The sequence below is a fragment of the Microbacterium sp. LjRoot205 genome, from assembly GCF_056175745.1.
Genome location: NZ_JBGFFH010000010.1, coordinates 55,323 through 107,120, shown reverse-complemented (window position 1 = coordinate 107,120; position 51,798 = coordinate 55,323). Strand labels below are relative to the sequence as shown.

At 66.4% G+C, this 51,798-nt stretch carries 71 protein-coding genes, 1 tRNA gene and 1 pseudogene (2 of these 73 running past the window's edge); 26 read left to right on the top strand and 47 right to left on the bottom strand.

What is annotated here, in order from left to right; translation table 11 throughout:
• The 3 genes in view from AC04ME_RS17570 to AC04ME_RS17560 are tightly spaced (at most 40 nt apart) and all read left to right on the top strand, a layout consistent with a single transcriptional unit that may run on beyond the window.
• On the top strand, positions 1-469 hold the final stretch of the coding sequence (locus AC04ME_RS17570; protein ID WP_475436326.1) for an ABC transporter ATP-binding protein. The gene continues 731 nt to the left of window position 1, outside the view; the window shows 469 of its 1,200 coding nt (coding positions 732-1,200); the start codon falls outside the window, past its left edge; the stop codon is at positions 467-469.
• Positions 445-2,010, top strand: a complete 1,566-nt coding sequence (locus AC04ME_RS17565; RefSeq protein WP_475436324.1) for a hypothetical protein — start codon at positions 445-447, stop codon at positions 2,008-2,010. Before AC04ME_RS17570 ends, AC04ME_RS17565 begins: the two co-directional genes overlap by 25 nt.
• A gap of 40 nt (positions 2,011-2,050) precedes the next feature.
• On the top strand, positions 2,051-2,317 hold the full coding sequence (locus AC04ME_RS17560) for a DUF3039 domain-containing protein (RefSeq protein ID WP_042536500.1): 267 nt from the start codon (positions 2,051-2,053) through the stop codon (positions 2,315-2,317).
• 22 nt (positions 2,318-2,339) lie between these two features.
• Here the strand turns inward: AC04ME_RS17560 and AC04ME_RS17555 are convergent, their stop codons facing one another.
• On the bottom strand, positions 2,340-3,665 hold the full coding sequence (locus tag AC04ME_RS17555; RefSeq protein ID WP_042536501.1) for a nicotinate phosphoribosyltransferase: 1,326 nt from the start codon (positions 3,663-3,665) through the stop codon (positions 2,340-2,342).
• 74 nt (positions 3,666-3,739) lie between these two features.
• On the opposite strand from AC04ME_RS17555, the gene murI reads away from it, so the two are divergent.
• From murI to AC04ME_RS17530, 5 genes are all read left to right on the top strand, one after another.
• On the top strand, positions 3,740-4,573 hold the full coding sequence (murI, locus tag AC04ME_RS17550; RefSeq protein ID WP_042536502.1) for a glutamate racemase: 834 nt from the start codon (positions 3,740-3,742) through the stop codon (positions 4,571-4,573).
• A gap of 46 nt (positions 4,574-4,619) precedes the next feature.
• Positions 4,620-5,354 carry a ribonuclease PH gene (gene rph, locus AC04ME_RS17545; RefSeq protein ID WP_042536503.1) on the top strand — a complete coding sequence of 245 codons (735 nt, stop codon included), beginning with the start codon at positions 4,620-4,622 and terminating at the stop codon, positions 5,352-5,354.
• Positions 5,354-5,947 (top strand): RdgB/HAM1 family non-canonical purine NTP pyrophosphatase, encoded by a 594-nt coding sequence (gene rdgB, locus AC04ME_RS17540; RefSeq protein WP_475436321.1) that lies wholly within the window; start codon positions 5,354-5,356, stop codon positions 5,945-5,947. Before rph ends, rdgB begins: the two co-directional genes overlap by 1 nt.
• A gap of 57 nt (positions 5,948-6,004) precedes the next feature.
• Complete coding sequence (locus AC04ME_RS17535) at positions 6,005-6,580, top strand: dihydrofolate reductase family protein (protein WP_475436319.1); 576 nt, start codon at positions 6,005-6,007, stop codon at positions 6,578-6,580.
• An 83-nt stretch (positions 6,581-6,663) separates the two neighbouring features.
• A complete protein-coding gene (locus AC04ME_RS17530; RefSeq protein ID WP_475436317.1) occupies positions 6,664-7,584 on the top strand; it encodes a cation diffusion facilitator family transporter in 921 nt (306 codons plus the stop codon).
• Positions 7,585-7,588: 4 nt separating this feature from the next.
• Here the strand turns inward: AC04ME_RS17530 and ligD are convergent, their stop codons facing one another.
• Complete coding sequence (gene ligD / locus AC04ME_RS17525) at positions 7,589-9,577, bottom strand: non-homologous end-joining DNA ligase (protein WP_475436316.1); 1,989 nt, start codon at positions 9,575-9,577, stop codon at positions 7,589-7,591.
• Between the two features lie 58 nt (positions 9,578-9,635).
• Here ligD and ku point away from each other — a divergent pair, with 58 nt between their 5' ends.
• Positions 9,636-10,490: a non-homologous end joining protein Ku gene (gene ku / locus AC04ME_RS17520; protein WP_475436314.1), complete on the top strand. Its 855-nt coding sequence runs from the start codon at positions 9,636-9,638 to the stop codon at positions 10,488-10,490.
• Between the two features lie 32 nt (positions 10,491-10,522).
• Here ku and AC04ME_RS17515 read toward each other — a convergent pair whose 3' ends face one another.
• Both AC04ME_RS17515 and AC04ME_RS17510 read right to left on the bottom strand, forming a co-directional pair.
• A complete protein-coding gene (locus tag AC04ME_RS17515; protein ID WP_042536508.1) occupies positions 10,523-11,293 on the bottom strand; it encodes a DedA family protein in 771 nt (256 codons plus the stop codon).
• Between the two features lie 66 nt (positions 11,294-11,359).
• Positions 11,360-11,441 (bottom strand) — tRNA-Leu (locus AC04ME_RS17510).
• 120 nt (positions 11,442-11,561) lie between these two features.
• On the opposite strand from AC04ME_RS17510, the gene AC04ME_RS17505 reads away from it, so the two are divergent.
• On the top strand, positions 11,562-12,056 hold the full coding sequence (locus AC04ME_RS17505) for an ATPase, T2SS/T4P/T4SS family (RefSeq protein WP_475436312.1): 495 nt from the start codon (positions 11,562-11,564) through the stop codon (positions 12,054-12,056).
• A gap of 32 nt (positions 12,057-12,088) precedes the next feature.
• Positions 12,089-12,619: a hypothetical protein gene (locus AC04ME_RS17500; protein ID WP_475436354.1), complete on the top strand. Its 531-nt coding sequence runs from the start codon at positions 12,089-12,091 to the stop codon at positions 12,617-12,619.
• Between the two features lie 57 nt (positions 12,620-12,676).
• Here AC04ME_RS17500 and AC04ME_RS17495 read toward each other — a convergent pair.
• Positions 12,677-12,823: pseudogene (locus tag AC04ME_RS17495) on the bottom strand (DUF3263 domain-containing protein); the annotation flags it as partial.
• A 92-nt stretch (positions 12,824-12,915) separates the two neighbouring features.
• Between AC04ME_RS17495 and AC04ME_RS17490 the strand changes: the two are divergent.
• The 4 genes from AC04ME_RS17490 (at position 12,916) to AC04ME_RS17475 (ending at position 14,651) form a co-directional block, all read left to right on the top strand.
• Positions 12,916-13,260 carry a hypothetical protein gene (locus AC04ME_RS17490; RefSeq protein ID WP_475436311.1) on the top strand — a complete coding sequence of 115 codons (345 nt, stop codon included), beginning with the start codon at positions 12,916-12,918 and terminating at the stop codon, positions 13,258-13,260.
• A gap of 67 nt (positions 13,261-13,327) precedes the next feature.
• Positions 13,328-13,666, top strand: coding sequence for a DUF7882 family protein (locus AC04ME_RS17485; protein ID WP_475436310.1), 339 nt, complete (start codon positions 13,328-13,330; stop codon positions 13,664-13,666).
• A 70-nt stretch (positions 13,667-13,736) separates the two neighbouring features.
• Entirely contained in the window at positions 13,737-14,009 is a 273-nt protein-coding gene (locus AC04ME_RS17480) for a hypothetical protein (RefSeq protein WP_475436309.1), read from the top strand.
• A 465-nt stretch (positions 14,010-14,474) separates the two neighbouring features.
• Positions 14,475-14,651: a hypothetical protein gene (locus AC04ME_RS17475; protein ID WP_475436307.1), complete on the top strand. Its 177-nt coding sequence runs from the start codon at positions 14,475-14,477 to the stop codon at positions 14,649-14,651.
• A 76-nt stretch (positions 14,652-14,727) separates the two neighbouring features.
• On the opposite strand, the gene AC04ME_RS17470 is transcribed toward AC04ME_RS17475, so the two are convergent.
• The 7 genes from AC04ME_RS17470 to AC04ME_RS17440 all read right to left on the bottom strand — a co-directional run bounded on the left by AC04ME_RS17470 (position 14,728) and on the right by AC04ME_RS17440 (position 20,403).
• A complete protein-coding gene (locus tag AC04ME_RS17470; protein WP_475436305.1) occupies positions 14,728-15,234 on the bottom strand; it encodes a hypothetical protein in 507 nt (168 codons plus the stop codon).
• 12 nt (positions 15,235-15,246) lie between these two features.
• Positions 15,247-15,672 (bottom strand): hypothetical protein, encoded by a 426-nt coding sequence (locus AC04ME_RS17465; protein WP_475436304.1) that lies wholly within the window; start codon positions 15,670-15,672, stop codon positions 15,247-15,249.
• Positions 15,665-16,153 (bottom strand): hypothetical protein, encoded by a 489-nt coding sequence (locus AC04ME_RS17460; RefSeq protein ID WP_475436303.1) that lies wholly within the window; start codon positions 16,151-16,153, stop codon positions 15,665-15,667. The genes AC04ME_RS17465 and AC04ME_RS17460 overlap by 8 nt, the downstream gene beginning before the upstream one ends.
• The gene (locus tag AC04ME_RS17455; RefSeq protein ID WP_475436301.1) at positions 16,153-17,022 is read right to left on the bottom strand and encodes a hypothetical protein; all 870 of its coding nucleotides are present in this window, start codon (positions 17,020-17,022) and stop codon (positions 16,153-16,155) included. Before AC04ME_RS17455 ends, AC04ME_RS17460 begins: the two co-directional genes overlap by 1 nt.
• A 104-nt stretch (positions 17,023-17,126) precedes the next feature.
• Entirely contained in the window at positions 17,127-17,813 is a 687-nt protein-coding gene (locus tag AC04ME_RS17450; protein ID WP_475436299.1) for a hypothetical protein, read from the bottom strand.
• 11 nt (positions 17,814-17,824) lie between these two features.
• Complete coding sequence (locus AC04ME_RS17445; RefSeq protein WP_475436298.1) at positions 17,825-19,924, bottom strand: hypothetical protein; 2,100 nt, start codon at positions 19,922-19,924, stop codon at positions 17,825-17,827.
• The gene (locus AC04ME_RS17440; protein ID WP_475436297.1) at positions 19,924-20,403 is read right to left on the bottom strand and encodes a hypothetical protein; all 480 of its coding nucleotides are present in this window, start codon (positions 20,401-20,403) and stop codon (positions 19,924-19,926) included. The genes AC04ME_RS17445 and AC04ME_RS17440 overlap by 1 nt, the downstream gene beginning before the upstream one ends.
• Positions 20,404-20,455: 52 nt before the next feature.
• On the opposite strand from AC04ME_RS17440, the gene AC04ME_RS17435 reads away from it, so the two are divergent.
• Together AC04ME_RS17435 and AC04ME_RS17430 are read left to right on the top strand one after the other, a co-directional pair.
• Entirely contained in the window at positions 20,456-20,602 is a 147-nt protein-coding gene (locus tag AC04ME_RS17435) for a hypothetical protein (protein WP_475436295.1), read from the top strand.
• Positions 20,599-21,009, top strand: coding sequence for a DUF732 domain-containing protein (locus tag AC04ME_RS17430; protein ID WP_475436293.1), 411 nt, complete (start codon positions 20,599-20,601; stop codon positions 21,007-21,009). Before AC04ME_RS17435 ends, AC04ME_RS17430 begins: the two co-directional genes overlap by 4 nt.
• Here AC04ME_RS17430 and AC04ME_RS17425 read toward each other — a convergent pair.
• From AC04ME_RS17425 to AC04ME_RS17370, 12 genes are read right to left on the bottom strand one after another with little or no spacing between them, the layout of a single operon-like run.
• A complete protein-coding gene (locus AC04ME_RS17425) occupies positions 21,006-21,800 on the bottom strand; it encodes a DUF4097 family beta strand repeat-containing protein (RefSeq protein WP_475436291.1) in 795 nt (264 codons plus the stop codon). The two genes, AC04ME_RS17430 and AC04ME_RS17425, sit on opposite strands and share 4 nt — an antisense overlap.
• A complete protein-coding gene (locus tag AC04ME_RS17420) occupies positions 21,793-22,875 on the bottom strand; it encodes a hypothetical protein (RefSeq protein ID WP_475436290.1) in 1,083 nt (360 codons plus the stop codon). Before AC04ME_RS17420 ends, AC04ME_RS17425 begins: the two co-directional genes overlap by 8 nt.
• A gap of 9 nt (positions 22,876-22,884) precedes the next feature.
• Positions 22,885-23,643 (bottom strand): hypothetical protein, encoded by a 759-nt coding sequence (locus tag AC04ME_RS17415; protein ID WP_475436288.1) that lies wholly within the window; start codon positions 23,641-23,643, stop codon positions 22,885-22,887.
• A 2-nt stretch (positions 23,644-23,645) separates the two neighbouring features.
• Positions 23,646-26,552 (bottom strand): phage tail tape measure protein, encoded by a 2,907-nt coding sequence (locus tag AC04ME_RS17410; RefSeq protein ID WP_475436287.1) that lies wholly within the window; start codon positions 26,550-26,552, stop codon positions 23,646-23,648.
• Complete coding sequence (locus AC04ME_RS17405; RefSeq protein WP_475436285.1) at positions 26,479-26,811, bottom strand: hypothetical protein; 333 nt, start codon at positions 26,809-26,811, stop codon at positions 26,479-26,481. The genes AC04ME_RS17410 and AC04ME_RS17405 overlap by 74 nt, the downstream gene beginning before the upstream one ends.
• Positions 26,812-26,858: 47 nt before the next feature.
• The gene (locus AC04ME_RS17400; RefSeq protein ID WP_475436283.1) at positions 26,859-27,311 is read right to left on the bottom strand and encodes a hypothetical protein; all 453 of its coding nucleotides are present in this window, start codon (positions 27,309-27,311) and stop codon (positions 26,859-26,861) included.
• A gap of 22 nt (positions 27,312-27,333) precedes the next feature.
• Positions 27,334-28,089, bottom strand: coding sequence for an IPT/TIG domain-containing protein (locus AC04ME_RS17395; RefSeq protein WP_475436282.1), 756 nt, complete (start codon positions 28,087-28,089; stop codon positions 27,334-27,336).
• Between the two features lie 45 nt (positions 28,090-28,134).
• Positions 28,135-28,548 (bottom strand): hypothetical protein, encoded by a 414-nt coding sequence (locus AC04ME_RS17390; RefSeq protein WP_475436280.1) that lies wholly within the window; start codon positions 28,546-28,548, stop codon positions 28,135-28,137.
• On the bottom strand, positions 28,541-28,906 hold the full coding sequence (locus AC04ME_RS17385) for a hypothetical protein (protein ID WP_475436279.1): 366 nt from the start codon (positions 28,904-28,906) through the stop codon (positions 28,541-28,543). The genes AC04ME_RS17390 and AC04ME_RS17385 overlap by 8 nt, the downstream gene beginning before the upstream one ends.
• 7 nt (positions 28,907-28,913) lie before the next feature.
• The gene (locus tag AC04ME_RS17380; RefSeq protein WP_475436277.1) at positions 28,914-29,258 is read right to left on the bottom strand and encodes a hypothetical protein; all 345 of its coding nucleotides are present in this window, start codon (positions 29,256-29,258) and stop codon (positions 28,914-28,916) included.
• A gap of 9 nt (positions 29,259-29,267) precedes the next feature.
• Positions 29,268-29,687 carry a head-tail connector protein gene (locus AC04ME_RS17375; protein WP_475436274.1) on the bottom strand — a complete coding sequence of 140 codons (420 nt, stop codon included), beginning with the start codon at positions 29,685-29,687 and terminating at the stop codon, positions 29,268-29,270.
• 2 nt (positions 29,688-29,689) lie between these two features.
• The gene (locus AC04ME_RS17370) at positions 29,690-30,181 is read right to left on the bottom strand and encodes a hypothetical protein (RefSeq protein ID WP_475436271.1); all 492 of its coding nucleotides are present in this window, start codon (positions 30,179-30,181) and stop codon (positions 29,690-29,692) included.
• Positions 30,182-30,223: 42 nt separating this feature from the next.
• On the opposite strand from AC04ME_RS17370, the gene AC04ME_RS17365 reads away from it, so the two are divergent.
• A complete protein-coding gene (locus AC04ME_RS17365; RefSeq protein ID WP_475436269.1) occupies positions 30,224-30,427 on the top strand; it encodes a hypothetical protein in 204 nt (67 codons plus the stop codon).
• Positions 30,428-30,480: 53 nt separating this feature from the next.
• Here the strand turns inward: AC04ME_RS17365 and AC04ME_RS17360 are convergent, their stop codons facing one another.
• The 3 genes from AC04ME_RS17360 to AC04ME_RS17350 are packed head-to-tail and all read right to left on the bottom strand — an operon-like array spanning position 30,481 to position 32,603.
• Positions 30,481-30,903: a hypothetical protein gene (locus AC04ME_RS17360; RefSeq protein ID WP_475436268.1), complete on the bottom strand. Its 423-nt coding sequence runs from the start codon at positions 30,901-30,903 to the stop codon at positions 30,481-30,483.
• A gap of 13 nt (positions 30,904-30,916) precedes the next feature.
• Positions 30,917-31,927, bottom strand: coding sequence for a major capsid protein (locus tag AC04ME_RS17355; RefSeq protein ID WP_475436266.1), 1,011 nt, complete (start codon positions 31,925-31,927; stop codon positions 30,917-30,919).
• 22 nt (positions 31,928-31,949) lie between these two features.
• On the bottom strand, positions 31,950-32,603 hold the full coding sequence (locus AC04ME_RS17350; RefSeq protein ID WP_475436263.1) for a hypothetical protein: 654 nt from the start codon (positions 32,601-32,603) through the stop codon (positions 31,950-31,952).
• Between AC04ME_RS17350 and AC04ME_RS17345 the strand changes: the two genes are divergently transcribed.
• Positions 32,602-33,171: a hypothetical protein gene (locus tag AC04ME_RS17345; RefSeq protein WP_475436260.1), complete on the top strand. Its 570-nt coding sequence runs from the start codon at positions 32,602-32,604 to the stop codon at positions 33,169-33,171. The two genes, AC04ME_RS17350 and AC04ME_RS17345, sit on opposite strands and share 2 nt — an antisense overlap.
• A gap of 178 nt (positions 33,172-33,349) precedes the next feature.
• Here the strand turns inward: AC04ME_RS17345 and AC04ME_RS17340 are convergent, their stop codons facing one another.
• Positions 33,350-35,047 (bottom strand): phage minor capsid protein, encoded by a 1,698-nt coding sequence (locus tag AC04ME_RS17340; protein WP_475436258.1) that lies wholly within the window; start codon positions 35,045-35,047, stop codon positions 33,350-33,352.
• A 45-nt stretch (positions 35,048-35,092) separates the two neighbouring features.
• Between AC04ME_RS17340 and AC04ME_RS17335 the strand changes: the two genes are divergently transcribed.
• Positions 35,093-35,776 (top strand): hypothetical protein, encoded by a 684-nt coding sequence (locus AC04ME_RS17335; protein WP_475436256.1) that lies wholly within the window; start codon positions 35,093-35,095, stop codon positions 35,774-35,776.
• A gap of 19 nt (positions 35,777-35,795) precedes the next feature.
• Here the strand turns inward: AC04ME_RS17335 and AC04ME_RS17330 are convergent, their stop codons facing one another.
• The 3 genes from AC04ME_RS17330 to AC04ME_RS17320 are packed head-to-tail and all read right to left on the bottom strand — an operon-like array spanning position 35,796 to position 39,202.
• Positions 35,796-37,373: a hypothetical protein gene (locus AC04ME_RS17330; RefSeq protein ID WP_475436255.1), complete on the bottom strand. Its 1,578-nt coding sequence runs from the start codon at positions 37,371-37,373 to the stop codon at positions 35,796-35,798.
• A gap of 19 nt (positions 37,374-37,392) precedes the next feature.
• On the bottom strand, positions 37,393-38,709 hold the full coding sequence (locus tag AC04ME_RS17325; RefSeq protein WP_475436253.1) for a PBSX family phage terminase large subunit: 1,317 nt from the start codon (positions 38,707-38,709) through the stop codon (positions 37,393-37,395).
• Entirely contained in the window at positions 38,696-39,202 is a 507-nt protein-coding gene (locus tag AC04ME_RS17320; protein WP_475436252.1) for a hypothetical protein, read from the bottom strand. The genes AC04ME_RS17325 and AC04ME_RS17320 overlap by 14 nt, the downstream gene beginning before the upstream one ends.
• A gap of 311 nt (positions 39,203-39,513) precedes the next feature.
• Between AC04ME_RS17320 and AC04ME_RS17315 the strand changes: the two genes are divergently transcribed.
• On the top strand, positions 39,514-40,041 hold the full coding sequence (locus tag AC04ME_RS17315) for a hypothetical protein (protein WP_475436250.1): 528 nt from the start codon (positions 39,514-39,516) through the stop codon (positions 40,039-40,041).
• A 664-nt stretch (positions 40,042-40,705) separates the two neighbouring features.
• Positions 40,706-41,395, top strand: a complete 690-nt coding sequence (locus tag AC04ME_RS17310) for a hypothetical protein (protein ID WP_475436248.1) — start codon at positions 40,706-40,708, stop codon at positions 41,393-41,395.
• Between the two features lie 41 nt (positions 41,396-41,436).
• Here the strand turns inward: AC04ME_RS17310 and AC04ME_RS17305 are convergent, their stop codons facing one another.
• Entirely contained in the window at positions 41,437-42,147 is a 711-nt protein-coding gene (locus tag AC04ME_RS17305) for a hypothetical protein (protein WP_475436246.1), read from the bottom strand.
• A gap of 147 nt (positions 42,148-42,294) precedes the next feature.
• On the opposite strand from AC04ME_RS17305, the gene AC04ME_RS17300 reads away from it, so the two are divergent.
• Positions 42,295-42,840 (top strand): hypothetical protein, encoded by a 546-nt coding sequence (locus AC04ME_RS17300; RefSeq protein WP_475436245.1) that lies wholly within the window; start codon positions 42,295-42,297, stop codon positions 42,838-42,840.
• A 24-nt stretch (positions 42,841-42,864) separates the two neighbouring features.
• Here the strand turns inward: AC04ME_RS17300 and AC04ME_RS17295 are convergent, their stop codons facing one another.
• The 8 genes from AC04ME_RS17295 to AC04ME_RS17260 form a co-directional block, all read right to left on the bottom strand.
• Complete coding sequence (locus tag AC04ME_RS17295) at positions 42,865-43,359, bottom strand: single-stranded DNA-binding protein (RefSeq protein WP_475436242.1); 495 nt, start codon at positions 43,357-43,359, stop codon at positions 42,865-42,867.
• Positions 43,359-43,619, bottom strand: coding sequence for a hypothetical protein (locus AC04ME_RS17290; RefSeq protein ID WP_475436240.1), 261 nt, complete (start codon positions 43,617-43,619; stop codon positions 43,359-43,361). Before AC04ME_RS17290 ends, AC04ME_RS17295 begins: the two co-directional genes overlap by 1 nt.
• Entirely contained in the window at positions 43,616-43,978 is a 363-nt protein-coding gene (locus AC04ME_RS17285) for a hypothetical protein (RefSeq protein WP_475436238.1), read from the bottom strand. The genes AC04ME_RS17290 and AC04ME_RS17285 overlap by 4 nt, the downstream gene beginning before the upstream one ends.
• Entirely contained in the window at positions 43,978-44,691 is a 714-nt protein-coding gene (locus tag AC04ME_RS17280) for a hypothetical protein (protein ID WP_475436236.1), read from the bottom strand. Before AC04ME_RS17280 ends, AC04ME_RS17285 begins: the two co-directional genes overlap by 1 nt.
• The gene (locus tag AC04ME_RS17275; RefSeq protein ID WP_475436235.1) at positions 44,688-45,086 is read right to left on the bottom strand and encodes a hypothetical protein; all 399 of its coding nucleotides are present in this window, start codon (positions 45,084-45,086) and stop codon (positions 44,688-44,690) included. Before AC04ME_RS17275 ends, AC04ME_RS17280 begins: the two co-directional genes overlap by 4 nt.
• Before the next feature lie 160 nt (positions 45,087-45,246).
• A complete protein-coding gene (locus tag AC04ME_RS17270) occupies positions 45,247-45,504 on the bottom strand; it encodes a hypothetical protein (RefSeq protein ID WP_475436233.1) in 258 nt (85 codons plus the stop codon).
• Positions 45,501-45,803 carry a hypothetical protein gene (locus AC04ME_RS17265; protein WP_475436230.1) on the bottom strand — a complete coding sequence of 101 codons (303 nt, stop codon included), beginning with the start codon at positions 45,801-45,803 and terminating at the stop codon, positions 45,501-45,503. The genes AC04ME_RS17270 and AC04ME_RS17265 overlap by 4 nt, the downstream gene beginning before the upstream one ends.
• Complete coding sequence (locus tag AC04ME_RS17260; RefSeq protein ID WP_475436228.1) at positions 45,800-46,879, bottom strand: hypothetical protein; 1,080 nt, start codon at positions 46,877-46,879, stop codon at positions 45,800-45,802. The genes AC04ME_RS17265 and AC04ME_RS17260 overlap by 4 nt, the downstream gene beginning before the upstream one ends.
• 26 nt (positions 46,880-46,905) lie before the next feature.
• Here AC04ME_RS17260 and AC04ME_RS17255 point away from each other — a divergent pair, with 26 nt between their 5' ends.
• Positions 46,906-47,409, top strand: a complete 504-nt coding sequence (locus tag AC04ME_RS17255; RefSeq protein WP_475436226.1) for a hypothetical protein — start codon at positions 46,906-46,908, stop codon at positions 47,407-47,409.
• A 5-nt stretch (positions 47,410-47,414) separates the two neighbouring features.
• On the opposite strand, the gene AC04ME_RS17250 is transcribed toward AC04ME_RS17255, so the two are convergent.
• From AC04ME_RS17250 to AC04ME_RS17220, 7 genes are all read right to left on the bottom strand, one after another.
• A complete protein-coding gene (locus tag AC04ME_RS17250) occupies positions 47,415-48,164 on the bottom strand; it encodes a BRO family protein (RefSeq protein ID WP_475436224.1) in 750 nt (249 codons plus the stop codon).
• Positions 48,161-48,985, bottom strand: a complete 825-nt coding sequence (locus tag AC04ME_RS17245) for a recombinase RecT (protein ID WP_475436222.1) — start codon at positions 48,983-48,985, stop codon at positions 48,161-48,163. The genes AC04ME_RS17250 and AC04ME_RS17245 overlap by 4 nt, the downstream gene beginning before the upstream one ends.
• Positions 48,982-49,914, bottom strand: a complete 933-nt coding sequence (locus AC04ME_RS17240) for a YqaJ viral recombinase family nuclease (RefSeq protein WP_475436220.1) — start codon at positions 49,912-49,914, stop codon at positions 48,982-48,984. Before AC04ME_RS17240 ends, AC04ME_RS17245 begins: the two co-directional genes overlap by 4 nt.
• Positions 49,911-50,063, bottom strand: coding sequence for a hypothetical protein (locus AC04ME_RS17235; RefSeq protein ID WP_475436218.1), 153 nt, complete (start codon positions 50,061-50,063; stop codon positions 49,911-49,913). The genes AC04ME_RS17240 and AC04ME_RS17235 overlap by 4 nt, the downstream gene beginning before the upstream one ends.
• Positions 50,060-50,230, bottom strand: coding sequence for a hypothetical protein (locus AC04ME_RS17230; protein ID WP_475436216.1), 171 nt, complete (start codon positions 50,228-50,230; stop codon positions 50,060-50,062). Before AC04ME_RS17230 ends, AC04ME_RS17235 begins: the two co-directional genes overlap by 4 nt.
• A complete protein-coding gene (locus AC04ME_RS17225; protein WP_475436214.1) occupies positions 50,227-50,475 on the bottom strand; it encodes a hypothetical protein in 249 nt (82 codons plus the stop codon). Before AC04ME_RS17225 ends, AC04ME_RS17230 begins: the two co-directional genes overlap by 4 nt.
• A 347-nt stretch (positions 50,476-50,822) precedes the next feature.
• Positions 50,823-51,032, bottom strand: coding sequence for a hypothetical protein (locus tag AC04ME_RS17220; RefSeq protein ID WP_475436213.1), 210 nt, complete (start codon positions 51,030-51,032; stop codon positions 50,823-50,825).
• A 142-nt stretch (positions 51,033-51,174) separates the two neighbouring features.
• Here AC04ME_RS17220 and AC04ME_RS17215 point away from each other — a divergent pair, with 142 nt between their 5' ends.
• Together AC04ME_RS17215 and AC04ME_RS17210 are read left to right on the top strand one after the other, a co-directional pair.
• Positions 51,175-51,513: a hypothetical protein gene (locus AC04ME_RS17215; RefSeq protein ID WP_475436212.1), complete on the top strand. Its 339-nt coding sequence runs from the start codon at positions 51,175-51,177 to the stop codon at positions 51,511-51,513.
• Positions 51,510-51,798, top strand: the 5' portion of a protein-coding gene (locus AC04ME_RS17210; RefSeq protein ID WP_475436210.1) for an ImmA/IrrE family metallo-endopeptidase. The gene runs 167 nt beyond the window's last position; only the first 289 of its 456 coding nucleotides appear in the window; its start codon is at positions 51,510-51,512; its stop codon lies beyond the right edge, outside the window. Before AC04ME_RS17215 ends, AC04ME_RS17210 begins: the two co-directional genes overlap by 4 nt.

Here is a 51,798-nt window from a genome sequence, read left to right as displayed (position 1 = left end):
CTATTACTACGGGCTGCTGCGGGGGCTCGCATCGGCGGTGATCGAGAAGCGCGTCGCCGACCTCGCACGAGCCTTCGACCTCGGAGAGGCGCTGAACCGCGTCGTCTCCGACTACTCGGCCGGCATGACGAAGAAGATCATGCTCGCGGGTGCGATGATCCACTCGCCGCGCGTCCTGGTGCTCGACGAGCCCTTCGAGGCCGTCGACCCGGTGTCCTCCGCGGTGATCCTGGACATCCTGCGGGCCTATGTCTCGCACGGTGGAACGGTGGTCCTCTCGAGCCACGGCATGGACCTCGTCGAGCGCGTCTGCTCGCGCGTGGCGATCATCGTCGGGGGAGAGGTGCTCGCCGAAGGCACGATCGATGAGGTCCGCGCAGGGCAGACGCTCGAAGCGCGGTTCGTCGAACTCTCCGGTGGCATCGGAGAGGTGGAGGGGCTCGAGTGGCTGCACACGTTCTCCGACTGAGGGCGGCGCTCCTGATCGGATCGCTTCGCGGCGAACGTCGGGTCCGCACCCTGGTCATGCTCGCTGTCGTGGTGGTTCTGACGGCTGTGGTCTGCGCTGCGGTCCTCAGCCTCGACGACGCCCCTGTCGCTGTCGCGCGCACGGTCATCGTGCTCGGCAGCGCCGCTCTGCTCCTCGGGTTCCTGGTCGGGCCGATCCTCGTGGGTGCCGTCGACCAGCTCGATCCCCGGCGTTTCGCGGTGTTCGGGGTCGATGAGCGGCAGATGCCCTGGATCCTCACCCTCGCCTCGTTCGTCAGCGTCCCGAGCCTTGCCCTGATCGCAGTGAACATCAGCGTGTGCATCGTGGCGATCAGGCTCGGCGCACCCTGGTTCGTCGCGGTGCTGATGAGCGTCGTCAGCCTGTTGTCGACGATCCTCTCGGCGCGCATCGGCATGGCGGTCAACGCGCTGCTGCTGCCGGAGCGTCGGTCGCGCGAGCTCACCGCGCTCTTCGCACTGGCCGTGATCGTGATCGCGTTCCCCGTCGCCGTGTTCCTCGCCTCGCTCAAGTGGGACGGGCAGGTTCCTGCGGCGGTCGCGTCGCTGACGGCGACGATCGGGTTCACCCCGTTGGCGGCGTCGTCGCGGTTCCTCTTCTCCTTCGCGACAAACGATGTCGCCGGAAACTGGATCAGCGGCATCGTGGCCCTCATCACCATCCTGGTGCTCTGCGTGGCGTGGTCGTGGCTGGTGCGCAGACTGCTCACCACCACAGAGCGGCCCGTGACCCTGCGGGAGCGCTCGGGCCTCGGCTGGTTCGGCCTGCTCCCGTCGAACGCCTTCGGTGCGATCGCCTCGCGCAGCCTGGTCTACTGGCTGCGCGACCGCAGGTACATCATGAACCTCATCGTCGTCCCCGTCGCGGGCGTGCTCACCGTGCTGCCTCTCCTCGTCGCCGGAGTGCCGCTCGAGATCGCTGCGCTCGTTCCGGTCCCGGTGATGGCCCTGTTCTTCGGGTGGCTCCCGCACAACGACGTCGCCTACGATTCCACGGCGTTGTGGACGCACGTGGCCAGCGGCGTCCGCGGCATCCCCGATCGTCTCGGACGACTCGTCCCGGTCATACTCGTGGCTGTTCCCGTGCTCGCCATCGCCGTTCCCCTCACGCTGCTGTGGATCGACGACTGGCGTCTGCTCCTTCCGCTCACCGGCCTCGGGGCCAGCCTCCTGCTGTCGGCACTCGGATTCTCGAGCATCGTCTCGGTGATCGCTCCCTACGCCGTGTCGCGTCCGGGCGACAGCCCGTTCCAGCAGCCGCAGCGGCCGACGTCGCGCGGTGCATACGGCCCCGCCGCGGCGTTCCTCGGCGCGATCGTGGTGAGCGTGCCGACCATCTGGCTGCTCGTGCTCACGATGCTCGAGGGGTCGCAGTTCGCTCCCGCGACGTTCTGGGCGGGACTCGCGACCGGCATCGCGGTCTTCGCGATCGGCGTCGGTGTGGGCGGGCGCATCTTCGAGCATGAGGGCGAGCGGCTGATGGAGTTCGTCGAGACCGCGTGACAGCCGCCCCACGGGGCGCGTGCGCGGCTAGACTCTCGGCATGAGTACTCCGCTGGACAGCCCCGATCAGGGCGGCGTGGCAACGCTTGATCGCGAACTGGAAGAACTCCTCCGCGAGGAGAACCTCGAGCCGGGCGATCACGAGCGCTTCTCGCACTACGTCAAGAAGGACAAGATCCTCGAATCGGCGATCACCGGCAAGCCGGTGCGCGCACTGTGCGGCAAGAAGTGGACGCCGGGTCGCGACCCCGAGAAGTTCCCGATCTGCCCCACGTGCAAGGAGATCTACGAGACGATGGTCGGCTGAGTCTGCGCCGACTCGCCGGCAGTCAGCTCGCGTCGACGAAGACGGTGGGGATCGCCGGGTCGGACTTGCTGAGCGCGAGCGCCCGCACAGGAAGCTCCTCCCGCACCCGAAGGTGATGTGCCCGAGCGGAAGCGGTGCCTTCGGCACCTTCGAACGCCGTGTCGATCTCTCCGCCCTCGACGAAGGTCGTCTGCAGCGCCCGCCCGTCCGCATGCTCCGCCGGGGTGTCGAGCTCTTCGAAGCCGTCTGAGACGACGACCGTCTCAGCCTCGGCGACGCCGTCGACGAGAGTGCGGAATGCGGCCTTGCGCCCGCCGTGGGATGCCTTGTCGGTCGAGGCCTTGGCCACTCCGATCCACGCTCCGCTCGGATCCTGGCGAGCCACGAGCTTGTAGACCATGCTCGCCGTGGGGTATCCGGAGCCCGTGACCACTGAGGTGCCCACACCGTACGCGTCGACCGGTGACGCCGCCAGCGCGGCGATCGCATACTCGTCGAGATCGCTCGTGACCGTGATGCGCGTGCCCGTCGCACCGAGCTCGTCGAGCTGTGCCCGCACCTCTGCGGCGACGATCGGCAGGTCGCCCGAGTCGATCCGCACACCGCCGAGGCCGGTGCCGGCCACGCGGATGGCCGTCTCGACGCCCGTGCGGATGTCGTAGGTGTCGACGAGCAGGGTCGTATCGGTGCCGAGGCTGTCGATCTGCGAGCGGAAGGCCTCTTCCTCGGTCTCGTGCAGCAGGGTCCACGAGTGCGCGGCGGTGCCCATCGTCGGGATTCCCCAGCGACGTCCGGCCTCGAGGTTGCTCGTCGCGCGGAAGCCGGCGATGTATGCGGCGCGGGCCGCCGCGACCGCCGACTGCTCTGCCGCGCGGCGTGATCCCATCTCGGCGAGCGGTCGCTCGCCGGCGGCGATGCTCATGCGTGATGCTGCAGTGGCGACGGCCGAATCGTGGTTGAGGACGCTGAGAGCCAGCGTCTCGAGCACGACGGCGTCGGCGAAGCTGCCCTCGACCGTCAGGATCGGAGACCCGGGGAAGTACAGCTCGCCCTCGCGGTAGCCCCGGATCGAGCCGGTGAAGCGGTAGTTCTCGAGATAGGTGAGCGACTCGGCATCCACGACGTCGTTGTCGCGCAGGAAGCGCAGCTCGTCGTCTCCGAAGCGGAACTCGCGCAGCAGCGTGAGCAGGCGGCCGGTGCCGGCCACGACGCCGAAGCGGCGGCCTCCGGACAATCGCCGGGAGAACAGTTCGAACACACTGGGTCGTGATGCCGTGCCGTCGCGAAGCGCGGCGGCGAGCATGGTGAGTTCGTAACGATCGGTCAGAAGCGCCGTGGACGTCGTCATCCGCTCAGCTTAGTGACGACACCCGCACGGGTTGCTGAGCATGACGCGCTCGCGCGCAGGTAGGCTGGGTAGTCATGAACGACGCCCCGATCGGAATCTTCGACTCCGGTGTCGGCGGACTCACGGTGGCACGTGCCATCCGAGCCCAGCTGCCCCGGGAATCGTTCGTCTACATCGGCGACACGGCACACTCCCCTTACGGTCCGAAGCCCATCGCGGACGTGCGGCGGTACGGCCTCGAAGTCCTCGACACACTGGTCGAGCAGGGCGTCAAGATGCTCGTGATCGCGTGCAACACCGCGTCCTCAGCCATGCTCCGCGATGCCAGGGAGCGGTATGACATCCCTGTCGTCGAGGTGATCGGTCCGGCGGTGCGCCGAGCCGTCTCGACGACGCGCAACGGCCGCGTCGGTGTCATCGGCACTGTCGGCACGATCGGGTCGCGTGCCTACCAGGACATGCTCGAGGTGAACGAGCGCCTCGAGGTATTCACCGCCGCGTGCCCTCGTTTCGTGGAGTTCGTCGAAGGGGGCATCACCGGAACGCCGGAGGTGCTCGCGACCGCCGAGGAGTACCTCGCACCGCTTCGGGATGCCGACGTCGACACGCTGGTGCTCGGGTGCACGCACTACCCGTTCCTCCGCGGTGCGATCAGCTACGTGATGGGGGAGGGCGTCACGCTCGTGTCCAGTGACGACGAGACCGCCGGTGATGTGTACCGTCAGCTCGTGCGAGGCGACCTTCTCGCCTCTCCCGACGCCACGGCGTCGTACGTCTACGAGGCGACCGGCGACTCGACGACCGAGTTCACCGCCCTCGCCAACCGTCTGATGGGCCGGGAGGTGCGCGACGTCCAGCTCGTGCAGACCGGCGTCATCACCCTCCCTGCGACGGCCTCCGGGTCGTAGCTCTCCCGCAGCACCCGCTTCATCCACCTCCACCCGAAGGAAACCCATGACCAGCATCGTCCGCGCCGACGGCCGTTCCACCGACCAGCTCCGCGAGATCACGATCGAGCGCGGATGGAGCAGCCACGCCGAGGGATCGGCACTGATCAGCTTCGGCGGAACCAAGGTGCTGTGCACGGCGTCGTTCACGAACGGCGTCCCTCGCTGGCTCACCGGCAAGGGCAAGGGGTGGGTCACGGCCGAGTACTCGATGCTTCCTCGCGCGACGAACAGCCGCAACGACCGTGAGAGCGTCAAGGGCCGCATCGGCGGACGCACGCACGAGATATCCCGACTGATCGGTCGCGCGCTTCGCGCCGTTGTCGACACCAAGGCTCTCGGCGAGAACACGATCGTCATCGACTGCGACGTGCTGCAGGCTGACGGAGGGACGCGCACGGCCGCGATCACCGGAGCATACGTCGCGCTGGCAGACGCGATCGAGTGGGGCCGGGAGAAGAAGTTCATCGGCAAGAACGCGACGCCGCTGCTCGATTCAGTGGCGGCGATCTCGGTCGGCATCATCGACGGCGAGCCCATGCTCGATCTCGCATACGTCGAGGACGTCCGCGCCGAGACCGACATGAACATCGTCGTCACCGGTCGTGGGCTCTTCGTCGAGGTGCAAGGCACGGCAGAGGGGGCGCCGTTCGACAAGCGCGAGCTCGACGCCCTGCTCGATCTGGGCGTCGCGGGCTGCGCCGACCTGAAGGACCACCAGCTGAAGGCTCTCGCGGGCTGATGAGGGTCGTCCTGGCCACTCACAATCCGCACAAGGTCGCGGAGTTCCAGCAGATCGTGGCGTCTGCGCGCCTTGATCTCGAGATCATCGCGTATGACGGTCCGGAGCCGGTCGAGGACGGCGTCACGTTCGCCGAGAACGCGCTCATCAAGGCGCGCGCCGCTGCGCGGCACACGGGTCTCGCGGCCCTCGCGGACGACTCGGGCATCTGCGTCGATGTGCTCGGTGGATCGCCCGGGGTGTTCTCGGCCTATTGGGCGGGGCAGAAGAAGGACGCCGCGGCCAACCTCGAACTGCTGCTCGACCAGCTGCATGACATCGCCGACCCGCATCGCGTCGCTCACTTCAACTCGACGATCGCACTCGTCACGCCGGATGGGCGCGAGCACGTGGTCGTGGGCAACTGGCCTGGTCGTCTCGCGACCGAGGCATCGGGCGGGGGCGGCTTCGGATACGACCCGATCTTCATCCCCGACGGCCAGGCCGTGGGGGCCGAGCGCACGGTCGGGGATCTCAGCGCGGAGGAGAAGCAGGCGCAGTCGCACCGCGCCCGCGCTTTCGTCGAGCTGCTGCCTCTGCTCGCTGATCTCTGAGTCGAACGTAACCACTACGCTTGACGTACTTCACGCGTAGTGGTTATGGTGGTCGGCATGAGAGACCTGACCTACTACATCGGAGTGACCCTCGACGGGTTCATCGCAGGCCCCGACGATGAGGTCGATTTCTACCCGGTGACCCCTGCCTTCGCCGAAGTCCTGGGCACGGAGTTCGCCGACATCCAACCGGCCCACGTCCGCGCCGCGGGCGGAGGCGAAGACGAACCGCTGACCCGGTTCGACACGGTAGTCATGGGACGACGCACCTACGAGCCCGCGCTGCAGGTCGGCATCACCGATCCCTATGCGCACCTGCGCACGGTCGTGTTCAGCCGCTCGCTCGACGATCCGGGCGAAGCCAACGTCGAGGTCGTGGGCACCGACCCCGTCGCGCGGGTTCGGCAGCTCAAGGCGGAGGACGGGCTCGGCATCTATCTCGCGGGCGGAGCGTCGCTCGCGGGGGTCCTCCTCGACGAGATCGACCGGCTGATCGTCAAGAAGTACCCGGTGATCGCCGGCACCGGCATCCCGATGGCGCGCCACCCGTTCTCCCCGACGCGGTTCGCACTCGATCAGGTGCGCTCGTTCGACAACGGCTGCGTCGTGCTCGAGTACTCCCGGTCCCGCTGAGGCGCGCGGCTACTGAGAATCATCACCATTCCCGACTGGGTGGATCCCGCCGACGCGCGTGAGAGCCGGTCTAGCCTGGAGACATGCACGATCATGCGCCCGCCGCCGGTGGCATCCGCTCGGCCAGCCATCGCCGCCTGCTGGCGATCTCGCTGACCCTGACCGCGACCATCATGGTCGTGCAGATCGTGGGTGCGATCTTCACCGGTTCGCTCGCGCTGCTGGCCGACGCCGCCCACATGTTCACGGATGCGTCGGCTCTCGTGATCGCGCTCATCGCCGCCGCCGTCGCCGCGCGTCCGGCGGATGACCGACGTACTTTCGGATATCAGCGAGCCGAGGTGTTCGGAGCGCTGATCAACGCGATCATCCTGATCCTGCTTGCAGGCTGGGTCGCATTCGAAGCGGTGGGACGGCTGCTGAACCCGGGCGAGACCGAGGTCGTGGGCGGGCTGATGCTGGTCGTCGCGGTCGTGGGCCTCGTCGCGAACGCGATCTCGATGTGGCTGCTCAGCCGAGCACAGCGCACCAGCATCAATGTCCGCGGAGCCTACCTCGAGGTGATGGGCGACCTGATCGGGTCGGCGATGGTGATCATCGCCGCGATCGTGATCGTGACCACCGGATGGATGCCCGCGGATGCGATCGCCTCACTGATGATCGCGGTGCTGATCATCCCCCGGGCGATCTCGCTTCTTCGCGAGGTGTTCTCGGTGCTCTCCGAATCGGCCCCGAAGGGCACCGCGGTCAGCGAGATCCGCCAGCATCTGCTCGACTACGACGGCGTGATCGGAGTGCACGACGTGCATGTCTGGCAGCTCACGCGCGGGGCGCCCGTGTTCAGCGCACATGTCAGCGTCGACCCCGCTCTGCTGGCCGACGGACGCTCGACGAAGCTGCTCAATGATCTGCAGTCGTGCCTGGCGCACCACTTCGATGTCGCGCATTCAACGTTCCAGATCGAGCCGGCCGAGCAGTCGGACTGCGAGCCGCATCACGCCTGAGGCGTCAGGCCTCGACGACGACCTCTGCGGGTGTCTTGTCGGGGCGTAGCCCTCGCCAACGCGAATGCCGGAGCACTCCGTCGGGCGTCCAGTTCGCGAACTCGACTTCGCCCACGAGCTCCGGCTCGACCCACAGAGCGTCCGAGGCATCGAGAGCCGGGACGCCGTCGAGCGGCGCCGATTCGACACGCAGTGTCGCGAGGCGAGCGAGCAGGTCGCGCAGCATCCGGTCGGTGAAGCCCGTGCCCACGCGACCGACGTACCTCAGCCGACCTTCGTCGGGTACCGCGAGCAGCAGTGAGCCGAACGTCCCCTCGCGGTCGCCCTTGCCCGGACGGATGCCGACGATCACGACCTCCTGCATCCGCGTGTGCTTGAGCTTGAGCCACGAGGGTGAGCGCTGACCAGGACGATAGCGCGACGCCGGATCCTTGACGACGACACCTTCGAGGCCGAACTCGTCGCTCGCAGCGAGAGCCGCATCGAGGTCGTCGAACACGGGCGGCACCTGCACGGGCGCGTCGAGGTCGGAGATGACGTCCTCGAGCAGGGTGCGTCGCTGCGAGAGCGGCATCGAGCTGAGGTCGTGGCCGTCGAGCCGCAGCAGATCGAAGACCATGTAGACGATCGGGGTGCGCACGACCTCGCGCTCGATCTCGCGCGGTCGAGTCAGGTGCATGCGGTTCTGCAGCATCGAGAAGCTCGGCCTGCCGTGCGCGTCGAACGCCACGATCTCGCCGTCGATGATCGCGTCGGCCACCGGCAGGAAGGGCGCGCCGTCGGCCGTCAGCTCGGGGTACCGGGCTGTGATGTCTGTGCCGCTGCGGGCGTGCAGCAGCATCCGGCCGTCGGCCCAGGTGCCGATCGCGCGGATGCCGTCCCATTTGACCTCGACCCATGAGGGCGAGCTGAGTCCGCGCGCGATGGCCGGGGTGCCGTTCTCGGCAAGCATGGGGGAGACGGACGCGGGGGACCCTGGTGCGGACGCGCTCGCTGCCCCGGTGATGCGCGGTCGGTGGCGTGGGGAAGCCGGTCGTGCGGCTGTCGTACCTGCGGGCGTCTGCTCTGACTTCGCCTCGACCGGGCGCGGTCGCTCGGGGGGATGCTCGGTGCGAAGAGGTGCGAGTGGATCCAGCCCCGATTCCGCTCGCTCGAGCACGCTCGCGAAGTCGAGCTGCGCCAGATCGGGATCGTCGAGCTCCTCCCAGGTGCGCGGGGCGGCCACCCACGGCTGCGCTCGTCCTCGCAGGGAGTATGGCGAGATCGTGGTCTTCTTGCCGTTGTTCTGGCTCCAGTCGAGGAAGACCTTGCCCCCGCGTGCGGCCTTGGCCATGGTGCTCGTGGCGAGATCCGGATGCTCGGTCTCGATGAGCCGGGCGATCTCCTTGACGACCGACGAGATCTCGTCGCTGGTCTGCTGACCCGGCAGCGCCGCGTACAGGTGGATGCCCTTGCTGCCGCTCGTGACGGGCACCGGCACGAGACCGATGTCGGTCAGCAGGGCGCGGGCGATGCGGGCGACCTCGGCGCACTGCGCGAGCCCGACTCCGGGGCCAGGGTCGAGGTCGAGCACGAGACGATCGGGTGTGCCGGGCAGGCCATCCGGGCCGAAGCGCCACTGGGGAACATGGAGCTCGATCGCCGCGACCTGAGCGAGCCAGACCAGGGTCGGCACGTCCTCGACGAGGGGGTAGGCCTTGGGGCCGTCGGAGTGCTGGATCTCCTGTCGGGGTATCCAGCTCGGAGCGCCCGGTTCGAGCTGCTTCGTGAAGAACGCGTCGGCGGGAGCATCGGCGGTTCCGACTCCCTCGACCCAGCGCTTGCGGGTGACCGGGCGTCCGTCGAGCAGCGGCAGGATGTGGGGCGCGATCGCCGTGTAGTAGGCGATGATCTCGCCCTTCGTGGTGCCGGTCTCGGGGTAGACGACCTTGTCGAGGTTCGTGATGCGCAGCCGACGCCCGTCGATCTGTACGTTCTGCGCCTCCGGAGCCATAGCGCCAGCGTAGTCAAGGTACTGGCCCCCACCGGGGCGGCTGGTGTTCACTGGGGGCATGAGAACGATCTGGAAGGGCGCGCTGACCTTCGGCCTCGTGAACGTGCCGGTCAAGGTGTATTCCGCGACTGAAGACCACGACGTGCCGCTGCATCAGGTGCACGAGAAGGACGGCGGACGCATCCGGTATCAGCGCACGTGCGAGGTGTGCGGCGAGACCGTGGCCTACGCCGACATCGATCGCGCCTACGTCGACGAGGGGCATACGGTGGTTCTCACCAAGGACGATCTCGCGGCGCTCCCGGCCGAGAAGAGCCGAGAGATCGACGTCGTCGAGTTCGTGCCCTCCGACCAGGTCGACCTGCTCACCCTCGACAAGCCGTATTACCTCGAGCCCGACTCGAAGTCGCCCAAGGCCTACGTGCTGCTGCGCAGGACGCTCGAGCAGACCGACCGCACCGCGATCGTGCGGTTCACGCTCCGTCAGAAGACCCGCCTCGCTGCGCTCCGCGTGCGGGGCAAGGTGCTGGTGCTGCAGACGCTGCTGTGGGCCGATGAGGTGCGCGAGGCGGCGTTCCCGGCTCTGGATGAGGATGTGCGGATCTCGAAGAAGGAACTCGAGCTCTCGGCTTCACTCGTCGACAGCTACTCGGCCGACTTCGACCCCGAGTCGTTCGTCGACGAGTACCAGAAAGAGCTGCGCACTCTGATCGACGCGAAGATCGAGGCGGGCGACACGTTCGACGTCTCGGAGACCTTCGGCGAGGCCGAGGACGACTCGAAGAGCGGCGAGGTCATCGACCTGATGGAGGCGCTGCGTGCCAGCGTCGCTCGCACGAAGGCCGCGCGCTCGGAGTCGTCAGATAAGAAGGCGAGCGCCAAGAAGAGCCCGAGCAAGAAGAAGGCGGGCTGAGTCCTCAGCCCGCCTCTCTCAGTCGTTCGGGATCAGTGCTTGCCGTCGCCGTCGAAGTCGGGAGCGCGGTCGAAGACCTCGGGGTCGAGCGCGAGCTCTTCGGCCTCGGCGGCGTCGGTCTCACCCTCACCGGCCGCAGCCTCCTTCTTGGCCTTGTGGCGCTCCGAGAAGTAGTGCCAGACGGTGATCAGCGCGGTGCCACCGACGGCAGCGAGCAGGATCAGGTCGATGTAGCTCTCGACGAAGTGCGCGACCGGCGGGATGAATCCGATGGCGTAGCCGAACATCGTCAGACCGAAGCCCCAGAGGATGGCGCCGATCAGGTTGTACAGCGTGTAGCGGCGCCACGGCATGTGGCCCACACCGGCGGCGACGGGTGCGAAGGTGCGCACGATCGGCACGAAACGGGCGAGGATGACCGTGATGCCGCCGAAGCGCTCGAAGAAGGCGTTCGTCCGCTCGACGTTCTTCTTGCTGAAGAGCCCTGATTCCTTGCGTTCGAAGACTGCCGGTCCGCCCTTGTGGCCGATCAGATAGCCGACCTCACCGCCGACGAACGCCGACAGGCCGATGAGCAGTGCGACGATCCACACGTTGATGCCGAAGACTCCGTGCTCCGAACCCGCGAGCGGGTGCGACAGCAGGCCCGAGATCACGAGCAGCGTGTCGCCCGGAAGCAGGAACCCGACCAGCAGGCCCGTCTCGGCGAAGACGATGAAGCACACCACGAGAAGCGCCCACGGCCCGGCCGATCCGATGATGGTGGCGGGGTCGAGCCAGGGGATGAGAGCGGCGTGATGCATGGATTTCCCGTCGTAGTGATGTGTGCGGCGGTACAGACACCTGTCGCGGGGAACACGACAGATCGGTGCGGAAGGTGGGACTTGAACCCACACGCCCTAGGGCACAGGAACCTAAATCCTGCGTGTCTGCCAATTCCACCACTCCCGCGCGGTGAGATAAGTCTACTGATCGGGGGATCCGTCGATGCTGGGGATCCGCCCGCAGCCCGAGCGCTGTCGCTGTGGATAACTCCGACGGGCGGCGCTCGATCCTTGCGAGGATGCTCGGGTGATCCCGCCTCCCGTCCTCGTCGCCGAGCGCGTGCGGCAGCGACTCCGCTCTGAGGGCACGGATCCGACATCCGATCCCGCGGCGGCGCGCGCCATCGCGCTGGCGGAGGTCCGCAGGTTCAACGATCTGGCGCTCGCACGGGGCGCGGCGATGATCGACGACGAAACCGCGTGCGTGCGCGACGTGCTCGCCTCGGTGAGCGGGTTCGGAGCGCTGCAGCCCTTTCTCGACGACCCGGAGATCGAGGAGATCTGGCTCAACGGTCCCGAGAGCATCCACATCGCCCGCGGCGGAATCGCCGAACGCATCGAGCTGCGTCTCACCGACGCGGCTCTGCGCGATCTCGTCGAACGGATGCTGCAGTCGACCGGGCGCCGCGTCGACATCAGCCAGCCGTTCGTGGATGCGTCTCTTCCCGACGGATCCCGTCTGCATGTGGCGATCGCAGATGTCGTCCGCGGATCGTGGTCGGTCAACACAGGCAATAACTAGACGGGGAACCGCTGAACGCTATGCTCGCGACCATGAACAAGCGATCGCGCGTTGGCGCCCTTGCCGCATCCGTCGCCGCCGTAGCGATGCTGGTCGGGTGCGGTGCGACGGAGACTGCGGCACCGCCCACCGCGAGCGCCGAACCTGAGGCCGTCGCCGAGGCCACCCCGGAGCAGGTCGCCTCCGTCCTCGCAGAGTATGAGCCTGATTGGCGTGAGGTGATCGATGCTGCCTTCGACTGCCGTTTCACCTGGACGATGGACGACACACCCACCGGTCAGCTCGAAGGGATGTCCTGTTACACCCGTGAGCAGACCATCGGGATCACCGCACAGCTCGTCCCTCGTGACTGGGCTGCTATGGAGATCCCAGCGTCCATGCAAGATCTCGTCAACGACACCACCGACGTTCTATCGCTGATCTCAGAGGTGGACCTCGCGGCGATCTGTGGTGCGGAATCGGTGCCAGCGAGCACCCCCGAATGCAATGAAGCGATCGGCAGCAGAAACGTTGCCTACGGGTTGTTGGAGTCGCAGCTCGACGCGTGGAAGCCGTACCTCTGAATCGATCGCGGACGCGTTCGCTCGCGCACGCGACGATCGGTGATCGGGTCTGCCCCGGATCCCCTCGTCCGATGAGGCCGCGCGCGTGAGTAGTTGGTAGTAGCGGGCCTCGCTGATCCCGAGCGCGTGCCGGATCGCGGCCTTCTTCGACGGAGTGTGTCGTGGGTGGGCTGCTTCGAAGGCGAGGAGGTCGGCAGGCGTCACGGTTCCGATCCTCTGATGAACCACCGACACTCGCTCATGTCCGCGCAGCCGCGTACACTCGACAGGTCTCGGCCGGAGAAAGGCTTCCGGCTATGTCACGACTCTCGCCCGACACGATGCTGAGCATCGAACTCGGATCAATCTGCTCCCGGAACAGATACACCAGCGATCCGGCGCCCGTGATCGCCGAGCTGCTTGCCGCTGCCGGCGACCGCGTCGAGATCCTGCAGCAGGCCGTCGGCTCCTGGATCGGCTACTACGAGGACGCGTACACGGCCACCCTGGCCACGGCGCTCCGTGAGCTGCCAGGGATCGAACCCTGGATCGCAGAAGGCAGGTATCGACGCTCCGTGCCGGATCATCGGACCCCGACCGCTCACGCGGGGGCGTCGTGGCCCGAGCGCGGTGCCTTTGGGGGTTACGCGGCGCGACTATAGCGGTTCCGCGCGGATCGTGGAACGCTGAATCTGTCGGAATGCATCGGGGGTCACGGGAGGGCCACTCATGGGCAGATTCGTATACGAGGGTGGGCCGAAGGTCGAGATCGAAGACCGGGCCCTCACCCACATTCAACTCGTGATCACCGCAAAGCTACGACGTGGGGAGCCGTTCACCTTCACCTGGACCGACGACCCCAGCACGGGAGGCGGGCGGACGACAGTCTGGCTGCACCCAGGCTGCTCGATGGTGTTCAGGTACTTCGGCGGTCGGCAGCCGTCGATCAACCGGGCATGGGTGGACGCTCTCGCTTACACCGCGAACTCGCCAACGGGCCTGCATCTCGTTCACGAACCAGATGCGGGCTCGCCTATCACGGGTGCACACTCGGTTCTCATTGGGTAGTCGCTAGACGCGGGCGAGCGGATGCACAACCCCCTCAGAGAATCGCCCCTCCGCGCGTAGCGTTCGCTGCATGTCCCCAGCACCGTTAGCAGGCCGAACACAAATCGCCATCGACGATCAGACCTACGTGCTGGGGGTCGACCGAGATCTGAACGAGGTGATGGGCCAGATCGAAGAGGCGGCGGGATCGAGTCCCGCATTCGTGGATCTCTCGAGCGGAGACCGGCGAGTGAGCGTGCTGATCGTCCCCACGACTCGGGTTGTCGTGTCGACCACGCCTGAACCCTGGGAACAGAGCGAGGCGATGTTCCCAAATAGCCAAGTCAATGACTGGGATACGTAACTCTGGGGAGCCCCACTCAACTTTGGTGCGTGCGTCGTACCCTGAATCCCGCTCAGATCCGGGCCGGGAGTATCGCCCGTCGACCCTTGCCCGAAATCAGCCGACGGGCGACTAGAGCGGGAACGAGGAGTTTCCCCAGCACCTCTCCCTATTCACTCTGCAGGCAGGATACGACCGCCTCTCACCCTTGTCCAGTGACAAAGTGGATCTGGTCATCCGGATCGGGATCGGCTTACTCTGATCTTGAACTGCCTGGCCCGTGGCGAACCCCGGTGGTTACCCCCCAGCCACCGGTGAAAGGGCCCCCGGCACCTACCCCAGAGTGGCCGGGGGTTCTTCATGCGCAGGCCGTTGCGAAACCCCTTCTCCCGACAGCGCACGCGGGCGCAGCGTGGCCAGAGCGGTGAACGACACCCACCCGACCCGGTGTACTTTAGGTCTCGTTGACCACGCGAAGGATGCAGCATGACCAGTGACCAAGGCGAGAAGGACACGATAGCCGAGAGGTTCGAGGCGGTATACGGGTATCCGCCTGACCCGATCGACTTGGAGAACGTTGCCGAGGTCGGCATCCCGGATCTGGGCGTATTCAGCAAGATACCGGAGGACGAGTCCCGGTCAGACAGCACTAGGGATGCGTGAGCCTGACCGTCGCGCACCCAGAAACGACAGAAAGACCCTCACCCAGCCGAAGCTGAGTGAGGGTCTTCTGTGTGCTCTACTCGGGTTCACCCTTGGACGATCGCAGATGCGTCATCCAGTCGTCGACCACTTCCTGTGGAAGCTGCCCGTCCACGGCAGCCCGTGCGGCATCGACAGGCCGCGAGTCCGTGACGATAAGCCTTCCAGTCTCCGCCGTGTCGTCGGTACCGGTGTCTGCACCGTCGAGCATCGCGCGGTACTGGCGTCGGGTGGGGCCGGTCTCGCTGCCGTCGAACTGGGTGATAGTGACGGCGCTGGCAGGCGTGGAGCCCGCGCCGAGGCGGCGGAGCCACTCGTCCACGGCGGGGATCGCCATGACGCGCGCGACAGCGGCGCTGATCGCGGCGAGTGTCGCGATTGCTGCCGTCGCCCAGGCGATCACGGGCCCGGGTACGACTTCGGCGATCGCGTCGATGATCTGTGGCGCGACGAGAACGATCGTCGCCAGTACGGCAGCGCCGCCGACGATGACCTGCACGGCTGTGCGGATCACGCGCTGCAGCGGAAACCAGATGGTGTTCATAGGTCAGACCTCCTAGGTCTTCTTGGATGGTTCGGTGTGCCATTCGTCGTCGGCGAGGTAGCCGAGTCCGAGGCGGTGAAGGATCGGGTCGGGGAGCATGGGGAGCTGCCCCGGGCGGCCGCGCTGATCCCACAGCCAGAGCTGCGTTTCGCGCGACCGCACGGCGTCATGCATTTCGTGGGACTCCTGGCCCACGGTCCTGAGCTTCGTCTTCATCTCGGCGAGCTCAGTCGCCAGTGCAGCGGTGCGCTCCTCAACGCGCTCATCGATGTATCGCATGAGTGCGTCGGCGTCCTTGAACCGGCCCGAGATCGTGCCTTCTTCTACCTGCTGGGCGTCCGCCCGATCCTTGCGGCGAAACCGCCACAGGGCGATCAGCGCGAGGATCACCGCCGAGAACAGCCCAATCAGGCCTGCGATCATTCCGCCGTCACTCACCGCTCAGAGCCTTCCGCCGCCGTTCGTCCGCCCGCCGATCCGCCCACTCGGTGGTGAGGTTCTCGATACGCCAGAACGGAAGCCACAGGTTCAATGCGAGCATCGCCACGATGAACCAGCTCGGAGCCTCCCGGGCGAGTAGCTGCTCGGGCGACGGTGACACCACGATCGCGGCGATGTACGCGATGATCATGCCGACGAGCACGAACTTGCCCGCGAGGTCCACAGCCCAGAGGCGAGGGAACGCCACACCTGCCAGGCAGACAAACGCGACGGCGATGAAGAACGCTCCGATGGTGTCCGTGTACGGCCCGTAGAGCCGATCTAGCAGCCGCGACCCGTACGCGATCGCGGCGATCCCGGCGAGCATCGCGAACACGTCATACAGCGGCAGCCACACACGCTTGAGCGAGGCGTACTTCCGCTCGTGCAGCGGAATCGCGTCGGGATGCCAGATCGACGCGCGCCACAGCCGACGCATCACTCCGCCTTGGCGAGCTGCTCGAGGTACGCCTTGGTCTGCTCCGACGTGACCTTGATCTGTGCGACCGTCGAGCGGAGCACGTTGACGGCGGTCCAGACCATGCCCGGGGCGACTACGCCAGTGAGCGGGTCGAGCACGACAAAAGACCCGTTGCGGATGTCCCAGATGTGCAGGTCGCACCCGTAGGTGCGAAGCATCGAGGGGAGCCGCTGGATCGGTATTTCTGTCCACCGGTCGTCAGCGGTGACGACGTCCTTCACCCATTCAGGGTCGTCGGCGTCGATCAGGTGCCGAAGGCGCCCGTCGCCGATGACGGCGTGGTGAATCACGCCGTTGCCGTCGGTGATGCGTGCTGCGATCATGTCGTCCTCCTTGGGGACAGGTGCGGTGTTGGCGCCGCCGGCGGATGCCGGGGCGCCGATGGTTCCGAGCGGACCCCAGAAGGTCCAGTGCCAGAGCTCGCGGAAGTTCTCGCCCTCGCGGGTGATGCTGTGGCGCTTGGCGAGTTCCTTCGCGCGGCGTGCGGCCGCGGTGTCGGCGTTGTACGGGGCGCGGAGGTCGTTCGACCGGCGCTTCTCGTGGTTGCTGGTGTCCGGGATGCCGACCGCGTCCGGGTGGATCTGATACCAGAGGCGGCCCTGCCACCACTTCCGGCCGTAGACCTTCCGGCGACCGGGCGTGAGCGTCATCCGCTCGTGCCAGATGCGCAGCTGGTCCGCGGGCTCGCGGTCGCCGGAACGAGACACCATCGGCGGGTGCCCCTCGCGAACGAGGTCGTCGGAGAGCGCGCCGAAGGCGTTGCGGGTGCCTTCGGCGTGGTTGTACGCCCCGTCACTAAATCCGAGCGTCATGACGCTCCCTTCCATGAGAAAGCCCCGCACGACGGCGGGGCGAAAGTCTGGGAACGGAAGACCCCGAGGCGGGGTCTTCCGTTCCGGCGCTACTCGGCGGGGCCGAGAGCAGTGATCGGTCAGGCGGCGTTGTACCACTCGCGAAGCTGGTTCATGTAGGAAGTCCGTGTGCTCGCGTTGTGGACGCTGTCGAACGCGTTCGCTTCGAAGACGCCCCCGCCGAACCACAACCCACCGGTCCCGCCCAGGGTGAACAGGCTGAGCGCCCCGACCGTGATGGTGGCGCTGACCGTTTCGGTCTTGTAGGTGAGGGTGACGTCGTTCCCGTTGAAGGTGACGGCGATGACGATCCACTCGGCGGCGTTCACGTTGAGAGTGCTCAGCATGGTGCTGCTCGATCCTGAGACTCTGATCTTGGATCCGTCGATGCCGATGTTCGCCCCACCCATGTTCAGGAGAACGTGACGGGCCGCGTCGACGGTCGAGAACTTGGCGACGAGATAGACCGTGCACGTCGTCATCGTGGGCGGCGAGTCGACAGTCATCAGGTCGTCGACACCGTCAAATCGGACGATTCGCCGTTCACCTTCCTGCATCAGGGTCGGGTAGTTCGCCGACGTCGTCATGTAGAGACGCCGGTTCGGCCCACCGTACGACGGCCACTCGCTGATCGGTCCAAGCGACCGAGCGGGGAGCGACTCGGACACGAACCGGAGGATCAGATCGTTCGTGCCGAGCACAGGGTTGGGGATGAAATACGGCAGTGTCAGATCGAATGGGCTGGGAACCTTGTTGGCGACGGTCATGGTCGTTCCTTTCAGAAACGCGCCCAGTCGGTGTGGTGACCGACGAGGACTTGACGAGTGCCGGTCGCCGAGAAGGCGCCAGCGGTGGAGTCGGACAGGTACAGCGGCGCGCCGACCGCGAGGCCAGAGGCGTAGCCGTAGAGCTGCGTGGGCGTGTTCAGGAGTCCCGACTTCAGCACGCGACCGGTCTTGCCTGGCGCGATCGGCTCGAGAGCGATTCCGGCGAACACCGACACCGGATCTGCCGTGCCGTGGATTCGGATTGCGCGGCCCGTCACAGGCGAGGTCCGCACTGCGGCGAAGCGGGGGATGCCGGCCGTGCCGTCGTTGCGGACGGTGACCTCACGATCCGGGAACGTCGGGTACGTCTCACCCTGCGACACCGAGTACTCCGATGCTGTGGCAGCGCTCCCGAGTGCCGCGTTGATCAGGGCGAGGATCGTGGCGTTCGAGTCCGCGGTGTGGTTGCCCGTGAACACGACGTTCACGGGCGCTCCACCGTCGACGGTCACGGTGAGCGTCTTGTTGACCGTGGTGCAGTCACCGAGACGCCGGCCGAGAGTGTTCGCGACCTGAGTGGTCCCGGCAGGTCCGACGAGGATCCCGGAGATATCGAACTCTCCCCACGCCTCACCCTTGAGTCCGCCGCCACCATCACGGGTGAACACCCGGCCGACAATCGCCGCAGCCGCAGTTCCCGACAGCCTGACCGACGATGACGCACCCGACGATGCGGATTCGATCCGAAGCGCCTTGCCACGCGCGCTCGTCAGGAAGCCGATCGGGCCGAGCCCTTCCACAGTCACCAGGATCTGCGAGTGATTCGCGACCTGGTTCGCCAGCGCGGTCGAGATCCAGGGTGTGTCTGCCTCGTTGACGTACAGGAAGTCGTTCACAGACGCCCGGACGATGACACGGCTGGTCTGCCCCGAGCCGAGCGGCTCCACCCGAAGGCGCCCAGCCGGATCGGTTGCGATGATCCGGCAGTTGATGAGCTCGTGGTTCGCGGGCTTCGACCAGTCCGCGTTGTCGTGGACGTACCAGGCGTCGAGTCGGGATACGAACGTCGTGTTCTCGTGCCGTTCCCTTCCGCCGGACGACGCCCCGTACCCCCAGGCGCGATCCGACGCCCAGACCGTTGAGGGCGACATGCCCGATCCGGGGTTCGCCGTGCGCCATGCCCGAGCACCGTCGTTGCCGAAGTGCTCGACGTGGCAGCCGCTCATCTCGTGCAGGTAGTCGACGATCGCGCCGGACGATTCGGAGTGGACGGCGTATCGCATGTTCCGCGCCGTGATGACGATGTTCTCGATGCGGGCGGTGTCCTTGAACCACACGGTGGACGTGCCCTGGATCTGCGCGTCGGTTGCCGAATCGGGCAGTTCGCCGCGAAGGATCACCGACCCGTACACGCCGACGCCGACGGTCGTCGTGAACGGCTTGAGCGTCCACTCCGTTTCCGTGTACGCGCCTGGGTAGACCAGGATCAGGTATCGCTTCGCCGCCGACGAATCGGTGATCGCGTCGTGCGCAAGCTTCGGTGAGGCGTACTCCCCTGGCCCCGGGTTGGGGCGGACAACGAGCGTCACGCTTGGGAGGTTGCCTCCGAAGCCCACTCGGGCAAGCCACCGGTTGATGATCCATGCGGGCGTGTTGCCGTCCGGGCCGAGCGCGTCCTCGCCGACGCGGCGGTTAGATCCCACCGACAGGCGCGAGTACTCCGGGGATTCGAGGCTCTGCGTGACAGACCCGTCGGGGAGCTCAATGCCCTGGAAGCGCAGCAGTCCGGATTCGGTGAAGCCACCGAGTAGCTGCCGTGCTGCGTTGAGGAAGAAGACCGCCAGCGACGACTGCAGGGCCGGGTCGACCTGCGGGATTGCGGGGTCTGTGAACCGGACGAGGCGCTGTGTGGCGATCCCCTCCGCCAGTGCCGCGTCAACCGCCGCGACAGCCGCGGCCTGAGCGCCGGCGACGATCGTCGGGTTGTCGGAGAGAACGACTTCGATCAGGTCGGTCAGCGCGCCACGGAACAGGGAGTTGACCTTGTTCGTGACCGACGCCATGGTCCCATCGGATGCGGCGTCGACCGATCCCAGGTAAACGAGGCCCATCAGACCACCACCCCTTCGGAGAATCGTGCAAACTCGGGCACCCAGATACCAATGCCGGGGCCGGTGATGTTGAGGTAGAGCGAGTCGTTACGCGTTTTGATCACGTCCGGCGGCGGGCCGAATCCGTACCAGATGCCAGAGAGCTTCACTACGTCGGGCAGCTGCTCGAGGGGGCCGCCGTCGCCGGGGTAGATCGGTTCCCATTCGCAGTACTCGCGAGCACGGTTGGAGGGATCCGCGTCGGTGTCGTCGATGACCCAGTCCATGAAGGGCACGTACAGCACCCCGGGGAAGGACTCGAGCTTGACCTCGCCAACTCCCGTTGTCGGGTCGAGGGTGCCCCAGTTCTCCCGGTCGGTCATGAGCCCGGTTTCGCGGCTCGTCGCGAGGGGACGGAATCCGACTCGCGGCTGCGCTGAGGCGGGGATGACCTTCCGGTTGTGGTCCCAGGCTTTATAGGTCACCGTTACGAGTGGCATTTCCCCTCCTGGGGTCTTGTGTTGTATTTACGTTTGTGTGTACGCTTGCGGCATGGGGAAACAGCCGATGGTCGCTCGCCAGGTCCGCGTACCTGAGAAGCTCTGGGATGAAGCCAAGGACGCGGCCGACAAGAACGATGAGACGATCAGCGACGTCATCCGACGCGCGCTCGACAACTACGTCCGGAGGAACCGATGAAGAACCGAATCGCCGCACTGGCACTACTCGCCGCACTCGCCCTGACCGGATGCGCCGGAACAGCTGCTCCTGAGGGCGACGAGCGTGCAGCATCCGCCGAGAGCGAGAGTGCCGCGCCCCTCGAGGCGGAGACGCCGGCGCCCGAGGAGGCAGGAGGGGACGACGCGGAGCAGGCGTTCCTCGATAACGTGCGCGACAACCTTCCAACGCCGACGACCATCCCTGATGCGACAGACGAACAGCTCCTCGCTGCGGGCATGGAAGCGTGCGAACGGCTCCGCGCTGGTGAAACGTCGGACACGATCACGCTCATCGAGGGAGAGCAGAAGAACGGCGCCGACATCTACGCCGATAGTGGCGCAATCATCACCGCGGCGCGTCTCTCACTCTGCCCCGACCAGGTCTAAGGGACGATGCGAAACAGGTTGCCGCTCCCGTCGAGGTGAGCAACCCCAGCGGGCAGGCCGGTAGCAGCGGCCGTCTTGGTAGGCACGCTGGACAATTGGAACCCTGTCGAATTGATGGTGAGTGACCGAGTTCCGAGCGTTAGCTGAATGAAGTTCGTCTGTGCGGAGATCTTCACCGATCCGATCTGCATCTGGATACCGCTGCCGACGTCTGCCCGGAGCTGAGCGCCACCTGGAAAAGTGACCTTCCCGCCGTCGGCTGGATCGATCGCCATGCCGCTCGCGGTGATCTTCCCGGTGGCGCCGTCGATGACGATCTGAGCTGCGCCAGTGCCGACGGTGATCTTGCCGTCCTTGATCTTCACGTTCCCGGCAGTCACGCTGCCGTCAGCGCCGTCGATGATGATCTCGGAAGCACCCGCGCCGACGTGGATCTTCCCGTCCTCGATGCGGACGTTCCCCGACTTGAACATGCCGGTCAGGTCGAAGTCGCCCGACATGGTGACGTTGCCCGCGAGGTCGCCCTCACCGGTGAAGTCGTAGTCGCCGACCTGCGTCCACTTGCCCTCGGAATAGACGTCGCCGGTGATCGCGCCGGGGCCTCGGAGCCGCCACTGTCCGATGAGGTCGAGGAGCGCGCCAGAGTCGAGTCGCAAGATGCCGCCGATGAAGCGGAGGCGGCCACCGCGCACGGACGTGTTCTCCAACCACCGGCCAGAGAGCAGGCGACGCACATCGTGCTGCAGGTTCCGGATCGCGGTGACGAGCTTCTGCGTGACGTCGTCAACCATAGACGTGCACCTCCGGGGCGACCTTGTAGCTCATGTCACCGGATAGACCGATGCTGCGGAGGTGGTGGACACCGTCGGGGATGCGTTCGCTGCCGAACGTGTGCACGTCGAGCAACCTGCCGGCGTCAGCGATCGCTGGTCCGTAGGTGTTGATGTGCAGCTCGAGGCCCCACTGCCGGACCGGATAGTTGCGGCGAAGGAACTCGGCATCCACGGCGCGCTGCAGGCGGGTCTGGTCGTAGATGTCGGGGAAGCTGACTTGCACGTCCTGGACGGGCATGTCACGGATGCCGTCGCCGGTCTGGGGCGCGTACGCCCAGAGGCGGTCGGCGCCCGATCCGTTTCCGAAGCCGAGCACGCCGGTTCGCTGCGAGTCGACGTCGTTCCCTGGCTCGAGGTTCGTGATGATCGACCCGGGCGCGCGCGAGGGGAGCAGGAAAGGCGTGCCGACGTTAATGGTCGACTGGACTCGCGTCTCGTAGCGGAGGTAGTCGCCAGCGGTGAGGTAGGGCGCGAGGTCGGTCTCGGTGCCGTCGTCTTCGACCTGCTTGATCATGTCGCCGATCGACAGGCCCTCCTCGTACAGCCACTCGGCGGAGAAGCCGCCTGCGCCGTCGGCGGGTAGGTCGATCGGCAGCTCCCATCCGGCGACAGCCCCGCCCTTGGTGCCCTTGTTGAGGATCGCGTGCATGGCACCCGCCCAGGAGCGACCCGCGACGGCGAGGACTGCGCCGTTCGGGGTGTACTCGTTCACTCCGTGGGGGAGGCGGCCTTCGAACAGTGCGGCCCTGAGCTCCTTCGATCGGAGGGGAAGGATCGGGGAGTTGTCTGGTGCGCGGTCGTCGCGGATGACGCCCGCGTAGGCGCAGTGCCGGCCCCACCGCTGCACGATCGTGTACTTGTTGCCGCGGGTGATCTCGTTGATCAGCGACTTCGGCAGGCCGCTCCCGCGGGTAGCGAAGCCGTGCGTCGCCGAACCGCGGGAGCCGAGGCGACGATTCCAGTTCGCCGACGCGACCGGGATGCGGCGCTCAGGCGACCCCGACCGGGTGTTGTGGATCCACACCTCCCACATGCGGACCCCCTATGTCGACGTGTACGGAACCTTCGTGGCGAGCGTCCCCGTCCCGGAGACCGGGGCGAGGGACATGGGGAATCCGGAACCGGGCGGGACGAGCCAGGTCTCCGCGCGGCTGACGGCCGTCGCAGGCTGCAGCACGCCGTTGCGGTACAGGTAGCCGGTCTCGAAGTCGATCCGGTGCGTCTGGCCGGCGCTGAGCGCCTGCGCGACGTCGTAGTGCTTCCCGCTCGGGCCCTGGATCGAGTATCCGGAGGGCATGTTCCCCGTCACGGTGACGTCCGCGACGGCATCCGTGTTGCCGCGGTGGAAGACCGTCTCGCCTGATGCGAAGACCTTCGCCGACGGCCCGAACTTGCGGGGGTCGGGCATATGCAGGCTGAGCTGGAACCGCGCCTCGGGGGCGAAGCCGTGATCGGCGAACTCGACAACACGCACCTCGGCGTCGGCCCAGGTTGTCAAACCTGGTTCCTCGACGGTGACGCGCACGATGCGCCGGCGGAGCCGGTGCAGCTTGTTCCTCTCCTTGAGGAGGAGGGTGTGCGACTTCGCGACAACGAAGCCCGGCATGGTGAGATCCCGAGACTCGAGGAACGTCTGCGGGGCGAAGTCGCCGTGTGCGAGCGGCCGGGGGATATCGTCCGCTCGCACGTCGGGCTGGTCGTTCCAGTTGAAGTCCTCGAAGTGCCACCCGATCCCTCGGTAGTAGTCCCCGTAGATGATCAGACCACTACCGAGAGAGACGATCGCGCCTGCCTGCACCATCACTAGCCCCCCACTTCGAATCCGAGCTGTTTGGTCGGCTGCTGAACCGCGATATCGATGTACTGCAAGAGGTCGATGCCGCCCTTCTGCGAGATGATCACCTGAATGGGGGGCAGGGCACTGGGCGCGCCCGCAGCGGGCGTCGGGGCAGAACCCAGCGAGTAACTGGCCGCTCCCGCAGGGATAGCACCGGACCTTGCGCTACCGGATTCTCCCTGCCCGGTCCTCACAGGGACGTCGCCCCCACGGGTGAGGCTCTGCCGCCACGTCTCGACACCCCTGTGCCCGCCAGCAGCCTGAACCTCGGCGGCGGTGATGATGTGCTCGCCGTTCGACAGGCGGCGGATGATCGAATCGGACGTCCCGGTTCCCGGGCCAACCACGGGCCCGCCGGACGCGTGTCCGGGAAGTAGTACCGTGCCCTGCCCTACGACCTCCGTCGCGACGGGAATGTTCCACGTCGAGCCCGCGAGGCTGTTCAAGCTGTCCCACAGCGCGCCGATCTTCGACTGCGCCTGCGATGTCTCAGCGAGAACCTGAATGGTCTTCGCGTCGGGCATGCTCAGCAGCGTGTCCCGAAGGATCGCGGCCTCGTCTTCGCTGGCACCCATCTGGATCGCTGCGTCGTAGAGCTTCTGGCGTTGAGCCTCGAGCGTCGCCGTGAAGGCAGCCGTATCGCCGTCGAGCTCGAGCTGAGCGGCGGCAGCGTCCCAGGCGTCCTGGGAGAGCTGCACGAGCATCGCCTTGTTCGCGGCGCCGGCCTCCGTGGTGATGTCGAGGCCGCGGGCGAAGCCCTCGACCCCGTCCGCGACGTTGCGAATCTGCTCGTCGATCTCCCGGACGCTGTCCTGATAGTCGATGTTCGCTGACACCGCGTCACGGTTCATGCCGTTGGCAGCGCCAATCGTGTCGATCAGGTCACGCAGCTGCGCGTTCAGATCCTGCACCGAGTCGGCCTCGTCGAGATAGGCGTCGGCGGCGGTCTTGGAGACCTCCGCGCCTTCCTCCGTGATCTCGTTCTTCTGCGCAGCCTGACGTGTGCCGTTCTTGTAGGCCTCGGCTTCCGCGTTCAGGTTCTCCTGCAGCACGGCGGCCGCCTCAGCGAGCTCGAAGTTCGCGTCCTTCGCGGGCTTCCAGTTCTCGTCGAGACCCTTCTGGATCGCGGCGTTGACCTCCTCGAGTGCCTTCGCGTTGCCGGTGGCGGCGTCCGCGACAGTATCGAGGCTGACCCCGAGCTTCTCGGCCGCGTCGGCCGCCGATCCCCGGTTGATCCAGAGGAACGACTTCTCCGCTACGAGGTTGTCGGCGGCGAAGCCACGAACGGCGTCGGCGCCCTGCTCGAGCGCATCAGCGTACGACTCGGCCTTCTGACGGGCCTCCGCCTGTGCGGCCATGAGCAGGCCGACGATGGTGATGACGCCCGTCAGAGCGAGACCGACGGCACCGCCGATCGCGGCTGTTTTCCCCATGCTGACGGACGTCTGGTCGAGCGCGGTCTTGAGTTCGAGGAACCTCGCCCGCGCGCCGACGGCACCGCCAGCGAACAGCAGGATCGCCGCTGTGGCGACGCCGAGGACGGCCGCCGTCACCTGGATTGGCTCGGGCGCTTCACCGTACATGTCGACCAGCTCGGTCAGCGACTGCGTCATCCCGCGGAGCACGTCGTTCGCAGCGGATCCGGTGCGGATCAGCGCAGTGTCGAACGCGCCACCGAGCTTCTCGATGTCGCCTGCGAGGTTGTCCTGACGCATCGACGCCTGACGGGCGGCGAAGCCGGAGTCGTCGACCGCGGCCGTCCACTCGTTGACCTTCGCCGCGCCACCTTCGTAGAGGAGGGTTGCGGCGTTGAGGGATTCGTTGCCGAAGATGCGGCCGAGCGCGGCGAGCCGCTCCTGCTCGGTGAGCCCGCGCAGGCGGGTGCGGAGCTGCTCGGCGATGCCGGCCATGGACAGCATGTTCCCGTTGCCGTCGAACATGCTGATGGAGTACCTGTCCATCTCGGCGGCGGCGGCAGCGGACGGGGCCTGGAGCGAAGCGAGCACGCCGCGCAGCGACGTACCGGCCTTCTCGCCGATGATGCCCTGCGTCGCGAAGTACGCGATCGTGCCTGCCGTCTCGTTAAGCGAGAACCCGACGGACCCGGCGAGGGGGCCGACGTAGGAGAGTGCGAGGGCGAGGTCATCGACGGAGCCCTGAGCCTTGCCGGCGCCGCTGGCGAGCACGTCGGAGACGTGAGCTGCCTGCTCGGCGGGGAGGCGGAACTGCGTCAGCGTGGTCGCCATGATCTCGGCTGAGCGCGCGACCTGGAGCTGACCCGCAGCGGCGAGAGCGAGCGCACCGTTCAGCGAGCCGCCGATGATCTGCGAGACGGACTGGCCCGCCTTCGCGAGCTCCTCCTCAGCCGCGGCGGCTTCGGATGCGCTGTAGGCGGTGTCCGCGCCCGCGTCGAGTGCGGCCTCGCCGAGAGCGCGCTGCTCGCTGGCGGTCGACATGGTTGCGGCGCGCACGTTCGACATGGCCGCGCCGAACTCGGTGTTCTTTGCGACAGCGAGCGTCACCATGGCGGCGGCGGCCGTGCCCGCGAGCAGCAGGGCCGTGGACAGTTCCTTCGTCGCGGCGGCATGCTGTTCGGTGGTGACCTTCTGCTGCTTCTGCTTCTTGTCGGCCTTCTCGGACTCGTCGCCTACCTTCTTCGTGGAGGTCGCCTGCTCGTCCTGCGCGGCCTTCGTCTTGCGGGCCTTCTTGCCGGTCTCGTCCGTGGACGTGCCGAGCTTGTCGACCTTCGCGGCGGACTCCGCCGACGCCTTGCCGGTCTTCTCGACCGCGGCGGCAGCCTCAGCCTGGTCCTGGTTGAATGCCTGCTTCCCGACCGTTATCAGCTTGAAGACCAGCGCGCCGGCGTCGAACATCGTCTACCGCCTTCCGCAGCCATGAGCCGTCGATGTTGAGGAGCCGTTCGACCGCGCTGCGGACGAAATGCCAGGTGTGCGTGTCGAGAGCCCGATCGAGGTCGGGGATCAGATGGTGCTGTGCGAGGTCGAGTTCGACCTCGCCGAAGAGCTCCGGGAACGCGAGTCCCCACAGCTCCTTCGACGTGACGGAGGTCGCGGAGTCGACCTTCTGCGTGACCGCCTGGGCGCGCTCGGCCTTCCACTCCGCCGAGTACACGTACTCGGGGTAGATGCCGTTCGCGTCAGGCTTCCCCAGGGGGGTGATCAGTCCTCGTTCGACGCCACGGGCGATGTCCGCCGGACCAAGAGGCCCAGACGTGCGGTCAACGCCCGAACTGCTTTTAGGGTGCCGGCGAGGCCCTCACCACCCTCGATGTACGTCTTCACGCCGTCGAGTCCGAGGACCGTCTGCCAGAAGAACGCCGGCATGATGATCAGCTCGGCCTCGTCCTGCGAGAGCTCCATGCCGATGCGGTTGAAGTTCGTCTGCTCGGCGTCGGGCCGCGGCACCCAACGGTCGCCGTCGAGGACAGCACCGTCGACAGCCATCTGCAGCGCCGCGGTGAGCTCGGCAGCCGCCCCTCCGCCACTGGTGACCGTGAGGTACGTGTCGGTGATCTGTCGGCCGGCGTGCCCCGGGAGGGGGCGGATCACGAACGGATCCACCCCATCCATGGTGAGCACGAGGTTCCGGCCGTCTTTCGTTGCGTCGATCATCAGGATCCCTGCTTCCTTCTGATCAGGCCGCGGTGTACGGCAGGGCGGTAGATGCGCCCGAGGAGTTGGTGATGATGATCGGTGCGGAACCGGCGACGGCCGCGGGGATCTGGAGCACGATCGCGTTGTCATCGATCACGCGGAACTCTGTGACTGCGGCACCGTCGATCGTGGCGGAGACCGTCGAGGTGAGGTTGTAGCCGCGAACGACGATCAGGTCACCGACCGTCTGACCGGTGGGCGATGCCGTCTCGAGGACCGGCTCGCCGTCGCCCGCGATGGGCGACTCGGTGAGCCGACGCACGACACCGTCGTTGTTGAGCGTGAACGTGAGCAGCGCCTTGTCGGCGTAGCCCGTGTTCGCCTCAGCGACCGCGACGGAGAACAGCCCCTCGAAGGCGGGGAAGCGCTCGTCCAGGGCATCGGTGATGATCTGGAACTCGCGCTTGTTCAGGCCGCCCTCGGAGTAGGCGGCGTTGATCAGATCGAGCAGCCACGCCTGCGCGGCGACGATCATGCCGGTGACGGGGTCACGGACCACCTCGACGTTGAACGACGGCGCGAAGTTGTAGCCGATAATCTCCGTGGAGTTGCGGCCCTTCGTGCCGAACACCTCACGCTGCGTGGTGATCGGAGTCGGGTTCAGGGCGAGGTTGTTGATGTCGCCCGTGACGTTGACGAACACGCCCGCGAGCTTCTGGCGCAGCAGGCGCTGGTGGGCGAGCGCGAGGGAACCCTGGGAGGGCGCCGTCGTGTCGTGGAGAGTGCGATCTCCCATGGGAGTCTCCTTCGGTTGTGATGAGTGCCGGCGCTTCCGGCGGTTCTACGGGCGGCGCCCGCGGAAGTGGTAGGTCGCGGCGGTCGCGGAGCGGCCCTGCGAGTCGGGGTCGAAGTCAGTCGCTGAGAATTCCCACGACCACGAGATGCCGAGCACGGCGGGCCGGTACTCCTTCTGATCGAGGAGTGCCCGCAGCTCAGCCGCCCACGATCGGACGTCGTTCGGTGAGCCCTTGCGACGCGTGAAGATCTGCGCCCGGTAGGTCATGTCGGCTCGACCGTCCGGGATCGGGCGGAGCGGGGTGAGGAGCGTGAACTCGCTCACCGTCGTCGGCATGATGCCGTCGAGGCGGATGCCGCGCTCGACGATCGCCCCGCTCGGCTTGTAGACCGCGAGGTTGTGGTCGTGGAGGAGCTGTGCGAGCGCGCGGTTGAGGATGATCTCGGGTGCGTCAGCCACCGCGCACCTCCGTACGGATGATGTCGCCGAGCTCGGCCTTGTTCTCGACCATCGCGTTCTCGACCCACTTGCCCTCGGCATTCGGGTTCGCGTCGGTTGAGAAGTCGTACTCGGGGTGCTCGTGCAGACGGGTCGCATAGGGCGTGTCGACGATGATCGCCGCGCCCTCCTGCGAGTCCGTCGCGGGCTCCACCGTGTGCGCGCCTGCGAGTGTCCCCTGATCCCAGGGGGAGCGGTCGACGGCGAGTGCCATGCCGCGCTCTGCGGCCTTGTTCTCGCCCGCGACGAGGCGGCGTTCGATCTCCTCGGTCACGCCGCCGAAGTTGTTCGTCATCGTGACGGTCGCGCGAACGCCCATGGTGACCTCACTCCAGCCAGAGTTCGATGTGCGAGGGGGTGCCGGGGTACTCGAAGCGAGCGGAGTCGATCACTTCGGAGGTGCGCTCGCGCGGTGTCCCAGCCCACACGGTGACCTGGGAGCGCGGCTGTGTGTCGTCCTCGAGCAGCAGCACCACAAACGCCGTGGCGGTGACCTCCTGGCCCTTTGTAGGGGAGTTGCCGCGGCGGTCGACGACGAGGCGCGTCTTCTGCTCGACGTACGCAGGGCGGTCCTCGCGGAGCTCACCCCAGATGTCACCTTCGGCGCCGTCGCCCTCGTGCGGCTTGATGCTCACGCGGTGGGGGAGATGCTTCGCGCGCAACCGTGCCACGACAGCCTCCTATGTGTGAGCGATCGCGCCGCCGATGAGACCGGCGTTCGCGAGAATGTCGAAGGCGCGGTCGCCGATACGACGGAGCAGCTTCTGGTGGTCGGTGAGGCCGTCGGACGAGGAGGACGTCGTGCCGAGCGAGACGGAGCCGATCTTCACCGCACCGGCGGCCGCTTCGGCGCCAGTCGGGTCATCGGTGATGCTCCAGTGCTCCGCGATCGCGACCGTCGCCTCGGTGAACGCCTCGGAGATCCCGGCGTCGGTGGCGTACCCGTCCGTGTCGACGTCGTAGATCGCGCGGCGGGTGAGCTTCTCGACCTCGATGGACGCCGAGCGGAGGCGCTTCTTGAGGACCTCGGGGTCGCCGTCCCAGTCCTCCTCGGCATACTTCGTGTAGTCCGAGGGGGTGGCGTAGGTGCGGGTCGCCATGGTCAGTCGGTCTCCGCGACCTCGTCGGCCAGGTCGAGGGTGACGAGGCTGGTTCCGTCGCCGACGATCGTGCCGTCGGGACGCTGGTAGGTGCCGAACGGACTGACGAGTTCAGTGCCCTCGGGGACCGGCTCGCCCTCGATGGTCCAGCTGCCGTCCGCGTTCTGGGTGGCGCCGGGGATCGGCTGCGAGGTGCTGGCGAGGATCTCGACGATCTCGGCCTTGAGCGCCTTCGCGGGGAGATCGACACCCTCCGTCTCTGCGATGTCGCGCAGCTGCGGGATGGTGAGCGCCGTGAGGTCGATGATCGGCTCGCCGAGCGCCTCCTGGAACGGGGCCTCGACGCCGAGGTCAGCCTCGATGCTGAACCCATGCTGGCGGAGAGCGAGCTCGCGTTCCGGGTGCAGGCTGTCGACGGTGGCGACACCGTCGCGGAAGTCGACGCCGAGCGCGTGCTGACGGCCAGGATGCGGGGTGGGGTGAGTGATACGCACAAGGATCTCCTTCGATGAGACGGCAGCAGATACGCTCAGCGCATGGACGACTTGAGCGAAGACAAGGTGTGGTTCGTCGACGATCCCGCGGCATGGGATAGCGGGGAGATCATCAGCAGGACGTGGTTACCGGATGAAGCGGTCCGTCTCTCGATCGAGTTCGACGGGTCGACACTTTTCGACGGTGCGCGAGTGCCTGGCGCTGAGGACCGCATGTACGAGGTGTGGGCGGTCGACCGAGGCTGAGGTGGTGCTCCCGGTGCGGCGGGCGAATACACGCCGCACCGGGAGCGGTGACGTCACTTGACAGGCAGGTCTGCCTGGTCCTTGACGGTCTGATCCGCCGGGTCGGTGCTGTCGTTGACGAGCGCCTTCCCGTCGGGGGTGGTGACGCCCTTGTAGGGAGTGCCACCGGGCTTGATCGCGCCCCAGATCTGCTCGACGGTCTTCGCGTCGCCGATGTCGATCTTCTTGTCCGTGGCGTAGGCGAGGAGCTCGGCCTTCTTCCACTTGTCGGATGGATCGCCAGCGGGGTACTTCCGATCGGGGTCGGAGGGATCCTGGGCAGGCTCGTCGCCGACTCCGTATCCCTGGCGCTCGAAGTAAGCGATCGCGGACTCGTCGTCGGTCTTGCCGACGCCGTCCACGAAATGCACGCCTGCGACGAGGCCGGTGAACCCCTCGACGGGGGTCTTGATGGTCTTCACCTTGGGCTTAGCCATGGTCGGACTCTCCTTACTGGACGCGGACGTTGCGGAGGACCGCGGCGGCCTTGGTCTTCTTGAGGGCGACGGCGACGGGGCCCATCTCGACCTCGCCCTTCTTCACAGCACCAGAGGTGGTGAAGTCGGGCATCCAGGTCTGGATGATCTGTCCGCCGACGGTGGAGACACCGTGGAAGCCGTCGATCCCAACGCGATAGGCGTAGAGGTCGGTGAGGCCGGTGGTGGAGACCGTCGCGACGGTGCGGGTGACGATCGGGATGATCGGGTTGTTCGTCCCGGGCTTCGAGCCAGGGTCGAGGAACGCGATGTTCCCGTACATCTCACGCGTGACCGGAACCTTCTGCTCGAGGTCTGCGAACAGGCCCTCGACCGGGTTGCGGGTGTACATGCCGGCACGACGGGCCGCGGCACGAACGCGCGCGAGCGCACGCTTGTTGCCGAGGATGACCGACGGGGCGCCGTCCAGGTACGCGAGGAACTCGTCGATCGCGTCGAGCGCCTTGTGCTCGGCGCGCGGGTTCGAGTCGAAGTCGCGCCAGTCGATGACGGATCCGACGCCGACCTCGGTCGAGGTGCCGGTGAGCGCCTTGTCGAGGCCGTCGAAGCCGTTCGCGTCGGTTGCGACGTCACCGTTGATGACGGCGTCCTGGAACTTCGTGGTCGTCGCCTTGATGGTCTGCTGCATGTTCAGCGCGATGCTGCCCGATGCGGCGGGACCGACCTTGGCGAGCACACGGTCGACCTCGAACGAGCCACCGAGGGGAGCCAGGGTGACGGAGTGCTTCGTGGTCGTGACGTGCTCGGGCGTGTACTCCGTGTTGTAGGCACGGAATGCGGCGTTGCGCTGCGTCTCGAGACGGCGGTAGCCGTAGTCGAGCGTCGCGCCGCCACCGACGGGGTTGACGACGTCTTCGAACACGAGGCTGTCGAAGATCGCGGTCTCCTTGCGGAACTCGTCGATCACGGCAACGTCGAGGTCTTCGACGGCGTTCTTCTTGCTCTCAGCGAGAGTAACGGGCATGATTCATCTCCCTTCCGGGGAGCTAGCCCTGCATCCGCGCCGCGACGGCGCCTTGCAGAGTGGGTGTGGGTGTGGTGCCGGATCCGCCCTGATGCCCGCCACCGCTTGTGCCGGGGAGGATCGGTCCTGCCTTGAACGCCGAGTTCCTCTCGAGCGCGTCTGTGATCGCCTTGTCGACGGCGACCGGGTCAGTCAGGTCGACAGCGGCGAAAGCTGTAGTGAACTCCTTCGAGTCCAGGAGCGCGGCGGCCTTCGCTCCGAGCTCGCCGGCGCGAAGGATGACCGTGTTGTCACGGCGGAGCTGATCGCGTTCCGAAGCGAGCGTGGTGTTCTCCTGCTCACGCTCGGTGGCGAGTTTCTCCGCTGCCTCCCGTGCCTCACGGTGCGTGCGTGCCTCGCCGCGAAGCTCGCGCACGTAGTCGTCCGGGCTGCCCTGGTAGTTGATGGGCGCGGCCGGGGCGGGAGCCGCCGGAGCAGGAGCAGCCGGTGCGGCTGGAGCCGCCGGGGCAGGTGCTGCGGGTGCCGGGGCCGCGGGAGCGGCAGGAGCGGCCGGCGCGTCGCCTCCTTCCCCCTCGGCGAAGCGGATGCCGCGGAGCTGGAACAGCGTCGGGCCGATCTGGGCCATGCCGTCGCGGTCGATCGCGACCGGGTGGCGGTACTTCGTGGGTGTTGCCATGGTGAGCCTCCTGCTCGTTAGGGACCTCGACGCCCTGCGCGTGAGGAGTCAGACCGTGCCGTCGCAGTGCAGGGCCGACGACGGCACGGAGCGTGGGGGGCGATACGATCGCCGCATGGATGCATGGGTCCCGTTGTTCGCTGCGTTCGTTGCCGCGGTGGCTGCACTCGGTGTAGCGCTGCTGAACAATCGAGGTGAGTCCGCCGAGTTGCGTCAACTCAAGGCACTGAATGAGGTCATAACAGGAATGCCGGCGTCGGCGGAGAAGGTCGTGCTCGAGAGGTCTCGCGACATGTTGGCCAAGCGTGTAGCACGCTGGGTTCGCACCGCTCCGACCCGACGGCGCCAAGCGTTTTTCCTCTCGGTAGGAGTCGTCGCGATCGCTGCTGGGACGCTCGTCCTGTTCCTGATCTGGCCTGACCTCGTCGAGTCGGGGTGGGATTCGGCGGCCGCCGTCATCCTCACATCGGCCGTCGGTCTCGCCGTGGCGATCGCATTTGTGATCTCGGGAGGAAACACAAACATGGCCGATCCTGGGATGCCGAGTGATCGAAAGCCCAAAGAGTGATCCCGGCGGGGCAGATCTACCTAGCGCCGAAAGGTGGACGCAGTGATGAGCAGCCTTCGCGTGAGAACCGGAGCCAGCGTTGACCCCAGCCGGGATGGTCTAGCCCCCGCCCAGGTGGGCGGGGTAGAATCGTGGTGAACGCGGCAGGCAGTCCCCTCGGACAGCCGGGCCGCGTTCGTCATTCCTTGGTGAGCCGGGTCACGGTGCCGGCGCGGTCGATGAAGATCACCTCGGAGAACCAGTCGCTTCCAGCCAGGCGGCGGCGAGTCTCGGCCATCGCGGTCGGCCCGTCGAGCGGGCTCCGGGCGAGGTCGAGCACGAGGCGACGCACGCCCTGTTCCTTCGCTCGCGAGAACTGGTTCGAGATCGTGTTCTTCCCGGCACCCTCGGGGCTTTTGAAGTCCCACACCTGACCGTCGATCGTTACGTCGGGGTTCTTCACGCCGTAGGTGAAGTCCTCGACCCGCCACCGTGGGCTGATGCCAGCCCGGGCCAGTCGCTCGCCTGTCGCGAGCTCGTGCGCTCGGGGGAACGCCCCAGTCGGCACGGTCTGTGTGCCGCGGTTCGACGGGCGGACATCGCCGAGCGTGCGAGCGGAGACACGATCGCCAGCGATGAGCGGCACAGGTGGCCTCGGGGGAGTCGGGGCGCTCGCGCGTCCGACCGGGCCGCGACCGTCGGCGAACCCGAGCTGCTCACGGTACGACTGACGCGTCCGACCGGTGTCGCGAATGAAGTCCCGCATATCGGCCTGAGCGGCACGCACGTCCTGTGCAGCCTTCCGGCGGTCGGTGTCGGTCATCGCTGACGCCTCGCGGCGCTTCGCTGACCGGATCTCCCGCTCAAACGCCCGCTGCTGCGCGCGTTCCTTCTCGGCGACCTCGTCATACGTGGTGTCGTCCTGCGGGACCGTGAGACCGGGGGAGTAGGCGACAAGACGGCACCGGCAGTTCGGGTGTCCCCAGCCTGCAGCGCGAGCCTCAGCGACCGTACCGGCGACGGCCACGGTGACCGTCTGATCGCGGGTCGAGTGGGGGAGGGAGCGGACGCCAGCGGGGGAGCCGTCGGTGGAGAGGATCTTCCCCGCCCATGACGCGCACTTCCTGCACGAGTCGAGCCCGCGGACGACGGTGACGAGGTTGATGCCCGCCTGACCCATGCGCCAGATCCCGGCGTCGTTGAACGCCCGGTTCACGGTGGTGCGGCCGGCCATTTCGGCGTACGCGCCGATCGTCCAGCGGCGGTTCGACTTGTCGACGAACCCGGTGATGCCCTCGGAGAGGAACCGCTGCACGGCGGACGCCTGCTGCACGCGCGACGTCGTCACCCCGAGGAGCGTGTTCGGTGAGTACAGGGCTACGATCCGCTGGTAGGCGTCCTGCGGGTATCGGGTGAGGCGTTGATTGAGCACCTCGAGCCGCGACTCGAGCGACAGGGCCACCATCGCGACGGCCTGGGATGCTGTGCCCGCGATCGGTGCGACCGCGTTGACCCCGGCGAAGCGGAGCGCGGCAGCAGCGGCAGCCTCGCCCTCGGTTGCGGCGATGCGGATGACGCGGTCTGCGAGATCCTCGGCGCGGAGGTCGGAGACGATCTGCATGGCGACGGCCTGTAGCTCACGAGCTGCCGCTGCACGGTGTGCGTTGAGTTCCGCGTTGATGCGGTTCCAGTGCCGACGCTCGGCCGCCGTCATCCCCATGCCGCCGGGAGCGGTAGGGAGCAGCGAGGCAAGCTGGAAGTCCCGGATCGCCTGCTTCGCGACCTCGCGGATCAGCGTGTCCTCGGCGTCCCTGTACCGCTGGGCGAGGTATCGGGAGAGATCTTCGATCAGCTCCTCGACGGACTCGCGCTCGGGGTTCGGGACGAACACAGCCACGTCGATCCCCTCCGAGCTGGCTTATCAGCCCGATACGCTCTGGCCATGGATAAGTTCTTGAGTTGGGACGGCTGGGCTGGAGTGAGTGCGATCGCTCAGATCGTTGCACTCGTCACGTTGATCGCCGGTTTCGCCCGATTCATTGCGCTACGTCGACAGGTGCCGTTGTTTCGATTCTCCTGGGACTTCATAGGGACACATGAGGTGGACGGTCACGAGTATCACCTTGTCGAGTTCCGAAACGTCGGTCGCGGCGCTGGGGAGTTCATGGATATTCACATCATTGGCGCCGATGTTCTGCGTATCGAGGGTTTCATTCCGCCAACCGTCCTCGGAAGCGGCGAGTCTTTCAGGGCGCTCTTGACTTCGCGCGATCTGTCTCAGGCATGGATTCGATGGATCTGGCGCACCCAGAATCATGAGTCTCGCTGGTTCGTCAGGTGGGCGCCAGCTGTCCGTTCCGGGGCGATGCAAGAGCAATGGAAGCTAGACGTCGAGCGGTGGCTATGGCGGTCAACATACGACATTGCGAGACATCGATTCAAACCCCGCTACGTCGGTCCCGGTGGAGCCCCGGCGGGGATGGCTTCCGGCCCCAACGGAGGGGATCGCCTTGCGAGCATGATGCTGGGGGGTGATTTGGAGGCGATCGTCACCCATATTCTCTTCCGGCAGGGCACACCCCAGGCGCTTCCATATGTTTCGCCACCGGCAGCCGAAAGCGCTTGACTCTGCCTCCGCCTCGGGTCTAGTCCGAGGTAACCCGCGCGTCGTCTGAGTTGTCGCCGTCGAAGGCAGCCGGGTCTGGCACCGCGGATCGCTCGGCGCGGATCGTCTTGACCTCCTCTTCGATCTGGTCGTCTTCCCAGTCGGGGTTCGCGCGTCGGACCTTCTGCTCGAGCGAGATCGCCGCGGCTGTGTCGAGCAGAGTGAGGGTGCGGGCGAGCTTCTCCGGGTCTTCCTGGGACACGTCGGGGAAGATCACGGTCGGCTGGTCGAACCGGCCGCCACCCTTCCCGGGGAACACGAGGCCGTCGATCTCCAGCGCCACCGAGGCGGCACGCCCGATCGCGACACGCTCCTGCAAGATCTTCTTGTCCCGGGTGCGCTCAGAAGCCTTGTCCTTCGCGTCGACCTCAGTCGCGGTCTGCTGCCGCTCACCGGCATAGTCGCCCCACGCGGACTGAGAGAACCCGGCCTTGCGGAGGATCTCGCGGTAGATGCCGAACGCCGTCTTCTCGTGCTCGTCGACGCGGATGTTGAACTGCACCTTGTCGAACGCGACCTCTCCCGGCTTGCCAGGCATGTTCAGGCCGACAAACATCTCCCGGCCAGAGTCGAAGGAAGCGCCCTGCCCGACGACGCCGTAGTCGAGCGCAGCATCGGGGACGAGGATCTTGCCGGCGCCGAGACGCAGGTCGCGCATCCACGACGAGAACGTCTCGTCGAGCCAGTCGAACAGCGAGTGCAGCTGTGCGAAGTCGGAGCGTCCCGTCGATGCGAGGACGCCCTTCTTCCGCCACGCCGCGGTCGGCATGTTCTTGTTGTACACAGCGGTCAGACGGTCGATGTTGGTGTGGATCCGCGAGTCCGCATCCACGATCGCCGCGTAGGTCTCCGTCTCGGGGATCTCGGCGAGCGGCACCCGGCGGCCGAGATTGTTCTCCGACCCGGCGTACAGGGCGTGCTCGATCATGCCGACGGCGTGGTGCTCGAGGTGCCGGTAGTAGACCGACCCCTTCACGTACTCGGACCACATCGTGCACTCGACGAGACGGCCCATGCGGAACGTCGGAATGATGACGTCGGCAGCGGACGGCTCCAGCCACACATGATCGGCGACTTCCGTGTCCCACCGGGTCACGAGTGCGACAGCACCGAGAGCGGACTTCAGCTCGCCCATCTGGTTGAACGTCGCGTGCGCTTCGTCACCGTTCGCGATCAGGTCGAGGCGCGTCTGCGCCTTCCCGTCGCGGCGGAGCTTCGTCTCGCCGGGGGACTCGAGGCGCACCTCGGGCGGTTCAGCGAATACGAGATCCGACGCGAGAGTGGCGAGGTCTGCCGGGGCGGGGACGTGCAGGCGCGCACGGTTTTCGCCGGTCGGGACCGGGCGGCCCCAGAACATGCGGGAAGCGGCACCGACGAGGCCACCCTGCATCGGCTGACCGTTGCGGACGTGCGTCGAACGGGTCTTCTCCGTGTTGCCGTACATCTTCGCGAGAGCGGCGGTGTCGCCCGTGTACCAGGCGTCATTCTCAGCGAACGCCTTGTACGCGTAGTCCCACGGGGCGGGCAGCCACGGTGTGTTCTGGTCGGGGATCGGCATGGCTCCCCTTCCGGGTGCGTCAGGCGGCGAGCTGTGGCCGCCAGTAGTTCTCGGTCGAGTGGGTGATGTACCGGCCGCCGTCGAGCGAGTGGTCGTTCTCCTTGACGACGACGTCCTCGCCGGCGTCGGTCGCTTTCGCGTCCCACCGGTACTCGGTGACTTCGGCGTTCCAGCCCTCGCACCGGTCGGTGACGATCATCTGGTCGTTGTCGAGGAGGTTCGCGATCGTCTTGATGCCCGGGAGGACATCGTTCACCGCAGGCCAGGGGGAGAGGCCCGTGCCTCGGAGATCCTGCTGCATCTGCATGTGCATGGATGCGGCAGCCGGGTCGAGCATCAGGAACCGTGGGGCGATGGTGAGCGGGTACGGTGTGTGATCCTCAGGGAGCCATGCGCGGAACCGCTGCGACAGGGCGGCGTCGGTGAGCCGCTGGTCGCCGTGGTCCTTTGGGTTGTACCGCCACTCGTCCATCAGCACGAGGCGAGAGTGCGGAACGGTGCGCCCGTACTTGTCGACCTTCGTCTCGTCGGTGACGCCGAGCATGAGAGCCGCGGTCGTGTTCGTCGTGCCGTAGTCCACGCCGATACCCATGACGTCGCGCAGGCGAGGCATCTCGGCCCACGGGATGACGTGACGGTCGGGATCCCACATCGGGTAGACGGCGCCCTCGGCGTTCGTCCACTCGCCCTTGATCATCCGGTCGTAGAACACACCAGAGAAGGACCGTTCCATGTCGGCGATGTACTCGGCCGATAGGTTCGGGTTGTCCTTCATCGTGAAGTGGAACGAGATCAGGTTCTTCTCGACGCCGGGGACGATCCAGTTCTTCCGGATCCAGTGGTTGCGCGAGGCGGGGTTCATCGTGGCGAGGAGACGAGCGCCGTCAACGCGGAGGCGCGAGATCAGCATGTTCCAGAACGGCTCAGGCATCAGCGCCGCCTCATCGACGTACGCGAGCGCCACCGTCGCACCCTGGATGCGGCCGACCGCCTTCGCATCCTTCGCACCGACGAGCAGCACCTCCCGGCCGAAAATCCGCGCCGACGTCGCACCCGGCGTGTACTGGATCTGCGACGAGATCACCGAGCCGAAGATCGCCGTGTTCTGGAACAGCACGAACACGTTCTGGTAGATCGTCTGCAGCGACCCGCCCGCGATGATGATGATGCCCGTCTTCGGGGCCTTCACCACGGCGAGCAGGAACGCGAACAGCGAAGCGACAGTCTTCCCCGCCGACACCGAGCCGAACCAGAGAGCGAGCTTCCGATCCATCGCATCGACGATGCTGAGGATCTGAGCCCGCGACACCAGCTTCTCGATGTCACTCAGAATCACTGGGTGTCTCCGAACGGATGTGTGCCGCCGCAGCTTGTAGGCCGTCCGCGAGAGTGTCGAGAACTCCGAGCGCCTGCTCGAGGCCGGTGTCGGATTTCTCCACGATGCGGGTCAGCTTGTCGAACGTGATGCCGGCCGTCGTGATGATGTTCCGACGCACCTCGACCGGGGCCGAATCCAGTACCCGCGACTCGAACGTGTTGTCCTTCCCGCCGAAGTTGTACACCTCGTACGGGCCGTCGATCACATCGAGCATGCCCTCGGACGCGGCGAGCATCTTCTCCGCCAGACGGATACGCCCGGCGGCAAGATCCACGGCACGAGCCTCGGTCGCCTGTTTGGTCTCTGACCGGTCAAAGGTCAGACCGGCATCGCGGCAGATGTTCGTGACGGATCCGGCGCTGATGCGGACGCGGCGGGCGATCTCGTTCCGGGCGAGTCCCTCGGCGTGGAGTGCGAGGACTTCGGCCTTCTGGTATTCGGAGATCGCCATGGGTGTTCACCTCGACTCGGGCCTCTTGCCCTGTGCGGGATGCGCTCTGGGCGCGGGGTGTTCGACACAGAGCTATCCACAAGAGGACGGGAGATGTGTCGGTAGCGGGTCGTACCGTTGAGTTACCCGCTGCGAAGATGCCGCGGGCGGAACGGGGATGCTGGTGATGTGTCAAGAGTGCGGGTCGACTGATGTCGAGCAGGTGTACGAACCGGCGCGGTATGCGCGGACGGATCGGACGAGGGTGACGTGCGGAGCRTGCGGTTACCTGCGGCACTATCCCGGACCGCCGACGGCGAACGGGTGATGTGATGGATGCGAACTCGTGGGCGGTCATTGCCGCTGGAATCACGATCGTTGTCGGGGGTGCTGCGGCGATCTTCACGTGGGTGCAGGCTCATGCGGCGCTGGAGTCTCTGAAGGACGCTCGTGCGGCGCGGGATGAGGCGAAGGCGTCGGCGGAGGAGAGCGCTCGTCTCGCTAGTGAAGCAAATGCAGCGTTCCTCCGTCAGGCCGAGGCTCAGGAGGAAGCCAACAAGCTGAAGATCCTCGAGATGACGCCGCCGGACTGGACAGGGCCGACTCACCTCGGGGGTGACGCGTACAGGATGCTGAACTCGTCACGGACGGTGCTGCACGTGACTGACATCGACGTGCAGCCCGAGAGATTCGCGCCGATGCTGAAGATTAGGAGCTGGCAGCCGGATGGCACGTACGAGCTCGGTGACGTGATCGAGTTCTTGGCGTTCAAGTCACTGGGTGGTGGTCCGGAGAAGATGACGATCTTCTACACGCGAGAAGGGTCGGACGCGCCGCGGCGGTTCGTGGTCCGGCTCTGATATGCGAAGCCCCGGTTCCTCTGTTGAGGGCCGGGGCTTCGGTCTGGGCGGACTTGTCCACCATCTACGTTCTATCGTTGCGGGTTTCGCGAATTAATGCACACACCTCGGTAAGGTCTGGCTATGACGAGAATTCTGAGTGTGTCTCATGACGACGAGCCGAGCCTGTTCGCAGGCGACGTACTGAAGTCGTACCAGTTCGTTTGCGGAGCATGCTCGGGCCCCATCTTGTCGCCGTCGGATCACGTAGTCTTCGAACTGACCGAGCGAGACGTGCCCGCTCAGTTTGAGTTCGTGCACAAGCGCTGCGACCAGAACCCGTCGGGGACGCGGTACATGGCGATCTCGACACTCTTGGGAAACCTGCGCGAGCTCGGCACATTTGAGCCGATCCGGGCATAGACGGCGCTACTTCCGCGAGGCGGCTCCGCGCGGCCGGCCCCGTCGCACACTGGGCTCGATGCGGAGAATGGCCCTGGACCTCACCTGAGTGACGCCGTCCGTGTTGATGCGAGTTGCGAGGCGCCCGGCGTTGATCCACCGGTACACCTGGGACACGTGGCGGCCGACCAGTAGGGCGGCTTCCCTCGCGGACACCCACTCTTTCGGCTCAGGCATAGATGTCACCGCGCGTGGTTGTCGCCAGACACATTAGATTGTGCCCATGGCTCTGACACCTGCTCCACTCGCTATCGTCGCGGAAGCTGCAGCGGCACCGTGGTGGGGAGTGCCAGTGGTCGCCGGCAGCTTTCTCCTGATCGGTGCGGCGCTCGGGTTCTTGTTCAACTGGCTGCTCGAGAACAGGAAGCAATCGCGGGCTGAAGCAATTCGCTGGGATAGCGATATCCGTGAGTACGCTGCTGACCTCATCAGCGCTGCGCGCAAGCTCGAAATGGAGCACGCGCTTCAGAGCGGATTTACGGCGGGATCGCTGAACATATTTCGAACGGAGCTTGATCAACTTACGGACCAGCAGCGAGCCGAGTTGCTCGGCGGTGACACAGCAGAGGAGTGGCTGCGAAGCCGAGTTGAGGGTGTCCGAGACGAAGCTCCCGAGTTCGAGGCTAGCCGCACGAGGGTGCGGGCCGAGTGGGAGAATGTCTACGCGCTTTCCGCAAGCATCCAAATGATCGCGCCGCGCCGCATTCGAATCGCGGCGGAGGCTCTCGTTGAGGCCCTGCATCGCGCCACCCGTGTCGATGCTCTCGATTTCAGTAGTCGCGACCCACGTCTGGTCCTCCGGGCGAACCAAGGACTTATCGACGCCGTGCGTGCGCACCTGGGGCGGCCTGACGACGATGGGAATGATCCGTTGACTTCCGGCGCTTCTGCTGACTCTGGGGTGGTTGCGTAGCCGCCCCAGAAGAGCACTTCGGTCTGCATCGGCATAAACGGTCATGTTGCTGTCCTTTCGGGGGTGGGTTCGATGGTGTGGGCGTCCTGGATGACCCAGGAGCCGCGGAGGTCGGGTTTGAGGCGGTGCTGGTCGCCGTCGCAGAGCGCCTGGACGCCGCTGGGGCGTGACCGTTCACCGAGGAGGTGGCAGTCGCATTTGCAGTCGAGCGCTTCGCAGTCGGCGTGCAGCCGGTGCTCACACGTCGGCGAGCCCTGCCAGCGGATGATGTCGGGGCGAATGCGGGCGCGTTCGACGCCACAGAAAGAACAGGTCACGACGGTCGCGCCGCGCTTCTCGTGCGTGTTCGCGATTGTCAGGGCGTCGCACGACGGGCACCGTTCCCGGACAACGGGCTTCTCCCTCGAGTCGACCTCGAGGGACCGGTACGCGCGCTCGGCAGCGACAGCGAACATGACGGCGTCGCGTGCCCCCTCTTCGTCGTGCACCCACAGGTCGACCGTGCGGCCGGCGCGGCTCTTGAGGTGTCGGAGGCACTCGTCGAGGGCGAGAAACGTGAGCGACAGGTTCGAGTAACCGCCCGGTGTCGATCCGCTGATGCCACCGCTGTCGGGGGAGACGAGACGGCCTTCGGCTGCGTTCAGCGCTGCACGGAAGTCGCCCCAGCCGACAACCGCGTTGACGACACGGTCGTAGCAGTACGTGCAGAGGAACCCCCGGTCGGCGCCGCGGGGCAGGCAGCCCCAGCACATCCCGAGGTTCTCGCGGAAGCCTGGGTGATCGGGGCACGTGACTCGGTGCGCGTCGAGCTCTACGCAGGGGCGGACGCTGGGAAGGCCTTTCGTTGTGATGCAGAGCACAGTCATCGCTGTACCCCGTCCACCGCTAGAGTTCGATCCATGCCGTCGTCTGTCATCGTTGAACTTCCCTTCGACTGGGTTGGGTCAGTGGTCGTGCCGGTTGCCGCGATTCTGATCAGCACATTCATCGCTGTGATCGCGATGAGACGGGAACGAGCGCGCGGTGATGCCGACCGAGTTAGAGCGCAGGCAAGCGAGCTAATCCGGGCGCTGAACCGCGTCGGACGTGCGTACGCTGCGCGGGACATGAGCGCGCTGAACGACGCCAACGCCATATACGAGCAAGAACTCAACGCCTTCGCCGCGCAACTCGACCGCCACGACGTCGTAGTTGCGAAGTTCGTTTGCATCATCGCCAACAAAGCTGACGACGAAGCACTCGAGGACTCGTCCCGGACGATGCTTTGGCTCGCAACTGCTATCGAGTTGTGGCTGCGGCGACAGCTCTCGTCGGACGACTTCGCCCGCAATATGCCGCGAGATACGACTTCGTGGGTAGAGCGAATCGAACTCGGGCAATGGCAGATGGTGTTGAAAGGCGAACCTGTTATCGGGATCGCGGACGTTCCAGCTACTGATCGCTGAGAGAATCGACGCGCTCCGAGGGGCTCAGAACGGTGTGTCATCGCCGAAGCCTCCCGTCGTGGACCATTCGCCAGCGGGCGTCTGAGCGCTCGGTGTTGCCCATGGCTCCTCCGATGCCGCCGGGGCCGCGTTCGTGCGCTGAGCCCCGCCGGACGACGCGGCGCGGGTGACCTGCGCGGTCGCGTACCGGAGCGAGGGGCCGATCTCGTCGACCTCCAGCTCGATCGCTGTGCGCTGGTTGCCCTCGCGGTCCTGGTAGGAACGCTGGCGCAGTCGGCCCTGCGCCATGACGCGCATGCCCTTCGTGAGGCTCCCGGCGACATGCTCGGCGAACTCACGCCAGACCGACGCACGGAGGAACAGCGCCTCGCCGTCGACATACTCGTTCTTCGCCTTGTCGAAGTTCCGGGGCGTAGAAGCGATCGTGAAGTTCGCGACGGCCAGGCCGTTCTGCGTGTAGCGCAGCTCGGGGTCGGCCGTCAGGTTTCCGACGACGGTGATGACGGTCTCGCCAGCCATTAGTCCTCGCCCTCCACGTCCACCGCGATCTCCGGCTGGATCGCCTCGCCGGCCTTGAACTCGATCTCGACGTACGGCACCGCTTCGTCGAAGAATCCCGGTGGAACGGTGATCTTCGCTCTGACGATCACCGTTCCCGGCTCGACGGCGGCGTCCTTCGACTTGGCGAGCTTCACGATCTGCAGATCGCGGGCGTAGCGGCCCGGCTTGAGATGCAGATACGCGACCTCGCTACGGGGGAATCCGTTGATGGTGCTCATGATGCTTTCCTTTCCGCGCGGTCGCGCGTGTTCTGTTCTCTGACTTCGTTCATGTACTTCGTGTGCCAGTTCTTCGCCGTGTGCCCGTCGATGCCGAGCCCGCGGCCGATCTCGTTCCACGACTTCCCGAACCGCCGATCTGTGGCGATCTCCTCGCCAGCACGGGACGTGTACGCGGACGGTCGACCGGTGCCAGGACCGCGGCGGCGAGTGATCGGGACGGGGGAGGGCGTCGGCTCGAGCTTCACGATCTGCGCGATGCGATCGGCGACATCGATGCCCTGTGCGACTGCCTCCGCGTTCAGGCGTCGGTAGTCGGCGAGCGGAACGTTCACCTTCACGGGCAGGTAGCCGTCCATCAGGCGACCTCCGCCCGGTAGGTGCAGCGGGTGCATGTGCCGTCGGCGAGCAGCGTGTGCAGCCCGTCGAGGCAGATCGTGCCGGGGAGGACGGTGAACGGCTCCGCGGTCGGCTTCGACTTCTCCRCCTTCTGTGCGAGCTCGTACGCGGTGCGAGCAGTGCCGCAGGAACGGCAGGGGGCGTCGGTGCCGTTGGGGTGGTTCGAGCAGAAGGGGGAGAGGGGCGCGCTCGCGCGCTCTGCTCCCCTGTTCCCCTGTTCCTCTGTTCCCCTGTTCCCCTGTTCCCCTGTTCCAGGAGCGACCTTTCGCGAAACTTCGCGAACATTCGCGAGAGACTCACCGATCAGCGAATCCTTGTAGTTGAAAGTGCCGTCCGGCCTGGGCATTCTTCCCGGCTGTGGCTTGTCGACCCGCTGGAAGGATTCCCAGAACGACAGGAATAGCAGCGACGTGCCGCCACCCTCGTATCGGTGGAGCAACCCGGCCTCGTGAAGCTCGGCAAGACCTTCGGACACCCTCGCGAGGGTTCGCGAAGGCTCGCGAGCGAGATCACGCATGAACAGGTCGCCACAGATCAGAGCGAGATCGTCCTTGCCGACGCCGTTGTCATCGACGTACGACTCGAGGCCCTTGAGGACGAGCCGCGCGTGCCAGTCGACAGACGCGACGCGCTCCGAACGCCAGAACTCAGGCTTGGTGCTGCGGATCCTCACGACGGCCTCCCTTCGCTGATGTGTCGACGCTCGGTCGCGGAGACGAGATAGTGCTGTTCGCCGTCGAGGTACTCCACCGGCGTCGCGATGCAGCGCTCGAGGGTCTTCTCGTTCGTGGAGTCCTTCCGGACGTACAGGCCCCGCTCCTCGAGCTCCATGAGGACGATCGCCCCGGCGTCGGCCTTCGCGCCGTTGCACTTCCAGCACGCCGCCACGAGGCAGCGCGGGTCGTTCAGCACACGGGAGCCGCCCGAGCCGCGGTTCGCACGGTGATCGGTCGTCGTCGCCTCTCCCTCACACCCAGGGAGCGCGAGGAGGCAGAAACCCCCATCACGGGCGATGACGTCCTGCTTCATGTCGACGGGCGGGTGGTTCTGGCCCTTGCGGCGGTTCATCGCTTCTCCTCTCGGTGGCACTGGCATGCGAGCGCATGCGTGGCGGGTAGGTGATCCCGGACGGTCGAGTGACCGAGCGGGGTCCAGCAGCAGCGGCGACGGCACGGCTTCCGCATCTCGCGCGGCTGGGTTTCCGGGGATGCGCCCGGGGGCAGGTTCTTCACGCGTGCGCCTCAGCCTTCTTCTTCGGCACGGGGATCCCGCGGCGCTGCAGATGAGAGGCGGAGACCTTCGAGCAGAGCCCGAACGCGTCGAGACGGTTCACTGTCTGACCGCACAGCCGGCACTGAGGCCAGCCCTCGTGCATCAATTCGACGATGCGCAGCCGCTCCAGCGTCACCTCACGGTTCGGCACCCACACCTTCTCCTCGACCTGGGTGAGCGCATGGGCGATGTTCGCCTCGAGCACGGCGGTCATGCCGCATCCTCGATCAGCTCGGCCTCACGCTGCGCCGCCCACTGCTTCTCGAACTTCTCGAAAGTGATCCGCGGATGCGAGGCCCAGTGCTCGACGAGCTCCTCCGAGGCGTACGCCAGAGCGCGCGTCTCGTTCCCCATGAACAGCGAGAACGGGTCGATGCCCTTCTCCCTGCCGCGAGCGTTCAGCATCGCGCCGCGGGTCGCCTCCTCCGCCGCCTCGTACTGCGAGCAGAGGGTGTCGTTGTACTCGGCGCGGCACTCGCGCCACGCGTTGAACGCCTCGCTGATGATGCTCATGCCGCACCTCGCGCTCGTAGCTCGGTCTGGTCGAAGGCCTCGAGCCCCAGCTCCTCACGGATCCGTTCGACGGTTTTCGACGCGCATCCGATCGTCTCTGCGATCCGCCCGTCCGACCACCGCTCACGGTGCAAGCGGATGACGCACTCGCGACGCTCCAGCGGGGTCAGCCGGACGGGTTCCCCCTGCAGAGCAAGGACGACGGCGGTCTCATCGATGCCGTCGTCTTCGTCAGGGACGGGAGGCTCGACATCGGTGTCGATGTCGTCCCATGCGAGGGCCGGAAGCCACCGGCGAGCCTTCGCGAAGTTCTTCGACCGGGAGTATGCGACCTTGTCGGGCCAGGACTCGTGGGGCGGCTCCTGACACCAGAGCTGCTCGAAGAGATCCCGCGCGGCGAGGTGCGTGGAAACCAACACCTGATCGCGGCGCAGGAGGGTGGTCAGCTCGTCGGTTCCGAGGCTCATGCGGGTGGCGAGCTTTGCCTGAGACCACCCGGCGACGACGAGCGCCTGCAGCCGCCGATGCGTGCCGGTCGCCGGCACCTTCTGACCGGGCGCGAGGTTCTCGAACACGGGCTGCACCGCGAGGATCCTCTCGGCGGTCTCCCGCTTGACGCGCTTGAGCATCTCACCGTGACGCGGGCCCGGATCCTGGCGCCCCCAGATGATGTTCCGCGCCGGGGTTATGCCGACACCCGCGAGCATCGCGACCCGCTTGTAGCCGATCCCGAACTCGCCGAGTGCGAGCATATGCTCGCGCACCGGTGCGACATCGACGAGACCAGAGTCGTAGCGCCCGTAAGCCTTCTGCTTCTTCCGGTTCCGCTCGCGGGCGTTGTGCGCCTCGACGCACGGCGTGCAGCGGCACTGGTGCTGAATGAAACATGTCGACGCGACCGCGTGCTTGTGCGCCTCAGGGCAACGTATGGGCGCCTTCTCGCGCGGCGGGAGCTTCACATGCTGCCCGAGATCGCCGGCCTTCCACGCAGCCTGATAGTGGCGACGGCAGAGGCGCCGAGCGACGGTGCGGCCCCCGCATCCCTCCTGAGTGCAGACCTGCGGCTTGCCGGTCATCGGGTCACCCCCGATAGAGTGCGGGCATGAATCTCGGCAAAAGCTTTGTGATCGGCGCTGCGATCATTGTGGTCGTTCTGTTCGGGCTCGCGGTCTTGTTCGCTTCCACTGATTGGCGTGACACCGTGCCCGCCTGGCTCGGAGGAATCGGCGGCATGCTCGGCGGCTTTGCGGCCCTGTACGCGCTGTCGGTGGCCATTCGGACTGCCGAAGAACACGTCACCTGGTCGAAGGTGATCACCGGACATGGGAAGAAGGGCACGCCGAACAAGTTCGAGTTCGTTAACGTCTCGAAGGCCACGGTCGCCCGCATTACGGATGTCTCTGACATCACGGGCGACCCGATCCCCGCCCTGGACTTCGCGATCTCTCTTCCCGTTGATGTCGCGCCCGGGGCGTCGGTTCCCGCCTCCGTTAGTCGAAGCTTTGCGAACTCCGCTCCCACTGCTGTGAAGATCACGTGGGTTGAACGATCCATCACCGCGGAACGCGCAGGCAAGCGCGAGTACACCCAGACGGTGTGGCTGTGAGAGGTTCATGCAGCAGCGCCCGTCTCGATTGATCCGAGGCGCTGGCGGAGTCGCTCGAGCCCGCGGACGGTGACTCGCACCTGAGGGGCGTCGAGGATGAGTTCGCTCGTGCGCGGGTGGTAGTGCGACTGCGGCTTCTCGGTGAGATACCCGCTGTCGACGGCGGTGGCGTATGCCCGCCACTTGCCGTCGTGCGCGCGGTGAACCCACCGGATGCCGGCGAGCTGATCGAACAGCCGCTGCGGGCCCGTCTTCACCCCGGCGCGGGCGAGGATCTTCGCGGCATCGGCGACTGAGTAATCGCCCACGGCGGATGYGAGCTCGTCCCACGCCTCAGCGCGAGGCATCAGCTCGGCGACCTGCTGATCCTTCGCCGCGATGATGCCCTGAGCGGTGACGAGCGCGCGCGACATCAGCTGCTCGGGGGTCTCGACGGCGTAAGAGCCGGTGCGGCGGATGCTCGGGAGCACCTCGTGCGTCACCCACCACCGGAACTGCTTCGCTTCCGGCTTGTCCGACCGCAGCACGACCTGGTACATGCCCGACTCGTTGACGATGGTGGCGGACTGGATGCCGCCGGGGGTGTCCAGCGGGCGGACACCCTTCTCGTCCTCGTCGAGGCGGGCTGCGACGTTGCGCGGGTTGGCGATATCGAGCACAGCGCAGATGTCGGCGAGGACGAACCACGGCTCGCCGTCGATCTCGAACGTGCGAACCTGCTGGTCGGCGTACTGGAACACCTCGAGGCCGTTCATCGCTGACCTCCGGTGTCCTCGGCCTGCTCCTCAGGCGTGCGCGACATCGGGGACTGCTCCTGGACGACGAGCGTCTCGGGGTCTTCCTCGACGCGCGTGACCTCGACCTCGTCGAGGCCCTTGAGGGTCTGCACCTTCGCCTCGTCGGCTTCGAGCGCGCGGCCGAGGTCGGTCGACTTCGGGAGGAACTTCGCCAGCGCGCGGACGGCGGTCTTCTTGACCATCTCGTCTTCGTTGGTCTTCCACGGTGTCGACTGCCAGTACGACGGGCGGCGGTCCATGACCTGCGAGCGGGTGAGGTACACCCACGTCGTGCCGCCGGTCTTCATCCGGGCGGTCGCGACGACACCGATCCAGTCGCGGGTCTCCTCGAAGTCCTGGGGCGTCCAGTCGTAGAACATGCCGCGCTCGGAATTGCCGCCGTACGAGAAGTCGTCGCCCTTGCGGACGAGGAACGCCTGCACGTTCGTCACGAACTCGGATCGGAGAGCGAGCTTGATCATGCCCTGGTAGCCGATAATCGGGAGGCAGATCTGACGTCCGCGCTCCTTCCTCGGGGTGAGGTAGAACTCGCCGAGGCCAGAGCCGATCTCGAGGCGCAGCTGCGCGGCGAGCATGACCCCGCCGAGGAGCGTCTTCGGGTCGGCCTGCATCAGGTCCGGGGACTTCCCGATCTCTGACAGCACGGCGCGGACGAACGCGGCCGAGTTCATTGCTCCGCCGAGCTGACGTTCGACCGCGGGTAGCTGTGCCTCGACGAGATCCTTCATCGTTGGCTGAGACTTCGCCGCTGCGGCGGCTGTAGACAGGTCGGTGCTCACTTGCTCTGCTCCTTCGGCTTCGTGGCACGGAGAACGCGGAACGGTTCTCCGGTGCGGGTGTACTGGGCAGCGAGGTGCGGGTGATCGAGGGTGAAGCCCTCGCGGTCGAACCCGACCCGGCCCTTCTGCTGCTTCCACGTGCCGACCTTCCGGCCCTCGTGGGTGAGGGTGTCGGCTGAGCCGACGTACTGTGCGAGGGCGACCTTGAGAGCGTCGCGCTCCTCCTCCTGCGCCWTGATGTCGCTGTTCAGGACGGTGATGCGCTCGAACGTCTCGAGTGCTGTCTCGGACAGGTCCACGGCCCGGTCAACGGTCGTGATCGCGTTGACCTCAGCGATCGTCGAAGGCGGGGGAGCGTCGTCGTTCTGCACGCGTATCCACAGGTCTTCGGCGGCGGGGATCAGGTGCTCGCGGATGAACCGGTCGTCACGGTCCTCCCAGAACAGGCGGAACTCGCGGCCACCGATCCACACGACGACTGCCGCACGGCGGGTGCCAGCGACGAGCATCTCGCCCTGCACCTGGACCCGAATGTCGGTGGGGATCCCGTCGTCCCACTTGTGGCCTGTGTAGTGGTGCGCGGTCTTGAACTGCCACGTCGTGAACGGGTCGTCACTGAGGCGATCGAACGAGGCGTGGATGAAGGGGTACTCCACCGAGCGGGCCATGAACGCCGGCTGCAGGATGACGTCGACGCCCGAGAACTGGTGCACCCACTTCTCGATGATGTGCTCGGACTCGTGACCGATGAACGACAGCAGCTCATCGAACGGGCGGTCGATGCCCTTCTTGTGCTTCCACACGTCCCTGGGGGTCGCGTACGGCGAGAGGTTCATCACGGCGGCAAGCTCGGATGCTCCGATGCTGTTGCGGCGCTCCTGCTCCCACTCGGGGGTGTCAGGCTGGACGTCGACGACGGTGAAGCTCACGCTGCACCTCCGAGGTCTTCCTCTTCGGCGCGGTACAGCGCTTCCTCGGCCTCGTCGCGGCGGCGAATGGCGGCGGTCAGTGCTTCCTCGGCGCGGATCACGGCGGAGCGGGCGGCGGAGAGTCGGTTACGGGCGGAATCAACAGTCATGTCGGAGTTCCTTCGTCGTCGCTGGCTCGGACGGTCCAGCTGAAAATGAGGATGAAGATGAGGAGGAGGATTGCGAGGATGCTCGAGGCGAGCCCGCGCGGGGTGATGAACAGGAGGACGAGACACTCGACCGCGAGGAAGAACGAGGCGAGCTGGACGGCGATCACTGGATGCGTTCCGTCCACCGGTGCCCGCAGTCGCCATGAGGGCACGCGACATCGACGAACACGGGATCGGGCCCGTCGATGACCAGTGCGCCGACGTGGCGGCCACACTCCGGGCAGTCGGTTTCGAGGATCGCTGCGTCGAACCGGCGCGGGTTGAACTCGGCGCGGTCCTCCTTGACGCGCGTCGCGTCGCCGAGGTAGTCCGGGAGCTCGATCGGTAGATCCCGTACCGCGCTGATGCTCACGATCGGCTCCCGCGAGCGATCTTGAGGAGGTGGTCGCGGAGGGTGTGGAGGGGGGATGCGACCTGGGCTGCCGCCCCAGTGGAGCCCAGGTCGGCCGTGCCGGAATCCCCAGCCGGCGAGTCGACCCCCACGGTCGACTGGTTTGCGATGTGGCTTACCGCAGGACGCGGAACAGCCTCAGAAGGTAGGATCTTGGTGAGCATCTCGAGTGCTCCTTTCATTTCGTGAAGCGCCCTCGTTCCAGCGGGGGCGTTTCCGTTTGGTTCAGGCCGCGGCGGGCACGGAGTCGTCGGCTGTCGCGACTTCGATGAGGTAGTCGGCCAGCTCGGCCAGACACTCGTCTCGCGTCATGCCGCCACCAGTGCCGGAAGCTCCTCGCCGAGAGCAGCAGCCGCTGCCAGTGCCGTGTCGAGCGACATCGGCTTGGTCTTGTGCTTGAGCTCTGCGAGGAGTCGCTTGTACGGAATTCCGGTGACTCGTGACAGCCAGGCGACCGACCGTTCCTGCTGTTCAATGAGGCGGGTGATGTTGTTCACCGCCAGTTCGCTGTTTCCCATAACCAGAACATTAGTTCCCACTTTTGGGAAGTGCGAGTTAAGAACGGATGTTCTATGTTTCTCACAATTGGGAAGTGGGATCTCTACAAGTTTCCCGTTTCGTAGCATTGCGTTCCCATAAATGGGTACTAGTCTTTCCGTTATGGGAAAAGAACTTGCCGACGCTATCCGCGCTCAGCTGCGCCTCGCACTCCTCGGTCACTACGGGACGCTCGAGCTCGCGGCTGAGGCGCTCGGAATGTCCTACAAGACGCTGTACCGGCACCTGACGCCCACCGGGAAGGATCGGACGGCGCGGGTCTCCCTCGACTTCGTCCTCGACGTCTCCGACCACCTCGCGACCGTCGCCGGCATCGACCTCACGGAGATCTACCGGCGCGCGCAGCTCAAGGCCGATGTCCCCGCCCCCCAGGAAGATCAGGAGAGCTATGACCTGGCCGCGCGTCCGCGCGCCAGCGACCGGGGGGAGGACATGGAGTGACGTCCACGCTGTATCAGATCGCCGCCATGCTTGGGGTGACAGTCATCTTTGCGGACCTCGCTCACCTGGGACGCGACGGGGACTACAACGCGAAGACCAACACGATCCGCCTGCAGGAGGGCATGTCGCGGCGTCTTCTGCGATCGGTGTTCGCGCACGAGCTGTGCCACGCCGTCTGGGGTGATATTCCGTCCAAGTTTGGTCCGGTGAATGCCAAGCAGGAGCGGCGAGCCGACGAGTGGGCGGCACTCCGGCTGATAGACCTCGACGACTACCGCGAGGTCG

Bases quoted from the DNA above. Each gene is read 5' to 3' on its own strand.
- AC04ME_RS17450 (WP_475436299.1), bottom strand. From the start codon at position 17,813: ATGACCGTCGCCAACAAGGTTCCCAGCCCATTCGATCTGACACTGCCG.
- AC04ME_RS17415 (WP_475436288.1), bottom strand. From the start codon at position 23,643: ATGGTGCAGGCAGGCGCGATCGTCTCTCTCGGTAGTGGTCTGATCATC.
- murI (WP_042536502.1), top strand. From the start codon at position 3,740: ATGAACGACGCCCCGATCGGAATCTTCGACTCCGGTGTCGGCGGACTC.
- AC04ME_RS17480 (WP_475436309.1), top strand. From the start codon at position 13,737: ATGTCCCCAGCACCGTTAGCAGGCCGAACACAAATCGCCATCGACGAT.
- AC04ME_RS17560 (WP_042536500.1), top strand. From the start codon at position 2,051: ATGAGTACTCCGCTGGACAGCCCCGATCAGGGCGGCGTGGCAACGCTT.
- AC04ME_RS17215 (WP_475436212.1), top strand. From the start codon at position 51,175: ATGGGAAAAGAACTTGCCGACGCTATCCGCGCTCAGCTGCGCCTCGCA.
- rdgB (WP_475436321.1), top strand. From the start codon at position 5,354: ATGAGGGTCGTCCTGGCCACTCACAATCCGCACAAGGTCGCGGAGTTC.
- AC04ME_RS17455 (WP_475436301.1), bottom strand. From the start codon at position 17,022: ATGGAAGGGAGCGTCATGACGCTCGGATTTAGTGACGGGGCGTACAAC.
- AC04ME_RS17365 (WP_475436269.1), top strand. From the start codon at position 30,224: ATGGACGACTTGAGCGAAGACAAGGTGTGGTTCGTCGACGATCCCGCG.
- AC04ME_RS17345 (WP_475436260.1), top strand. From the start codon at position 32,602: ATGGTGAGCCTCCTGCTCGTTAGGGACCTCGACGCCCTGCGCGTGAGG.
- AC04ME_RS17270 (WP_475436233.1), bottom strand. From the start codon at position 45,504: ATGACCGCCGTGCTCGAGGCGAACATCGCCCATGCGCTCACCCAGGTC.
- AC04ME_RS17475 (WP_475436307.1), top strand. From the start codon at position 14,475: ATGACCAGTGACCAAGGCGAGAAGGACACGATAGCCGAGAGGTTCGAG.
- AC04ME_RS17350 (WP_475436263.1), bottom strand. From the start codon at position 32,603: ATGGCAACACCCACGAAGTACCGCCACCCGGTCGCGATCGACCGCGAC.
- AC04ME_RS17305 (WP_475436246.1), bottom strand. From the start codon at position 42,147: ATGTGCTGGGGCTGCCTGCCCCGCGGCGCCGACCGGGGGTTCCTCTGC.
- AC04ME_RS17410 (WP_475436287.1), bottom strand. From the start codon at position 26,552: ATGTTCGACGCCGGCGCGCTGGTCTTCAAGCTGATAACGGTCGGGAAG.
- AC04ME_RS17440 (WP_475436297.1), bottom strand. From the start codon at position 20,403: ATGCCACTCGTAACGGTGACCTATAAAGCCTGGGACCACAACCGGAAG.
- AC04ME_RS17555 (WP_042536501.1), bottom strand. From the start codon at position 3,665: ATGACGACGTCCACGGCGCTTCTGACCGATCGTTACGAACTCACCATG.
- AC04ME_RS17395 (WP_475436282.1), bottom strand. From the start codon at position 28,089: ATGGGAGATCGCACTCTCCACGACACGACGGCGCCCTCCCAGGGTTCC.
- AC04ME_RS17420 (WP_475436290.1), bottom strand. From the start codon at position 22,875: ATGTGGGAGGTGTGGATCCACAACACCCGGTCGGGGTCGCCTGAGCGC.
- AC04ME_RS17295 (WP_475436242.1), bottom strand. From the start codon at position 43,359: ATGGCTGGCGAGACCGTCATCACCGTCGTCGGAAACCTGACGGCCGAC.
- AC04ME_RS17430 (WP_475436293.1), top strand. From the start codon at position 20,599: ATGAAGAACCGAATCGCCGCACTGGCACTACTCGCCGCACTCGCCCTG.
- AC04ME_RS17285 (WP_475436238.1), bottom strand. From the start codon at position 43,978: ATGGACGGCTACCTGCCCGTGAAGGTGAACGTTCCGCTCGCCGACTAC.
- AC04ME_RS17400 (WP_475436283.1), bottom strand. From the start codon at position 27,311: ATGATCGACGCAACGAAAGACGGCCGGAACCTCGTGCTCACCATGGAT.
- AC04ME_RS17425 (WP_475436291.1), bottom strand. From the start codon at position 21,800: ATGGTTGACGACGTCACGCAGAAGCTCGTCACCGCGATCCGGAACCTG.
- AC04ME_RS17385 (WP_475436279.1), bottom strand. From the start codon at position 28,906: ATGGGCGTTCGCGCGACCGTCACGATGACGAACAACTTCGGCGGCGTG.
- AC04ME_RS17255 (WP_475436226.1), top strand. From the start codon at position 46,906: ATGAATCTCGGCAAAAGCTTTGTGATCGGCGCTGCGATCATTGTGGTC.
- AC04ME_RS17460 (WP_475436303.1), bottom strand. From the start codon at position 16,153: ATGCGTCGGCTGTGGCGCGCGTCGATCTGGCATCCCGACGCGATTCCG.
- AC04ME_RS17320 (WP_475436252.1), bottom strand. From the start codon at position 39,202: ATGGCGATCTCCGAATACCAGAAGGCCGAAGTCCTCGCACTCCACGCC.
- AC04ME_RS17335 (WP_475436256.1), top strand. From the start codon at position 35,093: ATGGATAAGTTCTTGAGTTGGGACGGCTGGGCTGGAGTGAGTGCGATC.
- AC04ME_RS17490 (WP_475436311.1), top strand. From the start codon at position 12,916: ATGTCACGACTCTCGCCCGACACGATGCTGAGCATCGAACTCGGATCA.
- AC04ME_RS17235 (WP_475436218.1), bottom strand. From the start codon at position 50,063: ATGACTGTTGATTCCGCCCGTAACCGACTCTCCGCCGCCCGCTCCGCC.
- AC04ME_RS17330 (WP_475436255.1), bottom strand. From the start codon at position 37,373: ATGCCGATCCCCGACCAGAACACACCGTGGCTGCCCGCCCCGTGGGAC.
- AC04ME_RS17375 (WP_475436274.1), bottom strand. From the start codon at position 29,687: ATGGCGACCCGCACCTACGCCACCCCCTCGGACTACACGAAGTATGCC.
- AC04ME_RS17265 (WP_475436230.1), bottom strand. From the start codon at position 45,803: ATGAGCATCATCAGCGAGGCGTTCAACGCGTGGCGCGAGTGCCGCGCC.
- AC04ME_RS17260 (WP_475436228.1), bottom strand. From the start codon at position 46,879: ATGACCGGCAAGCCGCAGGTCTGCACTCAGGAGGGATGCGGGGGCCGC.
- AC04ME_RS17360 (WP_475436268.1), bottom strand. From the start codon at position 30,903: ATGGCTAAGCCCAAGGTGAAGACCATCAAGACCCCCGTCGAGGGGTTC.
- ligD (WP_475436316.1), bottom strand. From the start codon at position 9,577: ATGGCTCCGGAGGCGCAGAACGTACAGATCGACGGGCGTCGGCTGCGC.
- AC04ME_RS17445 (WP_475436298.1), bottom strand. From the start codon at position 19,924: ATGGGCCTCGTTTACCTGGGATCGGTCGACGCCGCATCCGATGGGACC.
- AC04ME_RS17220 (WP_475436213.1), bottom strand. From the start codon at position 51,032: ATGGGAAACAGCGAACTGGCGGTGAACAACATCACCCGCCTCATTGAA.
- rph (WP_042536503.1), top strand. From the start codon at position 4,620: ATGACCAGCATCGTCCGCGCCGACGGCCGTTCCACCGACCAGCTCCGC.
- AC04ME_RS17435 (WP_475436295.1), top strand. From the start codon at position 20,456: ATGGGGAAACAGCCGATGGTCGCTCGCCAGGTCCGCGTACCTGAGAAG.
- AC04ME_RS17355 (WP_475436266.1), bottom strand. From the start codon at position 31,927: ATGCCCGTTACTCTCGCTGAGAGCAAGAAGAACGCCGTCGAAGACCTC.
- AC04ME_RS17530 (WP_475436317.1), top strand. From the start codon at position 6,664: ATGCACGATCATGCGCCCGCCGCCGGTGGCATCCGCTCGGCCAGCCAT.
- AC04ME_RS17300 (WP_475436245.1), top strand. From the start codon at position 42,295: ATGCCGTCGTCTGTCATCGTTGAACTTCCCTTCGACTGGGTTGGGTCA.
- AC04ME_RS17535 (WP_475436319.1), top strand. From the start codon at position 6,005: ATGAGAGACCTGACCTACTACATCGGAGTGACCCTCGACGGGTTCATC.
- AC04ME_RS17310 (WP_475436248.1), top strand. From the start codon at position 40,706: ATGGCTCTGACACCTGCTCCACTCGCTATCGTCGCGGAAGCTGCAGCG.
- AC04ME_RS17500 (WP_475436354.1), top strand. From the start codon at position 12,089: ATGAACAAGCGATCGCGCGTTGGCGCCCTTGCCGCATCCGTCGCCGCC.
- AC04ME_RS17315 (WP_475436250.1), top strand. From the start codon at position 39,514: ATGGATGCGAACTCGTGGGCGGTCATTGCCGCTGGAATCACGATCGTT.
- AC04ME_RS17470 (WP_475436305.1), bottom strand. From the start codon at position 15,234: ATGAACACCATCTGGTTTCCGCTGCAGCGCGTGATCCGCACAGCCGTG.
- AC04ME_RS17485 (WP_475436310.1), top strand. From the start codon at position 13,328: ATGGGCAGATTCGTATACGAGGGTGGGCCGAAGGTCGAGATCGAAGAC.
- AC04ME_RS17515 (WP_042536508.1), bottom strand. From the start codon at position 11,293: ATGCATCACGCCGCTCTCATCCCCTGGCTCGACCCCGCCACCATCATC.
- ku (WP_475436314.1), top strand. From the start codon at position 9,636: ATGAGAACGATCTGGAAGGGCGCGCTGACCTTCGGCCTCGTGAACGTG.
- AC04ME_RS17275 (WP_475436235.1), bottom strand. From the start codon at position 45,086: ATGAACCGCCGCAAGGGCCAGAACCACCCGCCCGTCGACATGAAGCAG.
- AC04ME_RS17290 (WP_475436240.1), bottom strand. From the start codon at position 43,619: ATGAGCACCATCAACGGATTCCCCCGTAGCGAGGTCGCGTATCTGCAT.